At 37.7% G+C, this 57,671-nt stretch carries 57 protein-coding genes and 3 tRNA genes (1 of these 60 running past the window's edge); 6 read left to right on the plus strand and 54 right to left on the minus strand.

Going from position 1 to position 57,671, the window contains the following annotated elements; all coding sequences use genetic code 11:
* A partial coding sequence (locus tag P9X27_00905; GenBank protein MDP8252947.1) for a hypothetical protein occupies positions 1–1,091 on the plus strand: 1,091 nt, incomplete at its 5' end.
* On the opposite strand, the gene P9X27_00910 is transcribed toward P9X27_00905, so the two are convergent.
* The 10 genes from P9X27_00910 to P9X27_00955 form a co-directional block, all read right to left on the minus strand.
* Positions 1,088–2,161, minus strand: a complete 1,074-nt coding sequence (locus tag P9X27_00910; GenBank protein MDP8252948.1) for an isocitrate/isopropylmalate dehydrogenase family protein — start codon at positions 2,159–2,161, stop codon at positions 1,088–1,090. The genes P9X27_00905 and P9X27_00910 overlap by 4 nt on opposite strands.
* Positions 2,162–2,653 carry a 3-isopropylmalate dehydratase small subunit gene (locus P9X27_00915; GenBank protein ID MDP8252949.1) on the minus strand — a complete coding sequence of 164 codons (492 nt, stop codon included), beginning with the start codon at positions 2,651–2,653 and terminating at the stop codon, positions 2,162–2,164.
* A gap of 150 nt (positions 2,654–2,803) precedes the next feature.
* Entirely contained in the window at positions 2,804–3,580 is a 777-nt protein-coding gene (locus P9X27_00920) for an ATP-binding cassette domain-containing protein (GenBank protein ID MDP8252950.1), read from the minus strand.
* Positions 3,577–4,521, minus strand: coding sequence for an ABC transporter ATP-binding protein (locus P9X27_00925; GenBank protein ID MDP8252951.1), 945 nt, complete (start codon positions 4,519–4,521; stop codon positions 3,577–3,579). Before P9X27_00925 ends, P9X27_00920 begins: the two co-directional genes overlap by 4 nt.
* Complete coding sequence (locus P9X27_00930) at positions 4,521–5,573, minus strand: ABC transporter permease (protein MDP8252952.1); 1,053 nt, start codon at positions 5,571–5,573, stop codon at positions 4,521–4,523. The genes P9X27_00925 and P9X27_00930 overlap by 1 nt, the downstream gene beginning before the upstream one ends.
* A complete protein-coding gene (locus P9X27_00935) occupies positions 5,570–6,535 on the minus strand; it encodes an ABC transporter permease (protein ID MDP8252953.1) in 966 nt (321 codons plus the stop codon). The genes P9X27_00930 and P9X27_00935 overlap by 4 nt, the downstream gene beginning before the upstream one ends.
* A gap of 4 nt (positions 6,536–6,539) precedes the next feature.
* Positions 6,540–8,258: an ABC transporter substrate-binding protein gene (locus P9X27_00940; protein MDP8252954.1), complete on the minus strand. Its 1,719-nt coding sequence runs from the start codon at positions 8,256–8,258 to the stop codon at positions 6,540–6,542.
* Entirely contained in the window at positions 8,255–8,536 is a 282-nt protein-coding gene (gene secG, locus P9X27_00945; GenBank protein ID MDP8252955.1) for a preprotein translocase subunit SecG, read from the minus strand. The genes P9X27_00940 and secG overlap by 4 nt, the downstream gene beginning before the upstream one ends.
* 13 nt (positions 8,537–8,549) lie before the next feature.
* Positions 8,550–9,320 (minus strand): triose-phosphate isomerase, encoded by a 771-nt coding sequence (tpiA, locus tag P9X27_00950; GenBank protein MDP8252956.1) that lies wholly within the window; start codon positions 9,318–9,320, stop codon positions 8,550–8,552.
* Positions 9,313–10,503: a phosphoglycerate kinase gene (locus P9X27_00955; GenBank protein ID MDP8252957.1), complete on the minus strand. Its 1,191-nt coding sequence runs from the start codon at positions 10,501–10,503 to the stop codon at positions 9,313–9,315. The genes tpiA and P9X27_00955 overlap by 8 nt, the downstream gene beginning before the upstream one ends.
* A 153-nt stretch (positions 10,504–10,656) precedes the next feature.
* Between P9X27_00955 and P9X27_00960 the strand changes: the two genes are divergently transcribed.
* Entirely contained in the window at positions 10,657–11,379 is a 723-nt protein-coding gene (locus P9X27_00960) for a hypothetical protein (protein MDP8252958.1), read from the plus strand.
* 140 nt (positions 11,380–11,519) lie between these two features.
* Here the strand turns inward: P9X27_00960 and rpoD are convergent, their stop codons facing one another.
* The 4 genes from rpoD to P9X27_00980 are packed head-to-tail and all read right to left on the minus strand — an operon-like array spanning position 11,520 to position 16,357.
* Positions 11,520–13,091: an RNA polymerase sigma factor RpoD gene (gene rpoD / locus P9X27_00965; GenBank protein MDP8252959.1), complete on the minus strand. Its 1,572-nt coding sequence runs from the start codon at positions 13,089–13,091 to the stop codon at positions 11,520–11,522.
* 12 nt (positions 13,092–13,103) lie between these two features.
* Positions 13,104–14,849 (minus strand): DNA primase, encoded by a 1,746-nt coding sequence (gene dnaG / locus P9X27_00970; GenBank protein ID MDP8252960.1) that lies wholly within the window; start codon positions 14,847–14,849, stop codon positions 13,104–13,106.
* 1 nt (position 14,850) lies between these two features.
* Complete coding sequence (locus P9X27_00975; GenBank protein ID MDP8252961.1) at positions 14,851–15,813, minus strand: NGG1p interacting factor NIF3; 963 nt, start codon at positions 15,811–15,813, stop codon at positions 14,851–14,853.
* Position 15,814: 1 nt separating this feature from the next.
* A complete protein-coding gene (locus tag P9X27_00980) occupies positions 15,815–16,357 on the minus strand; it encodes a CvpA family protein (protein ID MDP8252962.1) in 543 nt (180 codons plus the stop codon).
* A gap of 68 nt (positions 16,358–16,425) precedes the next feature.
* On the opposite strand from P9X27_00980, the gene P9X27_00985 reads away from it, so the two are divergent.
* From P9X27_00985 to P9X27_00995, 3 genes are read left to right on the plus strand one after another with little or no spacing between them, the layout of a single operon-like run.
* Positions 16,426–17,151: a ComF family protein gene (locus tag P9X27_00985; GenBank protein ID MDP8252963.1), complete on the plus strand. Its 726-nt coding sequence runs from the start codon at positions 16,426–16,428 to the stop codon at positions 17,149–17,151.
* 10 nt (positions 17,152–17,161) lie between these two features.
* The gene (locus tag P9X27_00990) at positions 17,162–18,259 is read left to right on the plus strand and encodes an LptF/LptG family permease (GenBank protein MDP8252964.1); all 1,098 of its coding nucleotides are present in this window, start codon (positions 17,162–17,164) and stop codon (positions 18,257–18,259) included.
* Complete coding sequence (locus P9X27_00995) at positions 18,256–19,338, plus strand: LptF/LptG family permease (protein ID MDP8252965.1); 1,083 nt, start codon at positions 18,256–18,258, stop codon at positions 19,336–19,338. Before P9X27_00990 ends, P9X27_00995 begins: the two co-directional genes overlap by 4 nt.
* A gap of 6 nt (positions 19,339–19,344) precedes the next feature.
* On the opposite strand, the gene P9X27_01000 is transcribed toward P9X27_00995, so the two are convergent.
* From P9X27_01000 to smc, 26 genes are all read right to left on the minus strand, one after another.
* Positions 19,345–20,313, minus strand: a complete 969-nt coding sequence (locus P9X27_01000) for an ATP-dependent 6-phosphofructokinase (GenBank protein MDP8252966.1) — start codon at positions 20,311–20,313, stop codon at positions 19,345–19,347.
* A gap of 7 nt (positions 20,314–20,320) precedes the next feature.
* Entirely contained in the window at positions 20,321–21,586 is a 1,266-nt protein-coding gene (ahcY, locus tag P9X27_01005) for an adenosylhomocysteinase (GenBank protein MDP8252967.1), read from the minus strand.
* Between the two features lie 12 nt (positions 21,587–21,598).
* The gene (gene metK, locus P9X27_01010; protein ID MDP8252968.1) at positions 21,599–22,750 is read right to left on the minus strand and encodes a methionine adenosyltransferase; all 1,152 of its coding nucleotides are present in this window, start codon (positions 22,748–22,750) and stop codon (positions 21,599–21,601) included.
* A complete protein-coding gene (locus tag P9X27_01015; protein MDP8252969.1) occupies positions 22,750–23,502 on the minus strand; it encodes a sugar phosphate nucleotidyltransferase in 753 nt (250 codons plus the stop codon). The genes metK and P9X27_01015 overlap by 1 nt, the downstream gene beginning before the upstream one ends.
* Entirely contained in the window at positions 23,502–25,271 is a 1,770-nt protein-coding gene (gene ptsP, locus P9X27_01020) for a phosphoenolpyruvate--protein phosphotransferase (protein MDP8252970.1), read from the minus strand. Before ptsP ends, P9X27_01015 begins: the two co-directional genes overlap by 1 nt.
* Positions 25,264–25,527, minus strand: coding sequence for an HPr family phosphocarrier protein (locus P9X27_01025; protein ID MDP8252971.1), 264 nt, complete (start codon positions 25,525–25,527; stop codon positions 25,264–25,266). The genes ptsP and P9X27_01025 overlap by 8 nt, the downstream gene beginning before the upstream one ends.
* Entirely contained in the window at positions 25,524–27,479 is a 1,956-nt protein-coding gene (locus P9X27_01030) for a DUF1926 domain-containing protein (GenBank protein MDP8252972.1), read from the minus strand. Before P9X27_01030 ends, P9X27_01025 begins: the two co-directional genes overlap by 4 nt.
* Positions 27,470–28,714, minus strand: a complete 1,245-nt coding sequence (locus P9X27_01035; protein MDP8252973.1) for a YvcK family protein — start codon at positions 28,712–28,714, stop codon at positions 27,470–27,472. The genes P9X27_01030 and P9X27_01035 overlap by 10 nt, the downstream gene beginning before the upstream one ends.
* A 22-nt stretch (positions 28,715–28,736) precedes the next feature.
* On the minus strand, positions 28,737–29,207 hold the full coding sequence (locus P9X27_01040) for a PTS sugar transporter subunit IIA (GenBank protein ID MDP8252974.1): 471 nt from the start codon (positions 29,205–29,207) through the stop codon (positions 28,737–28,739).
* A 51-nt stretch (positions 29,208–29,258) separates the two neighbouring features.
* Positions 29,259–29,333, minus strand: a tRNA-Gly gene (locus P9X27_01045).
* Positions 29,334–29,405: 72 nt separating this feature from the next.
* Positions 29,406–29,486, minus strand: a tRNA-Leu gene (locus tag P9X27_01050).
* Positions 29,487–29,510: 24 nt separating this feature from the next.
* A tRNA-Lys gene (locus P9X27_01055) sits at positions 29,511–29,583 on the minus strand.
* A 318-nt stretch (positions 29,584–29,901) separates the two neighbouring features.
* A complete protein-coding gene (locus P9X27_01060; protein ID MDP8252975.1) occupies positions 29,902–31,491 on the minus strand; it encodes a hypothetical protein in 1,590 nt (529 codons plus the stop codon).
* Positions 31,472–32,464: a radical SAM protein gene (locus P9X27_01065; protein MDP8252976.1), complete on the minus strand. Its 993-nt coding sequence runs from the start codon at positions 32,462–32,464 to the stop codon at positions 31,472–31,474. The genes P9X27_01060 and P9X27_01065 overlap by 20 nt, the downstream gene beginning before the upstream one ends.
* Complete coding sequence (locus P9X27_01070) at positions 32,464–33,453, minus strand: radical SAM protein (protein MDP8252977.1); 990 nt, start codon at positions 33,451–33,453, stop codon at positions 32,464–32,466. The genes P9X27_01065 and P9X27_01070 overlap by 1 nt, the downstream gene beginning before the upstream one ends.
* A 76-nt stretch (positions 33,454–33,529) precedes the next feature.
* Positions 33,530–34,933: a glycosyltransferase family 39 protein gene (locus P9X27_01075; GenBank protein MDP8252978.1), complete on the minus strand. Its 1,404-nt coding sequence runs from the start codon at positions 34,931–34,933 to the stop codon at positions 33,530–33,532.
* Between the two features lie 12 nt (positions 34,934–34,945).
* Positions 34,946–36,385, minus strand: a complete 1,440-nt coding sequence (locus tag P9X27_01080) for a radical SAM protein (GenBank protein ID MDP8252979.1) — start codon at positions 36,383–36,385, stop codon at positions 34,946–34,948.
* Between the two features lie 2 nt (positions 36,386–36,387).
* Positions 36,388–36,588: a hypothetical protein gene (locus P9X27_01085; GenBank protein ID MDP8252980.1), complete on the minus strand. Its 201-nt coding sequence runs from the start codon at positions 36,586–36,588 to the stop codon at positions 36,388–36,390.
* A 275-nt stretch (positions 36,589–36,863) separates the two neighbouring features.
* The gene (gene hydG, locus P9X27_01090; GenBank protein ID MDP8252981.1) at positions 36,864–38,360 is read right to left on the minus strand and encodes a [FeFe] hydrogenase H-cluster radical SAM maturase HydG; all 1,497 of its coding nucleotides are present in this window, start codon (positions 38,358–38,360) and stop codon (positions 36,864–36,866) included.
* Complete coding sequence (gene hydF / locus P9X27_01095) at positions 38,347–39,609, minus strand: [FeFe] hydrogenase H-cluster maturation GTPase HydF (GenBank protein MDP8252982.1); 1,263 nt, start codon at positions 39,607–39,609, stop codon at positions 38,347–38,349. Before hydF ends, hydG begins: the two co-directional genes overlap by 14 nt.
* On the minus strand, positions 39,606–39,863 hold the full coding sequence (locus P9X27_01100) for an iron-only hydrogenase system regulator (GenBank protein MDP8252983.1): 258 nt from the start codon (positions 39,861–39,863) through the stop codon (positions 39,606–39,608). Before P9X27_01100 ends, hydF begins: the two co-directional genes overlap by 4 nt.
* Positions 39,864–40,176: 313 nt before the next feature.
* Positions 40,177–40,425, minus strand: a complete 249-nt coding sequence (locus P9X27_01105) for a hypothetical protein (protein ID MDP8252984.1) — start codon at positions 40,423–40,425, stop codon at positions 40,177–40,179.
* 86 nt (positions 40,426–40,511) lie between these two features.
* Positions 40,512–41,444 (minus strand): macro domain-containing protein, encoded by a 933-nt coding sequence (locus tag P9X27_01110; protein ID MDP8252985.1) that lies wholly within the window; start codon positions 41,442–41,444, stop codon positions 40,512–40,514.
* Between the two features lie 134 nt (positions 41,445–41,578).
* The gene (locus P9X27_01115) at positions 41,579–41,755 is read right to left on the minus strand and encodes a hypothetical protein (protein ID MDP8252986.1); all 177 of its coding nucleotides are present in this window, start codon (positions 41,753–41,755) and stop codon (positions 41,579–41,581) included.
* Positions 41,756–41,761: 6 nt separating this feature from the next.
* On the minus strand, positions 41,762–42,097 hold the full coding sequence (locus P9X27_01120; GenBank protein ID MDP8252987.1) for a hypothetical protein: 336 nt from the start codon (positions 42,095–42,097) through the stop codon (positions 41,762–41,764).
* Positions 42,098–42,165: 68 nt separating this feature from the next.
* Positions 42,166–45,693, minus strand: coding sequence for a chromosome segregation protein SMC (smc, locus tag P9X27_01125; GenBank protein MDP8252988.1), 3,528 nt, complete (start codon positions 45,691–45,693; stop codon positions 42,166–42,168).
* Between the two features lie 68 nt (positions 45,694–45,761).
* On the opposite strand from smc, the gene P9X27_01130 reads away from it, so the two are divergent.
* A complete protein-coding gene (locus tag P9X27_01130) occupies positions 45,762–46,124 on the plus strand; it encodes a sulfite exporter TauE/SafE family protein (protein MDP8252989.1) in 363 nt (120 codons plus the stop codon).
* Between the two features lie 2 nt (positions 46,125–46,126).
* Here the strand turns inward: P9X27_01130 and P9X27_01135 are convergent, their stop codons facing one another.
* The 14 genes in view from P9X27_01135 to P9X27_01200 are tightly spaced (at most 49 nt apart) and all read right to left on the minus strand, a layout consistent with a single transcriptional unit that may run on beyond the window.
* Positions 46,127–47,428 (minus strand): hypothetical protein, encoded by a 1,302-nt coding sequence (locus P9X27_01135; protein MDP8252990.1) that lies wholly within the window; start codon positions 47,426–47,428, stop codon positions 46,127–46,129.
* A 49-nt stretch (positions 47,429–47,477) separates the two neighbouring features.
* Positions 47,478–48,998 carry a response regulator gene (locus P9X27_01140; protein MDP8252991.1) on the minus strand — a complete coding sequence of 507 codons (1,521 nt, stop codon included), beginning with the start codon at positions 48,996–48,998 and terminating at the stop codon, positions 47,478–47,480.
* Positions 48,995–50,143 (minus strand): ATP-binding protein, encoded by a 1,149-nt coding sequence (locus P9X27_01145; protein ID MDP8252992.1) that lies wholly within the window; start codon positions 50,141–50,143, stop codon positions 48,995–48,997. Before P9X27_01145 ends, P9X27_01140 begins: the two co-directional genes overlap by 4 nt.
* Positions 50,140–50,697 carry a GTP cyclohydrolase I FolE gene (gene folE / locus P9X27_01150; GenBank protein MDP8252993.1) on the minus strand — a complete coding sequence of 186 codons (558 nt, stop codon included), beginning with the start codon at positions 50,695–50,697 and terminating at the stop codon, positions 50,140–50,142. Before folE ends, P9X27_01145 begins: the two co-directional genes overlap by 4 nt.
* A gap of 6 nt (positions 50,698–50,703) precedes the next feature.
* Positions 50,704–51,357, minus strand: a complete 654-nt coding sequence (locus P9X27_01155; protein ID MDP8252994.1) for a methylenetetrahydrofolate reductase C-terminal domain-containing protein — start codon at positions 51,355–51,357, stop codon at positions 50,704–50,706.
* Positions 51,358–52,524: a nicotinate phosphoribosyltransferase gene (locus P9X27_01160; GenBank protein MDP8252995.1), complete on the minus strand. Its 1,167-nt coding sequence runs from the start codon at positions 52,522–52,524 to the stop codon at positions 51,358–51,360.
* 24 nt (positions 52,525–52,548) lie between these two features.
* On the minus strand, positions 52,549–52,764 hold the full coding sequence (locus tag P9X27_01165; protein ID MDP8252996.1) for a hypothetical protein: 216 nt from the start codon (positions 52,762–52,764) through the stop codon (positions 52,549–52,551).
* Position 52,765: 1 nt separating this feature from the next.
* On the minus strand, positions 52,766–52,981 hold the full coding sequence (locus P9X27_01170) for a hypothetical protein (GenBank protein MDP8252997.1): 216 nt from the start codon (positions 52,979–52,981) through the stop codon (positions 52,766–52,768).
* Complete coding sequence (locus P9X27_01175) at positions 52,978–54,582, minus strand: DUF1957 domain-containing protein (protein MDP8252998.1); 1,605 nt, start codon at positions 54,580–54,582, stop codon at positions 52,978–52,980. Before P9X27_01175 ends, P9X27_01170 begins: the two co-directional genes overlap by 4 nt.
* A 4-nt stretch (positions 54,583–54,586) precedes the next feature.
* Positions 54,587–55,483, minus strand: coding sequence for a DUF4912 domain-containing protein (locus P9X27_01180; protein ID MDP8252999.1), 897 nt, complete (start codon positions 55,481–55,483; stop codon positions 54,587–54,589).
* Positions 55,484–55,498: 15 nt separating this feature from the next.
* Positions 55,499–56,509, minus strand: a complete 1,011-nt coding sequence (locus P9X27_01185; GenBank protein ID MDP8253000.1) for a hypothetical protein — start codon at positions 56,507–56,509, stop codon at positions 55,499–55,501.
* An 8-nt stretch (positions 56,510–56,517) separates the two neighbouring features.
* Positions 56,518–57,090 carry a hypothetical protein gene (locus tag P9X27_01190; protein ID MDP8253001.1) on the minus strand — a complete coding sequence of 191 codons (573 nt, stop codon included), beginning with the start codon at positions 57,088–57,090 and terminating at the stop codon, positions 56,518–56,520.
* Between the two features lie 10 nt (positions 57,091–57,100).
* Complete coding sequence (locus P9X27_01195) at positions 57,101–57,661, minus strand: HAMP domain-containing protein (protein ID MDP8253002.1); 561 nt, start codon at positions 57,659–57,661, stop codon at positions 57,101–57,103.
* On the minus strand, positions 57,658–57,671 hold the 3' portion of the coding sequence (locus P9X27_01200; protein MDP8253003.1) for a SurA N-terminal domain-containing protein. It continues 565 nt past the right edge of the window; only the last 14 of its 579 coding nucleotides appear in the window; the start codon falls outside the window, past its right edge; it ends in the stop codon at positions 57,658–57,660. The genes P9X27_01195 and P9X27_01200 overlap by 4 nt, the downstream gene beginning before the upstream one ends.

Genomic DNA, 57,671 nt, shown 5'->3' on the forward strand with positions numbered 1-57,671 from the left:
TTCTTCAGTTAATCGAAGATATGTATCCAGGAAGCATAAATTCATCCTTTGGCCTAATCGATGGGATAGATACAACAAACGATCTTGGAATATACCTTAACTCATCACTATTGCAAGGAATAACACTTGCAGCTATTACAAACAGCCTCAACAATGGAATTAGAGGTTTATTTGCAGGCAGCGCAGAGTACGCTAAGATTGCCAATTTGATAGAGAATGAGGCATTCTTTACAGAGACTGATATCGATGATGAGCTTTCTTCGGTTCACAATGCAATAGCTGATGCTTTAGCAAACGATGAGTGGCAGGTGGGAGAAGCGCTCTTTAGCTATTTTAAAGATATAGTTACAACTTATGGAAAAGAGGCCGACTTCCCTGGCCTAGTTCAAATGGAAGCTGATGTTAATCAAGCAATAGATGATGGTTTAGCTATGCTTTACAATGAAGCACAGACCTTACTCAACGCTGATAACTACCAAGAGGCTATTGTAGCATTCCAGACTATTCTTTATTATGATACCCAGTATCAAAATGCAAGAGCTCTGCTTGATTTAGCAAGAGGAGAGAGAGATGATGCTGTTGTAATACCAAGCCTAGATACTTTGATAACAGCATTTGAAGAAGGAAACCGTCCTAATGATTATATCTCTAAGATAGGACCTGTTAACGGTCCAAACGGAGATATAGATGTACAGATAGTATTTGATGAAGATATAACCCACGGTAAAGCTATAAGATTAGATTATCAATTACAAGCCGGTGGTTTTAATGGAATATACATGAATATTGATGATTTAGAGCTTTCAAATACAGGTACACTCGTATTTGATATAAAAGGAGACTCCTTGGTTGGCATACCTGATAAAATTAAGATAGAGCTGCATCCTGAAGGTTCAAGTTGGCCCTATCCATCTATTGAGATAGACAATATAACTGGAGATTGGCAAACAATAGAGATAGACCTAAGCAGTCTAGTGCCTTCTTTAGGAGCTAACTTTATACTCCAGCAGATTGCAATAATATTAGAAGGCGATAATGTCGGCAATAATCAGGGTGCAATTTTACTAGATAATATAGGTTTTAGGGATTAAATCTTTGAAATAATAGCTTCTGCCATCTCTTCTGTTCCGACAGCTGTTGGGTCTTCACGAGTAGGCTTTAAGTCATAAGTCACTGCTGTACCTTCTTTTAAGACTTCTGCAACTGCGTTTTCAAGCTTACTTGCTTCGTCTTTAAATCCAAGATATTTTAACATCAACATACCTGATAATATTGTAGCAGTAGGATTGACCCTATTCTTTCCTTTATATTTTGGAGCTGAACCATGAGTAGGCTCAAATACAGCATAATTTTCTCCTATATTTGCACCAGGTGCAACACCAAGGCCTCCGACAAGTCCTGCACAGAGATCAGATATAATATCTCCATATAGATTAGGAAGTACTAAGACATCATGCTCATGAGGCCTCATAACAAGCTGCATACAGGTATTATCAACTATTAATTCCCAGAACTCTATATCAGGATAGTTTTTGGCAACTTCACGCGATATTTCTAAAAATAGTCCGTCTGAAAACTTTAAAATATTTGCTTTATGCACTGCTGTGACCCTCTTTCTACTGTTCTCTCTTGCATAGCGGAATGCATAATCAACAATCCTTCTTGCACCCTCTTCAGTTATGAGCTTAAAACTTACACCCCACTTCTTAGGCAGATCATATTTGTAGTACTCTTTAAGTATTTTTGATATCTCTTCTTCTCCTCCAAACTCAGGATTAAACTCTAAGCCTGAATAAAGATCTTCAGTGTTTTCTCTTACAATAACTATATCAACATTATCAAAGCGAGACTTTACCCCAGGATATGATTTACAAGGCCTAACGCAGGCATAAAGATCAAGACTCTTTCTTATCTGAACATTGACAGAACGAAAACCTGTACCAATCGGCGTAACTATAGGACCCTTGATAGCAACCTTATTCTCTCTTATTGAATCTAGGACATGTTTAGGAAGAGGCGTTCCATATTTATCCATAACATCAGTTCCAGCATCTACAACATCCCACTCAATATCTACCCCAGTTGCCTCAACGCATCTTCTCATAGCCTCGCTAACACTTGGACCTATACCATCACCTGGAATAAGAGTAATCTTTACCACTTAAATATCTCCCTTCTTCTTTATGTATTCTATGACTCCACCCTCTGCTATTATCTTTTGCATAAAATCAGGAACTTTCTTACAATCTATCTCTTTATCTTTATTGAAAATCTTTATCTTTGAATTATTCATATCAAGCTCAATCTCATCACCATCATCAATTTGATCTGTATCCGCTTCTAAAACCAGCAGCCCAAGATTAACAGCATTTCTATAGAATATCCTGGCATAATACTTTGCAATAATAGCCTGGACTCCTGCTGCCTTAAGTGCTTGAGGAGCTTGCTCTCTAGATGAGCCGCAACCGAAATTCTCACCAGCTACAACAAAATCATTCTCTTTTATTTTAGAAGCAAGAGAAGGGTCTAGGTCTTCAAAGACTTTCTTAGCAAGCTCTTTTGGGTCTGTAATAGAGAATTTATAGCGACCGGATATAATATAATCGGTATTGATATCATCGCCTAATTTATGAACTCTACCTTTCATAGTCATCTTTTGTATCATATTTTTCAATTATTGACAACAGAGAACTTAATTTAAACTAGTGCTTATACCTTTTCCATTGAAAAAACAACAATAAAGAGGTGAATTCATCACTTCAAACTCTACCTTAAATATTGTAGCTGGATTATTTTTATAACCCTATAATGCACTGGCCTTTAGGAGTGCCTTGGTATAATCTTTTTGAGGATTATCAAGAATATCGGCACTCTTTCCTTCTTCTATAATAGAACCCTCATATAAGACTATTATTCTATCTGATATAAAAGAAGCGACGCTTATATCATGGGTTATAAATATCATGCTTAAGTTCTCTTCTCTTTTAATCTGAAGAAGTAGATTTAAAATTTGAGCCTGAATAGATAGATCTAGATTAGAGGTTGGTTCATCACAGATCAAAAGCTCAGGCTTAAGTATTACAGCCCTTGCAATGGCTATTCTCTGACGTTCTCCTCCTGATAGCTCATGAGGGTACTTAAAAAGATAGTCCGGGCGCAGCCCGACAACATCAAGAGTCTTTAAAACCTCATCTCTAATCTTCTTCCTAGGTACAATATTATGCACCAAGAGAGGCTCCCTCAATGTATCAAATACAGTATATCTTGGATTAAGGGTATTATAGGGATCTTGAAAGACTATTTGAATCTCTCTTCTTACTCTTAAATCTTTCTTATAAAGAACGCTCAGATCATTATCTTTAAAAAGAATCTCACCCTGATCCCGCTCATATAGACCAGCCAAAACAAAAGCAAGAGTTGACTTTCCAGACCCTGATTCGCCAATTACCCCAACTGTCTCTTTAGAGTAGAGCTTAAAGCTAACATCAGATAATGCAACTACTTCGCCTCTTTTTTTAAGGAAAGCGCCTCCGGTCTTAAATCTCTTGTTTAAATTGCTGACCTCTAATATCTTCTTCATATCTTCTCTTTAAAACATCTTAAGAAATGACCTTTCTTTACTTCAATTAAAGGCGGCCTCTTTTTTTGACAAATATCCATAGCAAAAGTACAGCGGGGATAAAAAAGGCAGCCCTTGGGAAGATCGCCAAAGTCAGGGCTCTTGCCTCTAATCTGTTTAAGCTCATCTACCCCTCTTTTGGGTATGCAATCAAGCAAGGCACGCGTATAAGGATGGAGAGGTTTCTCCTTTATCACACTGCTTTTAGCATATTCCACAACAGAACCAGCGTAGAATATATAGACTCTATCTGCGATATAGAAAGTCTGCTCTAAGTCATGAGAGATAAAAAAGATGCTTAAGCCCCTTTGATCTCTTATTTTTTTAAGTAGGTCAAGAATGCCTTTTTTAATATGGGCATCAAGTGCTGTAGTAGGTTCATCCGCAACTAATATCTTAGAGTTAGAACCGAGGGCAAATGCAATCGCTACGCGCTGAGCCATACCTCCAGATAGTTGATGAGGGTAGGATGAGAGCACCCGCTCTCTATCTTTCAACCCTACATCTAGAAGCAGTTTATCTATCATCTTATCATCTACTTCTTTTCTAGAGCCTACCTTTAATATCTCTTTTAACTGATATCTTATTGTAAACATAGGATCAAGACTTGGTATCGGATCCTGAAAGATATAAGATATAAGCCTGCCTCTAAAATAAGGGATCTGTTTTCTGTCTACATTATTAGATTTTATCTTATAACTCTTATAGCTTATTCTAGAGTTGCCCTCAGGCAGCAGGTCAGCTAAAGCCAAGGTGGATACAGTCTTCCCAGACCCAGACTCACCTGCAATTCCAACGATCTCAGATTCTAATATATCTAAATCTAAACCCTGAACTACACTTATAAAAGAGTTTCTTTTTTTAAAATCAATATTTAAACCTTTTATCTCTAAAGATTTCATCAGATTATTTTCCTCTTAGGATCATAGATATCCCTTAACGCATCTCCGAGCATATTGAATGCAACAACTGCAAGAAATATAAATAGACCTGGTATCAATATCCAAGGATGAAGTTTGATCTGTACAATCGCCATAGCATCTTTTAAAAGATTGCCCCAAGAAGGAACTGGGTCTTGAATGCCTAAACCCAGAAGACTTAAAGCAGATTCACCTAAAATATAAGATGGAATAGAAAGGGTAAGTGCTATGATTGTATAGGATGAGGTATTAGGGAGAATATGTTTTGTAATAATCTTAAAGCTAGAGAGCCCTACAGAGCGTGCTGCTAAGATATACTCCTTCTCGCGTAATCCCAACACAATACCTCTTATTACACGCGCAAGAGATGCCCAGCCGATAAAAGACAGTATTGTTATTATAAGAAAATATATCTTAACCGTACCTATCTCGGGAGGAAAAGATGAACGCAGAGCAAGGAGAAGATAGAAGCCCGGAACAAGCATCACCATCTCACATAGCCTCATCAAAATATTGTCGATCTTACCCCCGAAGTATCCAGCCGTTCCTCCGACAATTAAGCCAATAAAGAATGTGATTACAACAGCGATTAATCCTATTGAGAGCGATACTCTTCCACCATATATTATGCGGGAGAGGAGATCTCTTCCTCTTGAGTCTGCGCCAAAGAGATATAACTTAGCCTCAGCAGCTACTCCAAATAGATGGATATCAGCAGGGAATAACCCAAGCAGTTTATAGTTATCACCTCTAATAAAGAGCTCTATGGGGTATGCTCGACTCTTATCTTCCTCATAGACTCTCCTTCTGTTCTGATCCAGACTCATCTTATACTTATAGATAAAAGGCCTGAAGTGGAAATCTCCTTTTGAATCAAAGAAATTAATCTTAGACGGTGGAGCATAAGATAATATTCTCTTCTCGCTCCTATAATGGTAGGGTGAGATGAACCCTGCGAATATAGCACCAAGATAGAGGAAGAATAAAATTATAACAGCAATTAATCCACGTCTATGTCGAAATAACTCTTTCATTTGACCCTTATCCTGGGATCTGCAAATCCAAGTAAGATATCTGCAATAAGATTACCGCCTATAAGCATAACCGAGGAGACAAGCATTGAGCCCATAACAAGATAGATGTCTTGGCTTCTTACAGCAGAGAGCATTAAAGAGCCAAGTCCGGGCCAGTTGCAGATAATCTCTGTTAATGCCGCACCGGATAATAATCCTGATATCTGATAACCAAATATAGTAATTAAAGGGTTAATTGCACTCCTCAATGCATGCACATAGGTCACTCTCTTCTCGCTGATGCCTCGAGCCCGCAGAGCAAGAATATAGTTAGATCTCAATACTTCAAGAAGGTTCCCTCGCATTATTCTTACTAAAGACGCAATAGCTCCTAACGATATAACCAGAGTGGGTATAATAAGGTGTTTAAATAAATCTAATATCTTAAAAAATAAACTTAGCTCTGTAAAATTAGCAGAGACCATACCTCCAAGCGGTAATATCCCCGCTAGATATGCAAAGTAGAGCAACAAGAACGCCATAAAGAAAGTCGGGATAGAGAGCAAAACGTATGATAAAAAAGATATTAGCCTATCCCAGGCTCTATCTACTTTAACCGCAGCAACTATCCCAAGAGGAAGAGCCACTAACCAGGTAAAGAAGAGAGAAGAGAGCGTAAGGAGCAACGTGTTTAAAACTCTCGTTCCTAAAACCTTCGCAACAGGAATGTTGTAGGCAAATGAGTACCCAAAATCAAGATGTATTATGCGCTTAAGCCAGGCAAAGTATTGCATGAGCACGGGTTTGTCCAACTGATAAAGCTCTATGTATTTTTCTATAGTCTCTTCAGATATCTGAGGATTAAGCCGCATCTGGTTAAAGAAATTACCAGGGGTCAGATTAATAAAGAGAAAAGCGACCAAAGAGATAACCAGGATTAAAGGCAGTGCTATAAGAAATCTTTTAAGAATATAAATTAACATAACATCACTCTTCTTTATTTATTATATAGATCTCTTCTATATTGTGAAACACTCCTCCGTAAGGATTAGGGTCTAAATTACCGAATTTGTCCCTCACTGCAAATATACTTTCAGGTATCGCTGTATATATAAGAGGAAGCTCCCTTGATGCAATCTCCTGCCAGCTATCATAAATACTCTTTCTCTTTTTTCTACCTAACGCCTGAACACCGTCTTTAAATAATTTATCTATCTCGGCTTCCCAAGATGTAGCTGGCCTCTCTTGTTTTGGATACCAGATATGGAGATGCCCGCTTGAGAGCCAGATATTAGATGAGAAATGAGGCTCAATACCTCCTGTAAAACCTAAGATAATAGCCTCCCAATCATAGCTGCTGGATAACTTGGTAACCAGATTATTAAATTCAAGCGGCAGGAAATTAACTTTAATACCTACATTTATTAAATCTTCTTTTATAAGCTCAGCAATCTTTACTCTAACGTTATTCTCTGCATTGGTAAAAAGATTGAAACTCACATCCTCTCCGCTCTTATCCTCTAAGATACCGTCGGAGTCGATATCAGAGAAACCGATATCAGACAAAAGCTCTTTTGCTCTATCTAAATCATAGCCATGCTCTTCTATGTTAGAATTATAAAAATAACCCGAAGATGGAGACAGAGGTCCAGATTGAGGATAACCAAAACCATTTAAGACTATATCTATTATAGAAGACCTGTCCAAAGCATAAGATACCGCCTCTCTAAACCTTCTGTCTCTAAACCATTCTAATTTTCTCTTATCTATATAAGTCTCTTGAGTCTTTGGATTAATGCTGTTATTTTGATTAAAAGTGATGAAGCTAGATCCAAATGCAGGCCCGACTTCATAGATCTTAAACCCTTTACTCTTCTCTTCTGGTTTTAAGATAGCATAATCTTCACCTCTTAAAGAGTAGTAATCAATCTCTGAATCAAGAAATTTTAAGAGCGCGGTATCACTGTTAGGAACTACCAGAAACCTAACACCCTTAAGATAAGAGAGACTATTGCCATCTTTGTCCTTCTTCCAATAATGTTCATTTCTGACTAACTCAACAAGCTGGCCCGGAATATATCTAGAGAGTTTAAAAGGCCCCGTACCTACAATTCCGCTTGGGGTTGAATCAAGAGTCCAAAAACTATTAAACTTATCTGCTTTTACGACATCTGCTAAGATATGTTTGGGCAAAATATCAGTACCCATCGCCATTAAAAATGGAGCATAGTTTGAGGAGAGAGTAAATCTTACGCTATAGTCATCTATCTTTTCTACCTTAAAAGGCTCTCCATCTACTTTAAGAACGTCTGATGCACTAGATGGAATTTTAGAATTATAGATAAGGCTATTAAAAGTAAAGACGACATCGTCAGCACTAAAAGGTACGCCGTCATTCCATTTAACATCTTCTCTTAAATAGAATACCCACTCTTTCCCTCCTCGTTTTATCTGCCAAGATTTAGCCAGATTAGGCTCAGCTTCCTTTGTGTAGACATTGACTCGAGTTAAACCTTCAAAGATGAGTCCAGTAATACTAGTAGTAGAGGTCTCTTTAGCTAAAACAGGATTAAACGATTTAGGATCAGATACTGAAGCAAAAGCTAGGTAGCCGCCATATCTAGTATTACCTCTCTCTACCTCTAGGCTCTTCTCACCATTTGCACATGAGGTAAACAAGATCAAAAGGAGAACTAAAAATTTCATTGAGATTGTTCTGTGGTATTCTCCTCGGGCACTCTCTCCATAAGAGATCTGCTCTTCTCTGTAGAGAGTTTTGCTAAAATTATACTTAAGATTATAAAGAGTGCCGCTAAAATAGACGTTGCTTTTACTAATACAGTTGTCGCCTTAGGCCCAAAGACAGATTGAAAAGCTCCTCCTAGAGCTTCAGATAACCCGCCGCCTTTTCCACTCTGCATTAAAATTACAGAGACAAGCACTGCGCAGACAATTACATATATTACGATCAAAAAAGTATACATAGTCTAACCTCCATTATTGCTTTGCACTCAAACCTTTTTTAACTAGTTCAGAGAAATCGCCTATCTCCAAACTTGCTCCTCCGACAAGCACGCCATCAAGGTCTTCTTTTTTCATTAAATCTTCTATGTTGTCAGACTTAACACTCCCCCCATACAAAATAGAAGTGCTGTCTGCCGCTTCTTGATCATACTTTTTAACTAACTCTTCTCTTATAAGAGCATGCACTTCTTGAGCCTCTTGAGGCGTTGCATTCTTACCTGTACCTATAGCCCATACAGGTTCATAAGCTACGACTATCCTAGCCAGATCATCTTTGGATATACCTTCAAGTCCTCCCAGCAGTTGGGTTTTTACAACTTCTTCCATTCTACCTTCTTCTCTCTCTTCTAAGCTTTCACCGACACAGAATATCACCTCTAAATTATTTTCAAGAGCCAGCTTTATCTTTTTATTAATAAGAGCATCATCCTCTTTAAAATATTTTCTTCTCTCAGAGTGCCCTATAATAGTATATTTACATCCTGCATCTTTAGCCATCAAAACTGATATCTCACCAGTGTAGGCACCGGAAACTTCAGAATGTATATTTTGAGCACTTAAATCAATGTTGCTATCGACTATTGTGTCACCCACGCAGCTTAAAGCTGTAGAAGGCGGGGCTACCACTATCTTAGCCTCTTCAATATCTACGAGCTCACGCTTGAGACCATTAACCAGTTCAAGCGCCTCTTTAATAGTTTTATTCATCTTCCAATTTCCAGCAAAAATCAAATCTCTAGCCATCTTGTCTCTCCTTTAATGCCGCAATTCCAGGTAGAACCTTGCCCTCAAGATATTCAAGAGAGGCTCCGCCTCCAGTTGAAATATGAGAAAATTTATCCACCATATCCATTTTTTCAATACAGGCTGCAGTATCTCCGCCCCCTATAACCTTAACAGCTTCCACTTTAGCTAAAAATTCAGCAATCTCTCTAGTCCCGTAGGAGAAATCTTCAATCTCAAATATTCCTAAAGGCCCATTCCAAACAACCATCTTAGCGTCTTTTAATTCCTCTTTAAATAACTCTCTTGTCTCCTCTCCTATATCTACTGCAATCTTACCTTTTGGAATCTCTAAGCCAACTTTCTCTACTCTAGCTCCGTCTTTTATCTCTTCTACCACAATATGGTCTAGCGGCAAGACTATTTTCTTTCCCTTGTTCTCCGCTAGGGCCATTAACTCTCTTGCAAGCTCTATCTTATCTTCCTCAAGTTTAGATGACCCAATCTCAACGCCTCTAGCTTTAAGAAAAGTGTAGGCCATACCTCCGCCTATTAAAATCTTATCAGCTACATTCAAGAGATTCTTTATAACTTCTATCTTATCCGATACCTTTGCTCCTCCTAATATTGCATAGAACGGATGCTCAGGATCTCGGAGAATCTTCTCGAAATACTCTATCTCTTTCATTAATAGTAATCCAGCTGCAGCAGGAAGGTAGTCGGCTACCCCTACAACTGAGGCATGAGCCCTATGAGAAGAACCAAATGCATCATTAATAAAGAGGTCGCCTAAGAGAGATAGTTCTTTTGCAAATTTAGGGTCATTTGCAGTCTCTTCTGTATAAAACCTTACATTCTCAAGCAGTAAAACCTCTCCTTCTATTAATCCATCCGAAGCATCTTTAGCATCTTGGCCTATACAGCTATCGACTTTTTTTACTTCTTGGCCTAATAATTCACTTAGCCTACCCCGCACAGAATCAAGCCTTAAATTATCCATAATATTGCCCTTAGGACGGCCTAAATGACTCATAAGAATAACCTTAGCGCTATTTTCAAGAGCATAGTTAATCGTAGGAAGTGCCGCCCTTATCCGAGTATCATCAGAGACTTTTAAATCATCGGTCAAGGGTACATTGAAATCGACTCTCATAAGAACCCTTTTCCCTTTAAGATCTAAATCCCTTATAGTCATTTTAGCCATAAATGCCTCCTGTTGTTACATAAAATACAAAGATTACTTAATAAATTATATAGATTTAGACCAAAAAGTCAATGAAATTGGCCCCAATGAAATACTCATTGAATTTGCTGCAACCAATTAAACATGTTATACTTATAATATAGGGGCTGACTTATGATAAAGACTCTCAAAAAATATATAGTTATTGCAATATATTCTTTTTTTATCTGTAATTGTATTATTATTCAAGAAGAAAACAATATCACAAGAAGAACCCGCAATCCGTTAAATGTCCAAGCTGAAGATTTAACTGATTCTCGGTTTTACAATAAACAGGCTCTCATAGAGGTGCTTAACCTAATCGCATCCCGCTTAGATAGTCATAAGCCTCTTATTATACTTATAGATGGCGATTCCCGCTCCGGGAAAACAACTTTAGCCAGAGACATAGAAAATTTCTTCAGTTCATCCATGATAAAATCTACAGCAATTCACATGGATCATTTTTTAACCATGGAAACAATATCTCCAGAGTATATATCTTATGCAGAACAATTTGGATCAACTTTTAATTTTGACCCATTGACAGGGTTATACGATCACTGGGATTATTCTAAGGCAGCAGAAGCAGTACATAGTGCAATATCAACAGGAGAAGAAGATATTGTTATATTAGAAGGTCTAAACTCTGGCTATATTGCAATGCTAGGCCTTGTAGAATTTGGTTTAAAGATTCATGTCCGCGCAAATCAGCAGACTAGAGAACACATATACATGCTTACCTTTCCTCACAATAGAGACCATATGAACAGCTATCTTTCTAACTATAGCACGCGATACGACATATCGGATATCGATTATGATTTAATTATACAGAACAACAAGGCTGACATATAAACAACGTGCTATTTATCTCTCTAAATTAAACAGATATCAGTTCTTCGCTAAGAACAAAATAAAAACTGCAGAGCTTAATAAATACACAGAGAGACTTTCTCTCTGTGTTATATGAAACATTCCCTGCCTATTTGGACAGATTAAATAGGAGTTCTCTCTTCAGTCACAACAAGATCTAAGAAATTTCTAAGCTTTCTCGATCTTACAGGATGGCGAAGTTTTCTCAACGCCTTAGCTTCAATCTGACGTATTCTCTCTCTAGTAACTTTAAACATCTTACCAACCTCTTCCAGAGTTCTAGGGCAACCATCACCTACTCCAAATCTATACTGTAAGACAGATTTTTCACGCTCTGTAAGAGAGCTTAACACTCCATCCAGCTGCTCCTTAAGCATTGAATATGCCGTTGCATTAGCAGGAGAGATAGCCTTCTTATCCTCGATAAAATCTCCAAAATGCGTATCTCCTTCATCTCCAATGGGAGTCTGAAGTGATATTGGAGTCTGAGCTATCTTCATTATATTTTTAACCTTATCAATCGGTAACTCTAGCTCTTTAGAGAGCTCTTCAGGGTTTGGTTCTCTGCCTTGAGTCTGGACAAAATTTCTTGAAACCCTGACAAGTTTATTAATAGTCTCTGTCATGTGAACCGGTATTCTTATAGTACGGGACTGATCAGCTATAGCACGTGTAATAGCTTGACGAATCCACCAAGTAGCATAGGTAGAGAACTTATATCCTCTCCTATACTCAAACTTCTCAACAGCCTTCATAAGCCCTATATTTCCTTCTTGGATAAGATCTAAGAAAGAGAGACCTTTATTCGTATACTTCTTTGCAATACTTACAACAAGCCTCAAGTTGGCCTCTATGAGCTTACGCTGAGCCTCAATATAATAAATTTCTTTCCTTCTGATATCGTTAAGGCGCCTCTTTATCATCTCCTTAGACTCGACAAAAAGAAGCTCTACTTTTTTAATCTCTCTCTTTAGATTAGATACTTCTTCCCGTCTCTTTTTAATCTTTCTAAGTTTCTCAACCTGCTTTATCTTCCTTTGAGATTTATCTATTATGCGCACATAAAATTTGATTGAGTTCTCCATCCATTCCAGAGATTTACCCGTAAACTCAAACTCTTTCAAAATTTGGTATATAGTGTCTTCATTCCTAGAAAGTTTAAGACGTCTAAGCAGCTTCTTAACCTTATTTATATTTTTCTCACGAGGGCTGGATTCATCCTCATTAATATAATCGTCAAAATTCAACCCCTCATCTAAAACCCGCTGAGTAATATCTAGGGCAACATTCTTCGCTATCTTGCACTTATATATCTCCTCTTTATAAATCTCTTTTTTCTCCTCTATATTTTTTGCAATCTCAACCTCTTGTTCGCGTGTAAGAAGCGGGACTTGACCCATCTGTTTTAAGTAAAGTCTTACCGGATCTTCAATGTGAACCGCAGGAGCTGCATCTTTATCCTGATCCGGAAGCTCATTAAACTCAACAGACTCCTCTTCCTCACTATCCTTTTTAGACGCATCCACTATCTTAATATTTTCATTACCTAATATTGTAAGTATATCATCGATCTCATCCGACGATATGATGTCACCAGGAATCATGCTGTTAACTTCTTCATAAGTAAGGAAGCCTTTATCTTTACCCAACAATATAAGCTTAGCTAAGCTCTTCTCTTTAAACTTACCGACCATAATAATAGCCTCCTATATTTCTATTTCTTTTTTCTTAATATCGTTCAATTCCCTGAACAACGTATCCAGCCTCTTGTTGTCCGAACCTTGCTGTGCTTTTTTAATCTCCTGTTCCAGGAAATTGCAATAACTCTTTATTTTCTGAATTTTAAGATTAACAATACATTGATTTAAATGTTCTTGAAAAACATCCTCTGACAACTCTACGTCTTCAGCCATAATCTCAGCCAAAATCCGCGCCTCTTCTTCTGCCACTACATTAAGCAGATTGGCCAGCTTCAATTTATCGCTATCTGGATAGGTATCGTATATTACCTTGACCAAGCTCTGAATCTCATCCGTTATAAACTCCTCAGGCTCTAGAGCTCCTTTAATCTCAGGAATAACCTCGCTGTTATTCAGCATAATATAAACAAGTGAAGCCTCAACAGAGGAATAGCTCTTCTGACGCAGAGCCTTCTCTTTAAAAACATCTTTTTTGATTCTGCCGGACTTAGTATTAAACTCATCCCAGAGAATCTTCTCTTCAAAGCCCATCTTATTAGAAAGCTCTTTAATATACTCTGCTCTTATCAGGTGATTTCCGACTTTTTCAAGAGAGGCAAACATCTCATGCACAATTTTTATTCTGGAATCCAAAGATTCCACACCGTAAATATTTCTTAAAACATCTAGCTTGTAATCAAATACCCCTCTCTTCTTAGCTAATAATTTTAAAAACTCTTCTTTTCCCTTCTCTTTAATAAAGCTGTCAGGATCATAGCCTTTAGGAAGCATAACCGCATTGGCTTTAATCCCTGACTCAAATACAATATCCAATCCTCTTAGAGATGCCACCTGACCTGACTCATCACCATCATAGACAACGACCACCTCATCGCTATATCTCTTCAAGAACCTGACCTGGTCTTGGGTCAATGCGGTACCTAAAGAGGCTACTACATTCTTTATCCCAGCCTGATAAAGCATAATCATATCCAGATAGCCTTCAACAATAATAGCGGTTTTTTCTCTTTTTATATCCGACAATGTTACATCCACTCCATAGAGCGTCTTCCCTTTTTGATAAACTGGAGTTTGGGGTGAATTCAGATATTTCGGCATAGCTTTTGAAAACACTCTACCCCCAAAACCAATCACCTTTTTACTGTGGTCTATTATAGGGAAAATCAGTCTATCCCTAAAGATATCATAGAAGCCCTTGTCATCCTTAGCTTTAACTACAAGACCCGCCTTAATTAAGAACTCATTATTGTAGCCCTCACCTTTAAGCTGTTTACTTAAAGAGTCCCAGTTCGGAGGCGCATAACCGAGATTAAAAAGTTTTACGATCTCCTCTTCTAATCCCCGGCTCTTTATATAGTCTCTACAGTTCTTTCCTAGAGATGAAAAGAGAGATTTAGTATAAAACCTGGCTACTTTTTGATTCAAATCCAAAAATGTACTAAAGTCTACCTCTCTCTTCTGATCCGGAATATCAATACCTACCATAGAAGCCACATAGTTGACAGCTTCTATAAAAGACATGGTCTGATGTTTCATCAAAAAGTGAAAGACATTGCCACCCTCTCCGCAGCCAAAACAGTGAAATATCTGCTTCTGAGGAGAGACGACAAAAGATGGTGTCTTCTCATGATGAAAAGGACAGAGCGCCTTAAAGTTCCCTCCGATCTTCTTGAGGTGGAGAAAAGAGTCTATCACCTCAACTATATCAGCCTTATCTCTGATATCATTTATTATGTTTTCTGAAATAGCCATACTACTTTTTCAACCTCCTGATTCTTTTAAATCCAGAGCACTCTATAAAGTTAAGCTTCTGCTTCTGCTCAACTTTATCAAAAAGAAGATTTAAACCCAGATTATCTGATGATATATGTCCTGCTATTATTGCGTTTAGATGCGCCTCTTTTACTTTTTTGAGATGCTCCTCAGATAGATGCATGCATATTATTGTTGAGACACCACTGGCTGCAATCTTGCTGAAAACATCTTTTGATGTCTCTGTACCGCCTGTCATATCGACAAGTATCTTAGCAGCCTTGTTCTTCTTACTCCCAGCTACTATCCTAGGGCCTGCATTAATAGAGGCTGCATCCTGATACTCTTTAATTGTAAGAAGAATATCGATAGTATCACCTAAACTTTCGGGTTTCTTTTTATTTAAAAGAGCTCCCAAGTAAGAATTGACACAATTATCTGCGGCTGTATGAATACTCATAAAAGGAATATTTAAAAGCTGTGCAAAAGCTACGCTTCTCATATGGTTAGCAGGCAAGAGCCGCCTAGATACCTCTGCAGCCCTATCAGCTATTAAAGATTCGGCTATACTAGTTGCTACTCCAAGACTCGATAAAATATCAGAGTGTACGCTCATAACATCGGCTAAGTTAGCGAGCCCAATACCTTCAGGATGATGAGATATAGCCAGATCTATCTTCTTGCCTTTCTCTCTCAATCTATCTGCCAAAAGAATTTCAGGACCCTCTACATCTATGCCTATTAAAACATTTTTAACCTCGGTTTCAAGATCGCCAAATAGTATTCTGGTATCACTAAAAGGGCTTCTTAACTTCTCAAGATCAAAATAGTCTTGCTCTTTCTTATCTATGCTCTGATACTCTTTTTCTCTCTCTTTGAGTATCTTAGTTACTTCAGATTTTCCCCGAGGGTCATTATCAATACCGATACGTATAACCTCTTCATAGAGCTTCTTCAACTTCATATCAAACACCTCCAGGTGTAATTAGTTGTAAAACTTTTGCAATAACACCATAGACTGCATTGGGTATAGGCAATATAAATTTATAAGTCACGCTATCGGCAACCCATCTCCTAAAACCCCATAAGTTCAAATAGTAGAATGCTCTGGTAAATACACCCGTCCAAAGCAATCCAGATAAAAGCCCGATAAGGCCGGCTACTATCTCGGTGATACCCAAATTCGGCCTGATATCGAAAAATTTATCTATAAATATACCTAGCAATCTAAACACCAAAACCACTACTACTACAGTAGCAACCATTCCCAGGCCATGCACTATATTAGTGTTAAATCTCTGGGCCAAATACTCATAAAAATTGCCCAATCTATAAAACATAAAGACCCCAACCCCAACTGATAAAAAGGCAAAGAGTGCTGGGAGTATACCCTTCTTCCTGCCTCTTATATATCCAATACCGCAGGCTATTCCTGCTATTAGATCTATAAATCCGAATTCCAGTTTTTTATTCCTCCTATTACCTTCTTTATAAAGTGTACCACACAATTAGACCTTGTCAAACTAGCTCAATATTTATTTTAATATATAACAAAAAATCATGTATACTTTATACTATGCATACTTTATTAAGCAATGCTTTTAAAGCCTTGGAAGAAATAATTCAACCTAGATATTGTATCTTTTGTATGAACAAAATTCCAGTAAAAGAGGTTCACTTTATATGTCAAGATTGTAAATCCAAAATCAAAAAGAACCCGCCTCCTTTCTGCAATAGATGCGGCAAGCATACATATAGCAAACTATGCAGAGAATGCCTGCCTAAAGACACCGGAGATCACTTGAAGGCCTACTACCTATTTCAGTATAAAGGCCTCATCCAGGATGGTCTACAGAAATTTAAATATAGGAGAGCACTAAGCCTGCTAAGCTATCTCTCTGAAGAGCTTGATCTCTTTTTAAAAGAAGAGATCTTGTCTTTTGAGAAAATAGATTTCATAAGCTACGTACCGCTGCATCGCAGGAAGTTAAAAGAACGGGAATTCAACCAAGCAGAAATTTTAGCAAAGGCAATATCAAAGAGAGTAAATATACCCCTCCTTAAAAAATTACTACTTAGAAAAATATACACCCCTCCACAAAGCAATCTATCTAAAGAAGAACGCAGAATAAATATAGAGAGTGCTTTTAAAGTAAACTTGAAGTATAAGAATACAATTAGGAACTCAAAAATTTTGCTAATCGATGATATAATTACAACTGGCTCAACTGCCGCCGAATGCATTAAAGAACTAGAGAGACTGGGTTCTAAAACAATAATCTTGGCAGCAGCAGGAGGATAGAGAGAAATATATGAGACTTATTAGAAACTACTTTTTAAGAGACTGGATAAACTCTTTCTTAATATCTCTAGGAATATTTACCCTGGTATTTTCAATAGGTAATTTGGTCAAACTTGTCGATCTAATAGTTAATAAAGGTGTAGACCCAAGAAGCATCCTCCAGCTGTTCCTTATGATGATCCCCTTTAGCCTGGTCTATACTCTTCCAATATCAACCCTCATAGCGACACTACTAATATTCGGAAGGGCAGCTGCAGATAACGAGATAGTGACATTGAAAGCAAGCGGAATATCGGCTAAAAAGATATCGGTACCATTTATTATTCTAGGAGTAGTCTTCTCTCTTGTATCTTTCACATTCATGGATAAACTCCTGCCTTTTACTCACTATAAGTCCCGGGAGATTGTATTCAATATTGGCAAAAAAAATCCTACCGCATACCTTGAGCCAGGCACTTTCATCAAAAGCTTTAAGAATCATATCATATTTTTCTACGACTTAAAGAAGAACGAGCTTAAAAATATAAGAATATACGTCAACGAAGAAGATAGACCTTTAAGAACTATAATAGCTCAGAAAGCAAAGATAACCGATATAGACGACAACGGCCTGACTTTAAGACTATATAATGGCAGCAGCGATGAAGTTGATCCCAAAAGACCGGAGGAGTTCTATAAGTTGAACTTCAAAGAGTATATAATCCATTTAGATTTAGGAAAAGCAAACAGAGAGGGCACTATCGATAAGAAACCTGAGGAATATACGATCAGAGAATTGAAGAACAATATCAGCAAGCTAACAGATGAAGGAGTAGATACGCTGCCGCTAAGTTCAGAATTATATAAAAGATATGCTCAGCCTTTTACCTGTCTGGCCTTCATATTAATAGGGCTGCCGCTCGGGATAAGAACCAATAGAAGAGAGAAGTCGGTGGGATTTGGAATAGGATTGATGATAATAATGCTCTACTATGTGCTATTTGTGGCATCAGAGACTCTAATATTAAACGGAACTATACCTGCTGAGATAGGGCACTGGATACCAACAGCGCTAATATTTATAGCCGGATTGATATTATACATCAATCTTGATGAGGTGAGAGGTTGAGAAAGATAGAACAATACATCTTTCAAAAGATCATAGCACCTTTTATATTCTGCTTCATACTAATATCCTCGATATATATAATAGTAGATCTCTCAACAAATTTAGAACATATCATAAGGAATCAAGTCCAGATTGATATAGTAGTTTTCTACTACCTTTACTCTTTGCCCAGAATAATATTTGAGATAACACCTATCTGCCTTTTGGTGGCAGCCATATATTCGCTGACAAAGATGAACAGAGCAAATGAAATAACAGCAATGAGAGCTGCAGGCATCAATTTCTTTACTATCCTAAAACCCTATTTTACAATTGCCATAATACTGGTCGTATTAATGTTCTTAAACCATGAAAAGATAATTCCCCACTCATATAAGAAATTAAAAGATATAGGCTACATCTTGGAGGGAAAGAAAAAACAGATGCTGCATAAAAATATCACATTCTATGCCGAGGGAAACAGAATAGTATTTGCCAAAGAGTTCTACCCCGACGACAAACTCTTAAACGACGTTGTGATCCTAGAGCAGAATCTGGACAAGAGAGTGCTATATAAGATAACTGCAGAGAGCGCGCATTATAGAGACGGAAACTGGAGTCTTTACAATACAACAATATTTAAACTCAACCCTCAAGGTACAGGAGTAGAAGAAGCTATAACACTGACAAAGAAAGATTACGACTTAAAAGAAAACCCCGAAGAGATCCTGATGACAGATATGGAGTTAACATATCAACCCTTTAGGAGTTTGCTTAAAAAAATCTCTACATTTAAAGGAATATCGCGAGAGATCATAAAGAGACTTAGAGTCGAGCTCTACCATAAATTATCGTTTCCCTTTACCAATATAATACTGCTTCTCTTTGGATTATTTGTAGGCCTCAATTCTAGGCAGGCCAGCATGATGAAAGGATTAGGAATAGCACTACTTATCGGTTTTATCTATTATAGCTTAGATGCATTCGCATATTCTCTTGGCAAGATCGGACTCTTGCCTCCCCCCATAGCAGGGTTCTTTGCAAATATATTCTTTTTGACTATAGGGGGGTATCTATTAATAAAAACGATACGCTCTTAAGATAGATTAGGTCAATATATGAATCAGCTCTTGAAGATATCTGAAGTCTTCTGATTTTTTAGATATAGCTTCTTTAAGCGGATAACTTATAGCTTTGTCATCCACCCATCCAATAGCTGAAGAGCTCTCTCCTCTTAAGAGTGCAGTCACAGCTTCTTTACCCATGAGAGCCCCCAAGAACCTGTCAAAGGCTGATGGTGCTCCACCTCTTTGAGTATGACCTATAACAGTTATTCTAATATCAGATATCACAGAAGAGAGTTTCTTGGCTAAATCATCAACACTCCCTGCACCTTCAGCAACAATAACAATCCAGCTTTTCTTACCTTTCTCCCTTCCCTCTCTTATCTTCTCTGCTAAATCATCTTCTACATCTGCTCCAGGTATTATTATATCTTCAGCACCTCCAGCCAAAGCAGAATAAACCGCAATGGAACCAGAGTCTCTTCCCATAACCTCAATAAGGAATATCCTGTCCATACTTGTTGCAGTATCTTTAATCTTATCTATCGCATCCATAGCAGTATTTAAAGCCGTATCAAAACCAAGTGTTCTCTGAGTGCCTTTAATATCATTATCTATTGTCCCTGGAATACCTACGACCGGAAGGTTAAACTCCTGATTCAAGCATAGAAGACCCTTAAAAGACCCATTTCCTCCTATTGATACAAGCGCATCAACGCCTTCCTGAGTTAGATTATTATAAACCTTAGCTCTATTGACTTTATCCAGGAACTCTTTTGAGCGCGCTGTCTTTAGAATAGTCCCTCCGCGGGATATTATATTGCTTACATCCCGAGGCCCTAGTATTCTAAAATCTCTCTCTATCAAACCTTTATAGCCATAACCAACACCAACGACGCTAATATTCTTAAAACTAGCAAACCGCACTACGCTCCTAATGGCACAGTTCATGCCTGGAGCATCTCCCCCTGATGTCAGTACAGCTATTTTTTTAATAACATTATTTGCCATATTATTTTCAAGTTCCCTCTTCCCAAGAAGATATATATTTTCTCTGCTCCTTGGTCAACTCATCAATATCGACACCCATAGAATCGAGCTTCATCCGGGCAATATATTCATCTATATCATTAGGCACCTTATAGACCTTCTTTAGGAGAGCAGTATGGTTCTCTTTTAAATATTCACAGCTCAATGCCTGATTGGCAAAACTTAGATCCATTACTTCAGCTGGATGGCCCTCAGCGCAGGCTAGATTGACAAGTCTTCCCTCACCGAGAAGATAGACCCTCTTTCCTTCGACAATATATTCATCTACCAGAGGCTTAACCTCTCTCTTTGAAGAGGATATCGCTTGAAGACTCTTAATATCTATTTCAACATCAAAATGGCCAGAGTTACAGACTATGGCCTTATCTTTCATCAGCAGAAAATGATCTCTATTAATAACATTTATATCTCCAGTCAAAGTTATGAAGATATCTCCTATCTCAGCAGCCTCATTCATAGGCATAACTCTAAACCCGTCCATAACGGCCTCAAGAGCCTTGAAGTGGTCAACCTCTGTAACGATAACATTTCCGCCTAAACCGCTTACTCTCTTAGCGGCCCCCTTGCCGCACCAACCATAACCGGCTATAACCACATTATTGCCTGCAATAAGCTTATTGGTCGCTCTTATAATGCCATCCAGTGTTGACTGCCCAGTACCGTACCTATTATCAAAGAGATGTTTTGTCCAGGCATCATTTACAGCAATTACCGGATAGAGCAGCTTTCCTTCAGCTGCTAGAGCCTTTAACCTTATAACTCCGGTCGTAGTCTCTTCGGTACTACCCCAAGGCAGCTCTATGCTCTCATCTCCTTCGGCCTTTTTATGTATCGTAGACACAAGATCAGCTCCATCATCCAAAGTTATTACAGGATTATTAGCCAAAACAGCCTCAATATGGCTATAATAAGTCTCATTATCTTCTCCGTTAACAGCAAAGACCTCTATGCCGTAATCTGCCACCAATGAAGCTGCAGTATCATCCTGAGTAGAGAGCGGGTTGGATGCACAGAGGAGCACTCTAGCGCCTGCCTCTTTTAACGTTATTGCCAATACGGCCGTCTCTGTAGTTACATGCAAGCAGCAACCTATATTTAATCCCTCTAAAGGCTTCTCTTTAGAAAACCTGTTTCTTATCTTTTCCAATACAGGCATTCTGTTTGATGCCCACTCAATTCTCTTCTTGCCTCCAGCTGCAAGTGATATATTTTTTATCAAAGAATCTGTTTTCATTAATACTCCTCCTTAAAGTTTCAAAGCTTTCCTTAATTCGCCCACTCTATCCAAGACCTCCCAGCTAAAACCATCTTCTTCTCTGCCAAAATGACCATAGTATGCAGTCTTTTTATATATAGGATTTTTAAGTTTCAAGAGCTCAATAATACCGCGGGGTGTCAAATTAAAGCTCTTTCTTACAGCTTTAACAATATTGGCTTCAGATATAACAGCGGTATCATAGCTATCTATCATAACCGAGACCGGCTCAGCTACACCGATAGCATAGGCAAGCTGAACTTCACATCTCCTTGCAGCTCCAGATGCTACAATATTCTTAGCTATATAGCGGGCCATATATGCTGCAGAACGGTCTACTTTAGACGGATCTTTTCCTGAAAAGGCTCCTCCACCATGACGCCCTATACCACCGTAAGTATCAACCATTATCTTGCGCCCTGTTAAACCTGTATCTCCCTGAGGGCCACCGACAACGAACCTGCCTGTAGGATTAACTAAATATTTGGTATCCTTATCTATATACTTAGCAGGCAATACAGGTTTTATAACTCTCTTTATTATATCCGCTCTTAACTCTTCCATCTTAACAGCAGGGTCATGCTGAGCAGCTATAATTACACAACTTATCCTCTTAGGTTTATTATTATGATACTCTATGGAGACCTGGCTCTTTCCATCCGGCCTTAAATATTTTAACTTTTTCTCTTCACGTACATCTGTCAGCTTTCTAACAAGGCTATGCGAAAGCATAATAGGCAGAGGCATAAGCTCAGGGGTTTCATCAACAGCATAGCCATACATCATACCCTGATCACCAGCCCCTCCTATATCTACTCCTAAAGCAATATCTTTAGACTGTTCCTGAATTGCTGTTACAACAGCACAGTTCTGACAGCAGAAACCATAATCCAACTTGGTATAACCTGCTTCTCCGATCGTATCTCTTGCAATCTTTGCAACTTCTACATATGCATCCGTACTTATCTCCCCAGCTACAAAAGCCATTCCTGTAGTCAGGAGAGTCTCACAAGCCACTCTAGAGTCGGGATCCTTATCTATTAAAGCATCTAGGACAGCATCTGATATTGTATCTGCTATTTTATCTGGGTGGCCCTTTGTTACTGATTCAGACGTAATAAGATATTTTCTCATCTTAGCCATTAGAAATTCCTCCTTTCATTAACAACATTTATTGCTTTTTTATAACATTCTATACTTCCGCCAATGTCGGCCCAACTACCGCTTCTCTGAATGAAACCATAGAGAGACCCTCTCTCTGCTAAGTAGCGGAAATATCCTCCTAAAGCATCTTTAGAACCGTCTCTTTCACAAAACTCATTGACCATGCTTAGTTTATTCTTAGGCAGATAGTAAACTCCAAATGCTATCAGCGAGCTGAAGGGAACTTTAGGCTTCTCTTGAAACCTTAGAACTTTACTATCCTTATCTAAAGAGAGCACGCCGTACTTAGACGCCTCCTCTCTATCTTTAAGCCTATAGAGAAGCAGCCAGTTTTGATCTTTTCTCTTTTTAACAGAGGAAAGAAAACCTTCTAATTTAAAAGAGAATACCATATCAGAAACCAAAAGCAAAACATCATCTTTTATTTTTTCACTTTTCAGTATAAATTCAAGGTTTCCAACTGCACCAAGTTTATCTCTCTGTGTTCTAGTGCCGTCTGATCTTATGACTATAGGAACAGAAGTATGGTAATTTTCGACCCAATTGATAAGATTACTATAGTACTTATCATTGGTTATTATATTTATCTTTTTTAAATCTAGAGGCTTTAGTTTCTTTAAAATATACTCTATGACTGGTAAGCCATTTATCGGAAAGAGCGCCTTGGGTATCTTCTTCGTTAAAGGATAGAGCCTCTTGCCAACCCCTGCTGCTAAAATCACTGCCTCCATTAGACCCCTACCAACTCTCCGTAATCTTTACCCAGCAATGCTTTTAATTCTGCTTTCAGGAAGTCTTTTATCGCTTTGGCAGAATCCATCTTCATAACCTCTGCTGCAATCTTCTCTGCCTGGGCTATTTCAACAATAGAGACAATGAGCTTAAGCTCAGGTATTATCAAAGGACTAACACTAAATTCACGTAATCCTAGCCCAAGAAGGAGAGGGAAAAAATAATTAACCCCAGCCATCTCTCCGCACATACCGACAGGAATATGATACTCTCTACTATCTTTTATAATCCGGTCTATTAATCTTAAGACCCCGGGGTGAGCAGGTTCATAGAGATAGGAAATCTTCTCATTTATGCGGTCAACTGCAATAGAATACTGTATAAGATCATTAGTCCCGATGCTGAAGAAATCAACCCTGTTTTTAAGATGGTCACAGACCATAGCTGCTGAAGGTGTTTCAAGCATAGCTCCTATCTTTAGATCTTTATTATAGGGGATCTCTTCTCTATCTAAATCCCGCATAACCTCAACTATAATCTTTCTGGCTTCATCCACCTCTTCAATCCCTGATATCATAGGAAGCATTATCTGAAGATCGCCATGGACCGAGGCTCTCAACATAGCTCTAAGCTGAGTCTTAAATATGCTGGGCCTGGCCAGACAGAACCTTATCGCCCGCCAACCAAGAAAAGGATTCAGCTCATAAGATATATCCATCTGGGATATAAACTTATCCCCGCCAAGATCTACCGTCCTTATAGTAACTGTATCTGGAACCATCTGAAGAACAACCATCTTGTAGGCCTGGTACTGCTCATCTTCGGTTGGAAGGTTTTCGCGATTTAAATAGAGGTACTCTGTTCTATAAAGCCCGATGCCATCAGCCCCATGGTCTTGAACCGACTTAACCTCCGGGGGAAACTCTATGTTGGCCATTATCTTAATGGCTACACCGTCTTTGGTCTTACTCTCATTATCTTTAAACTCCATAATGCGAACCAATTTAGCCTCTACCTTGTTCTTCTTCTCCTGGTATAACCTCAAAGTAGCATGGGAAGGATTGACGATCAGCTCCCCGCTGCTGCCATCTACAATAACAATGTCTCCCGCCTCTATCTTGGAGGTAGCATTCTCTGCACCTACAATAGCCGGGATCTCAAACGACTTAGCCATTATTGCAGCATGGGTAGTCGGACCTCCGCTCTCTGTAACAAGACCTAAGACAAACTCTCTGTTTAAAACAGCTGTATCTGAGGGAGAGAGATCGTGAGCAATCAATATAGTCTTCTCTTTAAACTCTTTAGCGGCCAACATATCTTTGCCTATTAGATTTTTCAAAACCCTCTTGCCAAAATCACTGATATCTTGGGCTCTCTCTTTAAGATAGGGATCGTCAAGCTTTGCAAGAGCCTTCTTATATTTTTTAAGTACATCAAAAAATACATATTCAACGCCGCAAAGCTCCTTTCTCAGCCTCTCTATAATCTCCTCCAGCAAAACCCTGTCTTCTAATAGCATGAGCTGAACATCAAAGATATTAGCGTACTTAGAGCCCATCTCCTTAGCCATGCTGTTCTGTATCTTGACTATCTCTTTCTTTGTCTTAAGAAGAGCGTTTTCCAGGCTCTTTATCTCCTCGCTCAAATCAGACTCTTTAATGCTCCTATGTTCTACCTGCAGTAAGTCATTTGATATAACATGAGCCTTGGCTATACCTATGCCCGGTGAGACTGGAACCCCTTTAAGTTTTATCTCTTTATCAAACATCTTCTTTTAATATTATTCTCTCCAATAAATCCATAGCTTCTTCTGCATCTTCACCTTCAACTTCAATAATAATTTCATCCTTACATTCTACACCCAGAGTTAAGATATTTAAAATAGATTTCCCATCTACGACTAAATCTCCTTTTGTAACTGTAACTTTTGACATAAATTTATTCGCCGTCTCAACAAGCATTGCAGCAGGCCTTGCATGTAAGCCTTGCTCAGAAACCAATCTCAGCCTCTTTACAATTTTCATAGCTCACCTACGCCTAATTTAAAATTAAAATCCAGAGACTCTTTTTTAAGCGGCCAGATAAAATGCATAGATAGCCCCTGATAGGACTTCTCTAAGCCAAGCTCAGAATCAGAGATAGTATAAATAGGATATAAAAGGATGGTTGTCTCTTTCGAGAACTTAAACGAATACTTTAACTTAAACCAGCTATCCTCTAATACTAATTCCCGAGCCTTTAAAAACCCTTCCTTTTTTAATGCCTCTTCTGAATATAAGAGCAAATTGAACTCAGAAGAGAACACTGAACCGCTATCCAAGCTATGTTTTATGTTATATGAAAAATTAAGAAAATTCTGACTTAACTTAAGACTCTTTACTAAAGATAAACCTTTAGCATCTATAGAAGCCGCTACGCCCCCCTTATCGACTTTACATATATAAGGTTTCTCATAGAGGCTTAAAATATCTCTTACTCTATTTCTTGAAAAATCTTTCTCATTTAAATCAGACTCTGAGTAAATATGATCTATCCAGGCAGATTTTCTATAATAATCATATACCAGCTCGCCTTGAAGACATTGAATTGCTGCTGATGTTCGATTATGAATACTAGGAGGGTTTGCTGAAGCTATAAGCTCGCTGTTAACCTCGTTCTCCTGAAGTATCTTTTTATGATAAGACTCTGCTCTTCTTGTAAGAGTATTTAAAATATTCATATTTTTAGGCTTATAGTCTATCTCAGTGATGGTGCCTCCAGAACATGGACAGATATAAAGGTTGTAGACTTTATCTTTAAATATAATCTCTTCATTTCCATCCAAATCAATATCCTTCTGCACAACCAACGGAAATTTAACTTTAGTTACAGCATCCAAATCATTCTCAGCATCTATAAGATATCTATAAGCAAGATATCTTAAATGAGTGAGGTAGAGCCCGCCAAAGACCCCGTGCCAATAGACATCGTTGTTTTGGGCCTTATAGAGCTTCTCTCTTATGTGAGGATAGACTCTCTTTGAATCTTCTTCTAGCTTTTCTAGCTTCAAACTGATATCAAACACTCTTTTCTGGAGGTGGTTACTCTCAGGATATTTAATCAAAAAATTCCTAAACATACCTCCTGACCAGTCCATCATCTCTGAATAACTTGCAGATGGTAAATATATTCTGCCTGAAGACGAGTGAGAATCTAAGATATCACTAAAATGAGCTGTTTTAAGCCAATCGCTATTTTGAGATAAGAGAGTAAAAAACTTACTCAACCATTGTTCTTTGTAAACCCAGTCGTATGTATCCGGCCAAAATCCGAATTTTTCTAAATCATCCCCAAAAGATATCGCCTTTATTCCTTGTTCTTTTTTTGATCTTAAATAATCTATTGAATCAACTGGAGGCTTAAACGGCATTGAATATCTTAAGAATTTAGAGCTTGGGAAGAGGGCTAAGTCACAGTTCTTATCTTCGGTAATATAATAACCTCCTAAACTCTCCTGATCCAATCCAGCTCTTTTAAAATGTTCATCATCAACAATAATAAAATCAACTCCAGAGGTCTTTATCGATTTGACTAAATCCGGCTCCCAGACTCTCTCAGTAAGCCAAAGCCCTCTAGGTTTAACCTTAAATATCTCGCTTATCCTAGAGAGATATAACTCTATCTGGTTCTTCTTGTCCCGATCAGAAAGAAGTACCAATATAGGCTCGTAATAGCCGGCTGAGAGAAGCTCCAGCTGCCCTTTCTTGACTAAACTTTTTATAAGATTTAAAAATTCCACCTGATTCTTTAAGGTCCAATCCAAGAGACTGCCGCTTATATGGAACGATATTTTTATCTCCGGAAACTGAGATAGTGTATTAAAAAAAGGAATGTATGAACTCTCAAAAGCCTGATGAAAAACATTATCAAAATTATCGACCGGCTGGTGAGCATGAACAGCAATCAAGAAATTGATACTATCTTTATTTAAATCCATTTCCCTCTACTTTTATTAAGACCAAGCATCTCTAGTACTAGTTCAGAAAGCTTATTTGAATCATGTCTAACAACGTCTCCTAAATCAGATAGATCTCTGACAATAGCTTTAGGTCCTAGCTTCTCTACTTCGATAATATCAGTCTCTACGGGAGAGCTGTCCTCTTTCTGATAATTTTGAAGTATCTCACTGGGAATAAAGGATGAGTTAAGCACTGCATATTGGATCAAATCCGAAGAAGTATGCTCAAAGATAGCCTTAATATGATCTGAAGCTGTATAATTATCGGTCTCACCAAGTTGAGTCATAATATTGGCCACATATATCTTAATAGCAGGGGAATTTAAAATGGCCTCCACCATGCCAGGCACAAGAAGATTAGGTATAACACTTGTGTAAAGACTGCCGGGGCCTAAAATAATAACATCTGCATTCTCAATCGCCTCCATAGCTTCATAAGTCAACTTACATTGAGGGGGATGAAGCCTCACTCTTCTAATCTTCAGCTTTGCCTCTGGAATCTTAGACTCACCTACTGTCTCCTTACCGTTCTCATGTTCTGCAATTAATTTTATCTTATCTACTGTCGCTGGAATAACGCGGCCTTTTATAGCTAAAACCTTACTCGACTCTTTTATTGCCTTTTCAAAATCTCCTGTTATCTGAGAGAGCGCAGTAATAAATAGATTGCCAAAATTATGGTCTTTTAATTCACCTTCGGCTTTAAAGCGGTATTGAAACAACTCTCTCATTAAAGGCGGGGCATCAGCTAAAGCAACAAGACAGTTCCTTATATCTCCAGGAGGAAGAATATCAAATTCTTTCCGCAGCCTACCTGAAGAGCCCCCATCATCAGCTACGGTAACAATGGCAGTAGTATTAGCAGTGATATTTTTTAAACCTTGAAGTAAAGTCGAAAGACCTGTGCCTCCTCCAATAGCCACGATATTAGGACCCTTCTCCAGTTTTTTCTTTTCCAGAAACAACTCTAATAACTCTTTGGAGCGTTCAGGATAGAGAGCGTTCATAACTGTAGCGATAAGCTCTTTGATGCCGACTATAATGGCTAAGGCCCCTAAAAGAAGACCTGATATAGCATAGAAGCTGCCGTTATAACTTTCAGCCTTTACAAGACTTGCTGAGCTTAACGATATAAAAATTATTCCTATGGCTGAGAGGAGTATCCATCTTTTAATACCAATACCAGGATATAACCAACGTAGTCTTTTTCTCATTCTTATAACCCTGATCTTATATCTAACCTAATTCCTCTTCTTCCCTTTTAAGGATAGCGAGAAGGTTTTTAGGGTTTTTACACTGGATAAGACTCGCACGAAAAAACTTGGCTCTGACTAAACGCGATATCTTTGCCAAAGCCTTAAGGTGTTCGCCTGTTGCATCTTTAGGCGCAAGAATCATAAAGAATATATTTGCCGGCTCACCATCTAAAGAATCAAAATCTACGCCCTTTTGGGATATTCCGCAGCAAGCTGTTATCTTTTTTATACAACTATCTTTGGCATGAGGAATACCTACCCCTTGACCTATCCCGGTTGAGCCAAGGCTTTCTCTAGCTTTGAGAGCTTTCCTTACTTTAGACTTATTCTTTTTATCTAATTTTTTGGCTGCTATTAATACTTCCAACAACTCATCTATAACTGCATCTTTATCTTCCGCCTTAAGATTCAGTTTTATTGTTCCGGCACTTAAAAGACTCGATATATCCATTACCACCACCTTTCTTGTTAAAAGTCAAAATGCCAGATTCTGATCTTTACATGGAGCGGGAGACGGGATTTGAACCCGCGACCCCAACCTTGGCAAGGTTGTGCTCTACCGCTGAGCTACTCCCGCATAAAAAACCAATCTCCAGCTGTTATTTAAAGCAGCCAAAATAGCAAATCATTATACCAAGCCATTGACAAATGGGCAAGGCGGGACTTGAACCCGCACCCCTCTCAGGACAGGATTCTAAGTCCTGCGCGTCTGCCATTCCGCCACCTGCCCATAGCTATCGTCTTAAATAATATCTGGGCCGTGCAGGAATCGAACCTGCAACCTTGGGCTTAAGAGGCCCCTGCTCTGCCGATTGAGCCAACGGCCCAACAATAAGTTAAATGCTTTAAAATTGTAGCAAAATTTAAGCTCAAGGTCAATCTATAGAAAAGATGAGTAGTATCAATATATGCAATATTCGCCTTAAAAATAGATTGCAATAACATGCTTTGGTTAAACAAAAACGGCTATAATCAAGATTATGCCTTTTTATTAAATAGGCATTCTGAAATTAAATTATAGAAATAAATTCCCTGCCTTGCTAGACTTTTCATGTCAACGATAGACCGAACCTTATATATAGTATAAATATTAATCTATAGATTACTGCGTTTAATCGCAACAGAGTCATTCAAGATACTCTCTTTTAAGAGTCGTTGTTTACTAGAAGACTGACATCTATAAATCTTGATTTATCACTATCGAAATAGAACATATATCTTCTCCAAAAAGAAGGAAATCTTGAATCTATACCAAGTATAATCTCATCATCAGGATAGAAAAAAGCTACGCCTTTAAAAGCTATCTCTTTCAATTCTTTTTTAGAAAATTCTACATTTTTTGGTTGTTTAATATAGGCAACGAACTCCTCTATTCTCTCGAGTGGAATGATTTTTTCAGAATCAAATTCGATATTGATAAATATTGGCAATTGACACCAACTATCATATCTTGAAGTTTTTTTAATATATAAGAATAAATATGCACACGAACCTGGAAAAGCAGCAAATTGGTTTATATTATAGGGATGATTAACAACATACACTACTGTTCGGGGATTACTAATTACTATAGTTTCTAGAGAATCAACCATGCTTTTCACGGTTTTTGAAACCTCTATAAAATCTCTCCCTCGTTTTATTCTGGATTTAAAAGAGAGAATGAGAAACATTGCGGCCAACAGGCAGAAAAGTGCTTTTTTAAACTTCAAAACTTTACCTATATCAGTAAAAAACAAACTCCAGAGAAATCCCACCCCTATCAAAGGAATGTACAAGTATTTTTCACGTATTATTGGATCCGGATAATACAGTGCAGGCAAAAGAGTGATTCCAATCCAGAGTAAAGAAAATCGATAATGCTTATCTTTGATAATATAAACAAGGAAGAAATACCCTAATACAATTAACCACATCAAAAATACATCGTGATGTCGCATCATTAAAAACTCTACTCCTTTCCCCTGAAACTGAAAGGGAATAAAAAGCAACTTTAGTCCAATACTTAAAAGAGGTAATCTTAAAAAATTTTCAGCTATTAATACACTCAGCCTTTCGTTTTCTAAGGCAAGAGAATTGCTGCATAAAACAAGTCTAATTATTAAGAATGTAGACATAATTAAAAAGAACGGCAAAGATAGAATAAGCTTCTTTCTTAAGATCCTTTGATCGTAAAAAAGGAGAAGAATAAGAATTAAAAGCGGCAAAACAACGGATGTCTCACGAGCAAAGAAAGCAATAATTGTCAAGAATACTGCCCAAATAAGACAAGCTTTATTTTTCTTCTCGATATAATTTAAAATTAAAATTAAACAGCAAAGCATGAAAAACACGGCCATTATTTCATCTATTCGTCTAATAGTAAAGACAACGTTGGTATTCATATAATGAAGTCCGAAGATAGCTGCACAGAGGAATGAAATTAATCTATTTTTTGTAAGCTTATAAATAAATATCATGACAAGAATACATACAATCAAATGCAAGAAGTGATTAATTAAATGGTAATAAAAATATGGTAATTCTAATTTTTTAAATGCTGTTAAAAAATAAAATTGCAGCAACGGTCGATAGAATAATACTTCTTCTAGGTTCAGTGTTTCTACATGAACCTTATTCAGCCATTGAAAATCTTCACCAGTAAAAAAAGTTTTGTTCGGTGAAGTAAAGAAAATGGCGATATTTAAAATCAATAATAAACCTAGAAACAACCAGAATTTAGAGTTTGAAGGATTCATATCCAGATTGCAACCTTAAGTTCCAAGCCAAGTTAGCTTCAATGCGATTACTACACCCACAACTGCACTGAAAATCCAAATTTATATCGTTAATCTTTTTCTTAATCTTTTCTGTTTCTAATTTGGTTAGATCGATGGTGTGTTCTTGCAACTCCTGCTGTATGCAAGGGTACATTTTACCATTGGGGTCAATACGAAAGAAGATTTTCCCAAAAGCACAATCCATAGGTTTTAAATCAGGCCAATCTAGAAGGTATTTAAGTCCACTGAAAGAGTTGCTGATATTATTGCGATATTTAAAATCCATTTTATAACGGATGATTCTCTTCACTGCTTCAACAAACACATCTTTCTGCGCTAATAAAGGATTGTGTTCCTTGGTTTTTAGAAAATAGAAGTTAATTGGTTGAAACGCTACTGAGGTATGAAATTGATTTGCCAATAATATTAAATCTTCAATATAATCAGAATTGAGTTTATTTAGAGTGGCAGAGAATCTAACCTTTAAATTATTGGATTGAGCAGCTTTTACCGCCAAGATTATACTTTGAAAAGAATCTTTTTGTCGGATTAAATCATGTATCTCCTCGGAACCTTCAATACTTAAAATAAGCATGTCCAACTGTTTTAGTTTTTGAATATTTTGAGACACTAGAGAGCCATTGGAGTTTAGACATACAAAAATACCCTTCTCTTTGGCATAATTAATAAGTTGGTAAATATTGTCTTTTACTAAAGGCTCTCCTCCAGTAAAATTTATCCTTTGCAGCCCTAACTGTCTTAGCTTATCTATTATTTCTAAAGCCTTCGAAGTTGAGACTTCGTCTGTTTTAAGATTCCAATCCTTACAATATTTACATTTATAGTTGCAACGGTATGTAACCGCCCAGCTTAAGGCTATTGGGGTTCTGATTTTAAACAACTTTGCTTTTGCAAAACAACTTGCTATTGAAAGTTGAGATTTTAATTTCATTATTTAATAACTTTCTGAATCGTCTTTAAAATAAGCCATTTATGTCTTAGCAAAAACGATAGCTCTAATGATCCACAAAATCCACACCCATTACATACGACAGGCGGTAGAAGCTTAAAAGCTTCTTTAAAAGAAGTATTCGCTATGTTAGGAAGATTCTCATTATAGCTAATCCTATCGCAAGGTAAAACAGTGCCATCGGAATCGATAATGCAAAATAAATGTCCTGCTGCACATTTTAATTGCTCATAATTTGGCCAACGATAAATATGATCGAGCATAGCTATGGAATTTCTGATATGCTTAGAGCTGCATCCATATTTTAATGAAATCAGTCTTTTAATTTTATCATGATAAACATTTTTTTCAGGATAAATATTTTTTAAATCCAGGGCATGTTTTACATTAAGTTTCAGGGGTTGAAAAGCAACAAAGGTATTTAAGCTTCTGGCAAGATCAACTAAGTACTCTAAATGCTCGATATTATATTTTGTAATTGTGCATGCAAAACTGATTTTAATTCCGTTTTTTTGAGCAATTCGAACAGATTTCATTAATTGATCAAACAAACCCTTTTTCTGACGCACAGAATCGTGAATCTCTTTAGGGCCATCTAAGCTCAGTTTTAATAAATCCAGGTTTTTTATCTCAGAGACTCTTTCTGGAACCAAATATCCGTTTGAATTCATGCTTACCGAAATACCTAAGTCTTTAGCTTGATCAATTATCAGCTTAATATCATCTCTAAGTAAAGGTTCTCCTCCGCTCAGCGAAATCCTTTTCGTCCCCGCATCCTTTAATTCTTTGAGCAAAGCCAATACTACTTCGGTTTTAAGATCTGGCTTGGGATTTTTCCAAAGATTACAGTATCTACATCTTAAATTACATCTATCAGTTAGTTGTAGTCGTACCGCAAGCGCTATTTTGCCACCTGAAACAGAAGCTCTTAATGATCGAGTAAGGGAATTAATTTTAGTTAAAAATTTCACTCTTATTATTTTAACTTGGTAGATATTTTTTAAAAAGCCTATTCTTTCTTATCAATCCTTTTTATAAAACAACATTCTATTGGTGCTCTATCAAAAGCGGTGTGACATCAATTATTTCTCCATCTTGATAAAGCAAAAATATATTTTTGTCATAAATCATTTCTTTGCTAAACTTAAAGAGTTTGCAATTAAGACCTTCTCTCTTAAAACAAATATTACTCCTTTCTTTTAATTCTTTATCTTTTAAGTAAAAATAGTCTAAATTGCGCATCCCAGTAGGTGCAAATGCCTCAACACGATTAATCCAATATGGAAAATTAACGTGGTAGACAGCAGATGTTTTCGGATAGCTAAGTAAAATTTTCTTTTCTTTCTCTAATAATCGATGTACTAATTTAGTGCTGATATGATGGTCGATATATCTGCGGCAAAAAGAACCATAGAGAGAGCAGCAGAGAATAATAATAATCAAAACTCTTAACCAATTGGATTTAATTATCTGATAAATAAGTAATGAAATAAACACACTTGTTGGAACTAAGGGCAGATAAAGGTATTTTTCCAGAATTATATCCGGTCTTGCAAAAAGAGAGGGCAATATTGATAAAGACAACCACGCTAATGTAAATTTAAAATCTTTATTCACTACATAGCGTAGGAAACAGAGCAGACAAAACAATATCACTAGCGATAGCAATATTGAATGTTTATAGATAGATCCAAAAAATACTGTTTCTCCCTGAAAATCAAAGGGGATAAAAAGCATTTCAAGAGTTGTTGTAAATTTCACAACTAACCATTTTATATTTATCAATGTTCCTTTAATATCATCCAAGTAGGCACTTGTGTTCGGAAAAACAAGCAATATTACCGCTAAATGAACAGCTACAATTGCAAAAAAAGGGTAACAGTATTTAATAAAATTGACTTTTTTGTAAATCCAGGCATAGCATAGTAAAATCAATGGCAAGCAGTAGATAGATTCTTTGCTGCTGATTCCAAGCACAAAGAAAAATATTCCTAAAAGATAGAACTTTATTTTTTTATACTCAAAAAATTCTACCAAGCAAAAGAAACAAAGCATGAAGAATAACAGAGAGAGCTTTACTGCAAAATGAACAATGGTTAAATTGACAGCGGTATTGATGTAGTGAATTGAAAAAATAAAACTTGCAACAAAAGCAATATTTTTATTATTTAAAATCCGCTTAAGTAAATAAAAAATTAGGATAGCAATTAAGGTATGTAGAGAAAAGCCCACCAGATAATAAGGAAGAGGATTGAGTTGAAAAAACGGCAACAAGATATGAAAAAATAATTGCGTAAATGGTTTCTCAAACCAGTGCCAGGATTGAGCAAATGGCCAGAGCCATTCAATGTCATGACCGCTTAGCTGCAACGGATAAAGCTTGTATAAGACTACTAAAGGAACGTTTATTAAAATAATTAACAGTGCAGGGTAAAACAATTTTTTACTCATCAAGTCTTTTATTTAACCATGCATTTTTATTTTATTTACTTTGCATGTTTCAAGATAAGACAATAATACTTTAGAACCAACTTTTAAATACCTCATAAATTCTGCAAAAGATTTTACATTTTTTATCCTGTTGCATATTTGTCGAGGGCGAAAGTAAAAAAGGATGTAGGCTTTTTTAATATACTTTTCTAGATCAACCTCTGAAATATTGCACCATAGATTAGGTAAACGTTGTTCCGAAACAACACCTTTAATATAAAGTTGCCAGAAGTCATAGCCAGTTATTTTTTTAAACTCTTCATGTAGTTTAGAACCCGGCTTTGCAATCATGCGACATATCTGGACATAATCCAAGTTTAGTTCCAAGGCAAACCTGGTTGTATCTCTGATAGTTTCAATTGTTTCTCCGGGATTACCGAATATAAAAAAACCTAGAGGTTTTATTTTGTATTTATTTAGCAATTTTATACATCGCCTAACTTCTTCGGGTTCAATCTCCTTATTTATTGACTTAAGTATGCCCAAGCTCTTGCTTTCAATGCCAACAAATATTTTCTTACAACCTGCTTTTGAGGCTATCTTTATTATTTCCTCATCAAGCAGATCAACTCGAGACCTTGCAGACCATTCAATTTTCAAGTTCCTCTTTATTATCCCATCGCAAATTTGATAAGCACGATTTCTATCTAAAAAGAAAACGGCATCAAAAAAGTCTATTTCACGAATTTTGAATTTTTTGTAACAGAGCTCTATTTCATCTACGACATTGATAGGTGATCTATTGCGATAAGGGACGTTTGCTATCGCGCAGAATTTACAATTATAAGGACACCCTGTACTTGTAAGCATAATTGTAAAATTTTTTCTCTGAGATACAAAGGAATGATAAAGGTGATTAGGTAAAAGCTCGCGAGCTGGATAGGGATATTGGTCTAAATTTGCGAGTTCTGTTCTTGGTGGCTGAATTATAATTTCTTCATTATCTCGATAAGCAATACCCTCTATCTCGGATAAAGGGGTTTTATTCTCCAAAGATGAAAGCAATTTGGGCAAAACATCTATCGCTTCTCCGATTACAGCATAGTCTATCTCTGGATAAAACATTGTCTCGTATGGATAGAGATCTAGATTTATACCTCCCACAAGAACCGGTAAATTGAGATTGTTTTTAAAGAATTGTATCCACTCTAAGTTGGTATGAAAATGGTAACTGTCGAGTCTAAAGGCCAAAATGTCGGGAGCAAATATTTTTATCAGTTTTAAAGTTTCTTTCTTGCTTAGTTTTAATGCATTGGCATCTATAATTTTGGCTCTATGCCCTGCTCTTTGAGCAATTGCAGCTACCCATGCTAATATTATCGGCGGGGGAAGAATAAACTCTTCATCTACAACAGATATATTTTCAGAAAAAAGTTTATGCTTAAAAGGAGGGAAAATAAAACATATCTTCATTTTTAAAATGCTTTCAGACTATCTATCTTATTATTAAGTATCCCAATTGTAGCTTCTAATGCTGCGGATGATTGCTGTACTTTTATTTTATGTATAATTTTTGTATTTTCATATAAACCAGTTGCTATAATTAGCGCTACCCAAAGAAAAAGTAAAAATAATTGCCATTTTTTTATCGAATTATTATTAGTCTTAAATTGCATCTTCACCATCATCTTACGAGATGTTCTATTTGTCAAGCAAGAGCATGGCAAACAACTATCTAAAAAAGATTAGACCTCCGGCTTTCTAATTAATATATCTATTGCTATGTATCCTGCAATTTAGGCTGCACTCTTTGGGTGTAAAACCAACCAAGTTGTCTTTGGAATAATAGAGATCGTCTCCTGACAAATAAGGCTGGAGGAATCCTAATATCCCTACAAACTAAACCGAAAAAGGAAATATTCTTTTAAATTCAATACTGAGATCTTTAAATTTAAAAATAGATATCTCTCTGACCATCTCTTATTTTTTCATAATAACATATAAAATCATCATAGACTTTGGGCATCTGAGCCTTGACCTCTTCGATCTCTTTTTCAATAACTGGTAGTGCTGTTTTTTTTGTTTCGACAGAGGCAAAATCATCCAGCCACTCCCTAAAAGTCAAAACTGCATTAAGCTTGCAGAACTTTCCCTCTTGGCCTGATCTTAGGAGCTGCATAATGTTTTTTCCTGTCCGTCCGCAGCGATAACCGGCAGTACAGAAAGATGTGATATATCCCATCTGAGCAAACTCTCTTATCACCTCATCTAAAGACCTAGTATCTCCAAGATAGAACTGCTGCCTGCTGCCTTCCTGCTCTGCATAGCAATCGCTATAAGCACCTATTCCTATGCGAGTTGAGGCATCGGTCTGAGTAATGCCAAGCCTTAAAGCATCACGTCTCATTTGAGCACTCTCCCGGGCTGTTATAATCATACCTGTATAAGGCACAGCGAGACGGATAACGATAATCAGCTTCTTGAAATCCCGATCTGAGACCTTATAGTTTGAACTCTCAATAAAAGGAGTATCTTTGGCCGGCTCAAGCCGTGGAAATGATATCGTATGAGCTCCTATGCCAAATTTGCTCTCTAAATCCAAAGTGTGAGAAAGAAGGCCCAGAACCTCAAACTTCCAATCATAGAGTCCGAATAATACTCCCAAGCCGACATCATCAATCCCTGCTTCCATCGCTCGGTGCAAACAATACAGCCTCCAAGAATAATCACCTTTGATAGTACCTTCGGGGTGAACCTTACTATAAGTAGGGTGGTGGTAGGTCTCCTGAAAAACCTGATAGGTTCCAATGCCAACATCATGGAGCTTCTTTAAATCAGAGGTTGAAAGAGGAGCCGCATTAACATTGACACGCCGTATGGATCCATATCCATGTTTAGTTTTAGCCTTAATACTATAGATCGCAGCTATGCTCTCTTCCATGTAGTCTATATCAGTCTTGGGGTGCTCTCCATAGACAGCTATCAGTCTCTTATGACCAATCTCACCCGCTAAAACCTCTGTCTCTTTGATAACCTCTTCTTTGGTTAAAACTCTACGCTTAGCAAAATTATTGGATTTACGAAACCCGCAGTAGAGGCAGTCATTCACGCATAAGTTAGACATATAGAGTGGTGCAAAAGTGACGATTCTATTATCATAGACTCTCTTTTTTACTTTTAAAGCAGCGTCCTCCATCATGGCCCAAATATCTTCATCCTCTACATTTAAAAGGTAGGCAGTCTGATCTAAAGATAGGGTCTTAATCTCAAGAGACTCTGCAATAATATCCTCTATGATCTTTTTATCAGCATTTTTATTTTCAGTTATCTTATTCTCAATAAATTCATCATCTATAAAATCCTTGTTGTCTTTTAAAAACTTAGTTACCTCATCTCTCTTAATTTTATTATCTATCCAACTCTTGGTGTCATCACTATGCACTCTCATTTCTAGCCTCCTCTCTATACTTCTTAAACAACTCTTTTGCTTCAGGTATGGGCGAAAGAATCCGCTCTAATACGCCTTTTAAATAAGATATAACAATACCATAATTAGTAATGGCTACCTTTTTTTCAATTGCCGCTTGAATGCGGCTAAGCATCTCATGCCGCGTTATCATACAACCGCCACAATGGATAATAAGCTTATAGTCACAGAGATTATCAGGGTAGTCTCTGCCGGCAGTACTATTCCACTTAAGATCAAAACCTAGATAATTTTTTAGCCAGCAAGGCAGTTTTACTCTTCCAATATCATCTTCTATTGGATGATGAGAACATGCTTCAGCTATCAACACCTTGTCTTCCGGCCCTATCTTATCCACCATAAAGACACCTTTAATCTCCTCTGCTATATCCCCCTTATAGCGCGCAAAGAGAGTAGAAAAAGTCGTAGCATTGATATCTGGCGGAGTATTTTCAATCATAAAATCTACAACCTGAGAGTCACAGACAACTATATCCGGCTTTCTCTTGAGGCTATTCAAAACTTGCTTGTATTCACTCTCTTTAACAACCACAACCGCCTGATCTCCGTCTAGAGCATCCCTTATTGTTTGAACCTGAGGCAATATAATTCTTCCCTTAGGAGCCTCTAGGTCAATGGGGATTATCAAAACTGCAATTCCACCCTTAGGCATTAGATCGCTTATTATAGGCGATGGGTTGCGAAAATCTTCCGGAGATAACTCTAATATTTTTTCCTTAAAGAGATTGACATAACTATCACGGCTCTTTAAATCTGTGCTGACAATAAGCTGATACTCTTCACGTTTGGCCGCTATTAAATTTAGAAACTTCTCTGTTGGAGGTTTGATATCTATTTTATTTACAACTATGATAACAGGCCTGGATCTCTTTTTAGCCTCTTTGATTATTCTCTGCTCATAATCGCTCCAAATATCAGCCTCTACCAGTAGAACTATTATCTCTGAGCGATCAAATATCTTCTCTGTCTTCTTCACTCTCTTCTCGCCCAAAGAAGAGCTGTCATCTAAACCTGCTGTATCCAAAAATACAACTGGGCCAACAGGAAGAAGCTCCATGGTTTTCTCAACAACATCAGTCGTTGTTCCAGGGAGATCAGATGTTATAGATACATCCTGGCCGCTAACCATATTTAGAAAACTTGATTTTCCAACATTCATACGGCCAAATATTCCGATCTGAAGTCTTAGAGATTTAGGTGTAGTCTTCATGTGCTCTTTTCTTTGCTTAGGGCAGACTTGACAGAGACCCCTTCTATTTTGCCAAGCTTTCCCGTTATAGCGCCAAATTCATCAGTGGTGGCATCTACAATAAGTGTTATAACAGAGCATCTCTTCTCTTTATAGGGCAACCCTATGCGCCCAACAATAGCCTCGGCAAATTCAGATAGCACCTGGTTGACAGATTGAGCCTGCACTTCTCTATCCTCTAAAATAATCCCTACAAATCCAAGCCTTTTATCCATCTCAACCTCCTTATAAAAAAATAACCGGTCTAGAATAAGGCCGGGATAAAATACTACTATTATTATCCTTGGCCTTAGACTATCTCCTTAACCTCAGAGAGAACAAAAATTAAACTATATTCTCAGCAACTACTCTTAAAAGAACTTTTGGTTCAAGAGGTTTCTCTAAGACCTCCCTAGCTGACAAACTTTATTATACACTGCTTTATTACACCTATTTAATATAACTAATAGGAGTAAATATAACATAACGTAGAGAAGTGCGGCAAGTAAAATTGTAGGTTTTCACATAAAAAGATAGAATTTAAAAGGACTACTTAAGAGGAAATATAAGAGCTAATGAAAACTGAGGATCGAGAGCCTCAAACTTCATTCCTTTTCTTATTGCTTCCAGCTTATCATTTAAGGCTTTTGTCTTCAACCAGCGTGAAAAGGCATCAAGGAAGGCATCTTCTGCCTCGTGGGCAAGGATATCTCGTTCATATTCCTGAAAATCTTCAAAAAACTCTTCGAACTTGCTGTTTGAGTTTTCGTTGCCCGATAATGTCTTTTTGTCTTTCATTTTCATATCCTCACTCTTCTAATATAATTATAACATAAAAAATACTTTTGTCAAGTTTTTAGATAGTAATTATTCAAAGACTGTTCTTATTGAGTTTTAAGCCAATCTTGTAATATCTGCCAATGATCAAAAGCAAAATCTTCTTTAGGGGGGATCTCATCTAACAAGCACTGCTTTATAGCTTTGGCATCACTGCCTGCTTTAGGTAAACCTTCCGCCTCTACTATAAAGACTGTGGTTACAGTATGAAACCTAGGGTCTCTCTCTGCGGCCGAATAGGTGTAGAACTGCCTTAATTCTACCACTCTTAAAGAGGTCTCCTCTTGGACTTCACGCCTAATACAATCTTCAAGAGATTCGCCATACTCTAGGAATCCTCCAGGAAGAGCAAGGCCATAGGGAGAGTTCTCCCTCTCTATAAGAAGAATCTTGCTGCCCTCTATAAGAATGATTGCATCTGCTGTAGGTATTGGAATCTGAGCTAGTTTTCTTAATTGATAACCATAATAAGATAAAAAACTCTCTTTAAATTCTACGTATGCCGACTTAGTTTTAAACGAAAAAATAATCCTCTTAAGTGAACTACATTTTTGAGTATGACTTAAAATTTCATTAACCATTATCTTGGCAGCTTTTTTAAGCGGAAATCCTCCTGTACCGCAACCTAGGGCAGGCACTGCAATACTCTTAAAGCTTCTCTCTTTTGCAAGATTTAAAGCACTATTGAAAGATCTCCTTATAATGTCCTGGTCTGTTTTAAAATCCATCTTCATAGTTGCTGAATGTATTACCCAATCTGATTTTAGCCGACCTCCGGATGTTACTACAGAGTCACCCAGGCCAATAGGAGCCAGTCTAAGAGCCTCTCTCTCTATTTCATTTCCAGCTTTTCTTTTGATAGTAAGAGCCAATCCTCCACCCATGACTAACTCTGTATTTGCAGGATTGATAATAGCATCAACCCTTAAAGTAGTGATGTCTTCATTTCTAAATTCAATCTCTAAATTATTAATCTTCATAATTTTTTAATTTACTATCTGCTTTACCAGTATAGATCTCTTTCTCACTAGATGCTGTCATATAGATAGGGAGCCTCCTTAAAGAATAATTCTTGCTAATAAATTAGCTATTTAAAAAATGAGTATCAAAACAACTACTGAGATTTTCTGAGGAGATGGATAAGAGAGACGGCTATTGAAATCAAGAGAAGAGTATTGGCAAACTCTAACCAGATCTCGTAATCTCCGGCTGCTACGGTTCGAAACTTTACTATTATTGCACCAGCAAAGAGTAGAATCCCAACCCAAGTTATTAATGCTATATGTCTCATATTAAATCAGATATTGATTTTCTCAGCCACTGGATATATATAGGGCATCTTCCAATACTGGCCCATAAGAACTTGGATTATCCCGATTACAGAGGCTACACTGAAGACCAAGATAGCCAAAAATTGAACTATAGTACCAAAGAAAGGTACAACAGAGAGAACAGCCGCCAAAACTTCACCAATAAATATGATCAGCCCTTGCTTAGCATGAAAAAATGCAAATCTATTATCTTTTTTTAAAAAGAGAGGTACAAAACAGAGAAAGGATATATAAGCAAAGATCGCAAATAATCTGCCTTCTTCAATCTCTCTATCAACATCCAGAATCTCTTTATCTTCCACAGTATTCCTCCTTGATTATTCTCTGAAAAATAATAACAGATAAGGCAGACTGCGTCAAGATGTAGCGTTTAACAGCTTGCCACCGACTCTTCTGTTTTGTGAAACTTTACAGACACGATCTTTGATATTCCAGTATTCTCCATAGTTATACCATAGATGATATCAGCTGTTGAGATAGTACGCTTATTATGGGTTATGACCAAGAACTGGGATAGTCGAGAGAACTCTTCTAGCATCTTTCTATATCTGTCGATATTCGATTCATCTAGCGGAGCATCAACCTCATCAAGAATACAAAACGGAGAAGGCTTAGACTGAAAAATAGCAAACAACAATGACAGAGCAGTAAGCGCTTTCTCTCCGCCTGAAAGCAAGCTAACACCTTGGAGTTTCTTGCCTGGAGGTCTAGCCAATATTTCAATTCCAGCCTCAAGACAATCTATACCTTCTTCTAAAACAAGATCTGCATCTCCGCCGCCAAATAGACGCGGGAAGATCTCTTTAAAAGATGCTCTAACTTGCTGAAATGTTCCCGAAAACATATCACGCGTAGTCTTATTTATCTTTCTAATGGCAGCCTGCAGAGACTCTTTCGCTTCCAGGAGATCTCTCTCTTGATTCTCAAGAAATATCGAACGCTCTTTTAGGCTCTTATGTTCCTCTATAGCAACAAGATTGACCTCACCCATTCTTTCCAATTTTCCCTGAAGATCTTTTAACTCTTCCTCTACAGCCCCTATCTCTACTTCACCTTCAACTTCATCTGGAATATCAGTTATACCATAGACCTGATTAAGTCTCTCTCTTATGCTTTTAATCCTATACTCTTCTTCGTTCATGTTCAAATCCAGACTGTGAGCTTCATCTTTATAAGCAGCATATTCATTTCTTAACTTTATAAGCTCATCCTCTTCTCTCTCAAACTGGGACTTTAAATCTTCATATTTACTTTTATCTTGAGTCAATCTTCCAGCGCCCTCCTCTAACTTGACCTTTAAGTCTTCGTTCTCACCTCTAAGGCGAGATACCTCATCTTCTAACTGACCTATCTTAATACCAATCTCTACCTGCTCATTCTCTCTCTTCTGCTTATCTATATTTAAATTCTGCAGTTCTATCTCAACAGATTTGTATATATCGTCGTATTTCTGTTTTCTCTCTATGTAAGATGCCTCTTTGGTCTCAAGTTGAGCCAGTCCTATAGAAAGCTCATGCTTCCTATCAATAAGCTTAGCCTGACTATCCTGCAAAGATAATAACCTCTCCTCGTCCTTTTTGATTTTAGCCCCGGACTCATTAAGCTCTGTTTTCAATCTATCCCTGCGCGATGCATCGCTGCTAAGTTGAGCTTCTATATCCTCTATATCTAAATTTAATACTTCCTGCTCTTGAGATAGTCTCTCTCTATTAGCCTGCCCTGACTCTAAGGTTTTCTTTAGACCGATAAGATGATCGTTTAATCCGGATTTTCTGACTTCAAAATCAGAGAGCTTATCAGTTACCTGAGAATATTTTTTTTCTGACTCTACTATGCGAACTGATACTTCTTCTAGACTCTTTTTGAGTATCTCAATCTCTTCTTTAAGTCTGCCTATCTTACCATCCCTATCTAATAATCCTAAATCCTTAGTAGGGTCAAATCCTATACCTAGAGTTGGGCCCTGAAAAGCCAGATGGCCTTGAGCTAAAAACCTATAAACCGGGTAATTAAAACTTAATTCTCTAGCCCGCTCAGAATCTTCGACATATAACACATCAGCAACTAACGAAAGGATGGCTTTTTTATCAGCATCAAGTTCTATAAAATAAGCTATGGGAAATGTCCCTTCGATGTATTCAGAGTCTTTAAATTTTAGCTCTGAAAGAACTACGACTTCTATATCGGAGAAACCTTCACTTTTGCAATACTTCAATATATCAACAGCAGACTCTCTCGCATTTACAACTATAGACTTTAATTTTTCACCAAAAGCAAGCTCTACCCTATCTACATATTCCGGAGCCACTCTTATAATATCAGATACCCTGCCCAATACCAGATCTGGAAATCTATTTGCCACAGCCTTAGTCCCTTCGGAATAGCCTAAACCTTTAGAATAGATTTCAAGCCAGCTATCGAGCCTGGCTTCGTAGTTGGCAGATTTTTTCTCTAAATTAACTTTATCAGCCGTTAAAGATTCTCTCCCTCTCTCAATGGTAGTCTTATCATTAAAGATGCCGTCCAATTCATTTTTCAAGATACCGAGCTCTTGATCCTTATCTCTAAGCTCTAGCTCTAATTTCTCCAGCTTAAAGTTCTGCTCCTCTAAAGTAAGGATTATACCACTGCGATTCTCTTTTAATCTCTCAATGCGTATTCTAAGAGATTTAAGTTCACTTTCAAGCTCTAGAAGCAGGTTGTTCTTTTGTGTAAACTCATAATTGTATTCTAATATCTTGGACTTTACCCCCTCTATCTCTTCCTTAATCTCGCTCTCTTCTATAGCTATGCTTTCAACCTCTCTCTTCTTATCGCCTATACCCCGATCTAGGACCTCGCCTTCTTGGTCAAAAGAATCCCTCTCTCCTCTTAACTCTGTCATCTTGCTCTGAGAGAGATTGATCCTGACTACAATATCTTCAAGCTCCTGCCTTAATATATCTATTCTCTCTTTAATCTCTTCTATAACCTGATTATTCCATTCTATCCTCTCTTTGTTTCTCTGCTGCCTAGAAGAAGCATCCCTTAATATATTCTCTTCTTGAGCTATCTTCTCAGAAGATTCAGATATATCGCCTCTCAATGCCTTCGCCAAAGACTCTTTAGATTCCAAGAGTCTCTGCATCTTGCTGGAGTCTTCATTAAACATATTTTTCTTGGACGAAAAAGAAGAGATTGAACCCTTATAAGCTTTTATTTTAGCCGCAGCTAAGATAAGCTCCTTGCTTTTTATATCCTCATAAACAATTTTATAATTCTCTGCCTTACGCGCCTGCCTCTCTAGAGAGGATATCTGACGTCTAATCTCTGAAATAATGTCAGAGACACGCAAGAGATTGTTCTCTGTATGTTCTAATTTACGTAAAGCTTCTTTCTTTTTATTCTTAAAGCGTGTTATCCCGCTTGCCTCTTCAAATACATACCTTCTCTCATCAGGTTTTGAACTTACTATAAGATCCATCTTACCCTGCTCCATAAGAGAATAGGCTTTTGTACCTATTCCAGTGCCAGCAATAAGATCCTGGACATCTTTTAATCTAACAGGAGCCATATTAATCAGATAATCACTATCGCCTGTTCTAAACAATCTTCTGGATATAGTAACTTCACTAAAATCTATAGGAAGTTTGCCGCTTTCATTTGATATCTTTAAGGAGACTTCCGCAAAATTGACCTTATCAGCAAGCTCAGTCCCGTTAAATATTACATCTTCCATAGAGCCGCCTCTAAGCTCCTTTGCACTCTGCTCACCTAAGACCCATTTCATAGCATCGACTATATTAGATTTGCCGCAACCATTGGGCCCTACAATTGCAGTAACACCTGGTTCAAACTCAAGAATGGTTTTTTCTGCAAAAGACTTAAATCCATAAATTTCTAAACTTTTAAGCAGCATAGATATAGCATATAATAAACTAAGTTAAATTTCAATCTTATCTCACCATCTAAATAAGGAGGTGTTTGATGGGTCTTTTCTTAATCTGCAGTTTGATCGGCTTAGGAGGCGGAATATTGAGCGGGGTTTTAGGCATAGGAGGTGCAACGATTATCATCCCTGCCTTGATATATTTTCTGAAATTCAATCAACATCTGGCTCAGGGTACAACCCTTGCTCTTATGGTTCTACCTATTGGACTGCTTGCAGCCTGGACATATTTTAAATCCGGACATGTAGATCTTAAAGTTGCAGCTCTAATATGCATTGGATTTTTAATCGGAGGACTAATCGGTGCTAAGATAGCAGTCTCTATGCCTCAGGAAGCTCTGGGCAGGATTTTTGGAATAGTACTCTTGCTCCTGGGAGCAAAGATGGCTCTTGGAATATGATATTAGAACTGAATATTAGAATAGAGCTGTCTTAATAAAGCGCTTTCTGAAACATCTTCTAAATATGATAAGAGATAACCTTGATTCACTTCGGAGAGAAAAGAGAGCAGCAGCTGTAACTGATCAAAAGCCAGATAGACCTTTGCAACTTTACCTTCTTCAGATATTGAATCGTAGAAACCTAGAGGGCCTAAAATCTGAGGAAATTTTTCCAGGGTTTTCTTAAATAAATCCAGACTTGCCTTCTTATCTATAGTATAAAGTAAGGCTGTAGCATGAGGAGCAGCTATGTCAGATCTAACCCAACCTTCACTTGCATCAAATACACCTAGGGCCGGTTCATAGCAATACTCTCCGTCTTTGCCTTGAGGATCTGCTGCAGCAGAACGGAGCAATGGCACTTTAGAATTTAAAGCATAATCTATTTGAATAGCAGCATAATTGAAATGCGCTTCTTTTAAACCGCAAGAGAGCTCCGTCTCTGGTATAAATAATAACGGCAGCCAAGCTTGAAAAGCACCTTGCCAAGGTTTAAAAAACTCAACCTCCCGGCCATTGCTTAAAGTGTAGCTGCCCCTAGGACAGTTTTCCTTCCTTAAAAGATTATTCCATAGATCTTGAGGTAGGTCAGTTAAGATTAAAGAAGCAAGAGCGGCGATTCTGGATTCAGTATAGAACCTATCCAACCAGAGATAGGGCAGAGGACCGTATCTATAGACTCCATAAAGAAGTCCAGTCTCTCTATCATATAACTCCTCCCATCCAGCACGCTGACTTAAAAGCATAGAGTCTACTTCTTTTTTAATTCTTCTCTGCCAAGCACTCTTAGAATCTGAAAAGGCTCCGGAGACAACCATAAGAGCTAGAGTAAAATTACCATTATCATAACTTGATATAACTCTATCCTCTGCCGCTTTTATCCCTTTTTTTAAATCATACCAATATAGAAGCCCTTTCCATTTCGGAGCCTTCTTGATAGATACTATTGTTTTAAGAAGAGCTCTCCCGGCATCCTCCCTGCTAAAATTATTTAAAACCAGATCTCCTTTTATAATATCGGCCAAAAGAACCATCCAGAAACCTATAATAGAAGGACTGGTATATTTACCGTATTTAAAAGAATTATCGTTTTGAATTGATATATGATCGTAGGGAAATCCGCTGAACTCATCCACGCCATATTTGAAATAGTCATAATTGCAGCCTATAATCCAATCTTTGAACCTCTCTTCCTCTGTTGCGGAGAAAGCATTGCTCACTAAAAATAAAAATACCCCTGTAAGTATATATTTTTTAAGACTCATCACTATTAGGTCGACAATCCTATACTCGGCAAATATAGAACAAACTCTCTTAATAATTACAGCAATCTAAGGTATCGGGTGAGAATTTTAAAAACTTATGTCCCAACTCAGGGTCAAATTGAGTGCTTAGATTAATCTCTATCTCGTTTAAAGCCTCGCTCTTGCTGAAAATTCTACCGCGATAAGAGCGTAATGATGTCATAGCATCAAAAGCATCTACAATCGAGACTAGGCGGGCTTCAAACGGTATCTCCAAAGACCTAAGAGCACTCGGATAGCCGTTGCCATTATATTTTTCATGGTGATACTTCACCACTGGTATCATCTCTTTCATTATGCCCAAAGGTATTAAAATATCCACGCCTTTAGCGGGATGCATCTTCATGTGGTTCATCTCTACCTCTGTTAACTTATCAGGTTTTGCTAAAATATTCTCGGGAATGACAATCTTACCTATATCGTGAATAGAGCAGGCCTTCTCCAAAACCATAATCTCTTTTTGGGGTAAGCCTAAAAACTTAGCAAAATCTCTCGCATAAAAACTTACCCGCTGAGAATGACCCCTAGTATTTTTGCATTTAGCCTCTAAAGCTGCCACCAGAACTTCAAGTGTTCCCAAGTACTTGCTCTGCAGCCTTTGGTACAGAAGTGAATTATTGATTACGATAGAAGCCTGATGGCTCAAAATAGATAAGATGCGAATCTCATCGTCACTGACTAAATGCTCTGGTGCAAAATTACTTAAAACCAATATCCCAAAAATGCTCTCTCTATAATTAATAGGCAGACAGATAAAATCACCGTCATTAAGAATATCTAACTCTTTTTTATTTAAGACAATGTTCTCTACTTTAAGGTCAGACTTTCTTAAAGGGATTCTTTTTTGAGCTACAAGACCAAAGACACCTTCTCCGCTCTTTATCCTCAATCTACTCAAAGCCTTTTCATCAAAGCCTTTAAACATCTGCACAACCATCTCAGATGTAGAGTCATCCAGCAAAAGTAAAGCTATATTTTTCGCTCCTGTAATTTCAGAAGACATATTAACTACAGCTTCAAGCGCTATATCCAAATCAGAGATATTAGTGATAACCTTGGTCACTTCTCCTAAAGCAAATATTTGATTAAGCCTGGATTCAAGCTGCCTATCCAAATCAACCAGATTATTGAGCAGCTCTTTATTCTCTGTAGCAAGTTTTCTCTGCTTAACAGCCCGGGTCACAACATTTAAAAACTTCTCCATATCAAACGGCTTTGTCATATATTCATAGGCCCCGTCTCTCACTGCTTCAATTGCTGTCTCTAGGGACGCGAACCCTGTCATTATCATAATAGGCAGCTCTGGATCTATCTCCCGGGCTTTTTTCAAAACTTCTAAACCGCTTAAGCCGGGCATCTTTATGTCTGTTATCACAAGATCAAAATTACCGTCTTTGATAGCACTAAGAGCTTTTTGACCCTCATTAACTGTTTCAACGTCAAAATCTTCAAGACTTAAGAAGTCAGATATACTATCCAGCAGCCCCCTGTCATCATCTGCCAATAAGATTCTGCCTTTAGGTACCTTCATCTAAGAGCCTTTGAGATATCTTCTATCTTCTCTTTTAAGGGTAATATAATTTTAAAGCTGCAACCTTTACCCAAAACAGATTCCACTTTAATGCTGCCGCCCATACTTTTAATTATCTTCTTGGATATATATAACCCTATACCATTGCCTTCTTCTTTTGTCGTATAGTTAAGCAAAAACAGATTATCCATTTCAGAGTCTGAAATACCCGGGCCTGTATCGGATATATCTATGACCACAGAACTATTCTTATCTTCTTCTATATACGCTTTTATAGTCAGCTGCCCACCGCCAACCATTGCCTCTTTAGCGTTGAGGATTATATTTATCATAACCTGCCTAAGCTGAGAAGAGTCTAAAATCAGATCCGGAATTCTTAAGTCAAAGTTTTTTACTACTCTTACCCCTGATCTATTCAGCTCCGGATCTAACATCTCAATGGTCGTATCAACAAAATCTTTTAAATCAAACCTCTCTTCTCTTTTTTTACTTATACCCAAAAGCCTAAGTAATAGACCGTCAGCAGACTGAATGGAACTCTCAATAAGAGAAAAATGTTTATCTATCTTTGCACTACTGGCCGCAATGCTCTTTTTTATGAAATTAGCTGAAATATTTATTGTAGTAAGTATATTCTTAAATTCATGCACCATAGAGCGGGACAACAGAGCAAAGGGAAGGCGAGAAGCTGTGTTCTTTAAAGATATCTCAAGCTGCTCCCTCTCTTCTTCTGTTTTCTCTAGCTCTGCTTTCAGATCTTGAACTTCGCTATTCTTCTTGAACTTAACTACAGCCTTCCTCAAAGCCTCATCAAGCTCTGCCATGTTTACCGGCTTTAAGAGAATAGATGCAACATCATGATTTAGAAAAGAGATCAACTCTTCCCTTTCCGGCTCAGAAGTTAAAACTATTATTGATGCTAGAGGATGTACATTATTGATCTCTCTTATTAATTCTTCTCTATTGAACCCCTGTAATTCAGAATCAATAACAGCTATCTGAAATTTTATCTTTTTTATAAAAGAGAATGACTCCCAAGGATTTGCAAACGAATATACTGGATAACCCTTATCTTCAAGTACTCCTAAGAAAGCTTCCCGGAGCAATGCATCAGGCTCTAATAGGAAAATAGAATATTCTTTCATCTTAAAATTAAATCCAAAGCCTCAGACCTTGTCTTCTGATTATCTTTAAAAATACCCCGCACAGCCGATGTAACAGTTGTAGTTCCCGGCTTTTTAACCCCTCTCATGCTCATACATTGATGTTCGGCTTCAATAACTACCATGCAGCCCTGGGGCTTAAGTTTTTTCATTATTACTTCAGCCACCTGAGTAGTCAGTCTCTCTTGAACCTGTAAACGTTTTGCAAGAATATCAACTACCCTTACAATCTTACTCAAACCTGTCACCCGATTGCCTTTAGGTATATAGGCGACATGGGCTTTACCCACAAAAGGAAGCAAGTGATGCTCGCAAATAGAATAGAGAGCAATGTCCTTAACCAGGACTATCTCCTGATGGCTATGCTCTAAAAATACCTCCAGCTCTTTAGCGGGATCCTTACCTATGCCGGATAGAATCTCCTCATACATCTGAGCCACTCTCTGAGGGGTCTTCTTAAGATCTTCTCTGTCAGGATCATCCCCGACAGCAGCTAAAATATCTCTTACAGCTTTTTCTATTTTTTTCTTATCCATAACCGCTTATTTTAAAATTCTACGCATAGGATTTCTATGTTTTGAAAAATCCCTTGCCTTATAGAACCTTTCGAATAAATCTAATTTTCCTTTTTCTTTCAATCTTCGGTAGATGCTGACCCAAATGCAATCTCTCTCTTTGTCTAATTCACACTTGCCTGCTTCCATACCGCCGCAAGGTCCATTCAATATCCCTTTAGAACATTGTGTCAACGGACATATGCCTCCGGTATACTCTAAGATACAGTCTCCGCAAGCAGAACAGGATTCAAAGAAGACTCTGGAATCAGGAGAGACCGTACCGGCAAAAAGAGTATTGCAGCCAATATGAACATCTAAATCAATATTTGCATTCTCAATCAGTGACTGTACTCCTAATCCGCAGCTTAATAGAAGGTAGGAATTTGACTCTCTTATCTCTGCACTATGTTTTGAGAGCGAACGCTTAAGCTCTGCAGCTATACAAGGTGCCTGAGGCACTGCATAGCCAGTCACAACGAATCCCGAATCTTCCAATCTTTTTCTAATCTCTAAAACCTCTTTCTCTCCGCCAGTCTTGCAGACAGTAGAGCACTCCCCGCAACCAACTATAAATATTTTTTCATCTCTTTTAAGATGTTTGCTAATCTGATCAAAATTTTTCTGCTCCGTTATAATCACTTAGAGATCCTCTTTAAAATAATTAAACTGACTCAAGACATAGTCTCTACTCTTAGCTATATCATCCAGACCAAGAGCAGGCTTACCATCTTTTATCAAGGGCTTTAATATATCTTCCATATCATTCCCGCAGCTACACTTTTGACTAGTAACGCTTAAAGGCTCAACAGTTCTTGAGAAACAATCCGAACATCTGAAAAGTCTCTTTACTCCGGAAAGCTTACCTCTTTTTGCTATCGGCTGCCCATCTATCTCCACTATATCCATTGCAAAATCTAAGACAGGAGCATTACTTATAGAGGTTCCAACCCCGTAAGAATCTACATAAGGATTCAGCTCTTTAATCTTATCCTCATCTATTCCACCGCTTACTAATATTTTGATATCTTTAAAACCCCTTAACTCAAGCTCCCACTTTACCTCTTTTAAGATCTCTATAAAATTTCCTCTGCGAGAAGCCGGAGTATCTAGTCTGATACCAAAAATCTTATCTTTTAATGCTTCTGCCACATTCAAAGCCTCGAACTTTTCATCATTAAATGTGTCTATCAATGCAATCCGATTTACATCACTATCTATGACTCTATCAAATGCCTCAGTCGCTTTAACTGTATCACCAAAAAGCAGCACTAAAGCATGAGGAATAGTTCCAACAGCCTTTAAACCTAAAATTGCAGCACTTTTAGCACAGGCGACGCCATCGCACCCTCCAAGGTAAGCATTTCTCTCTATCATCGGAGCAATGGCAGGATGAATCCTCCTGGCTCCAAAACTATAGAGAGGCTTGTCCAAAGCAGCAATCTTACAACGCGCAGCCTTGGTCGCAACCCCTGAAGCCTGGCAGAGAAGCCCCAACAGCGCAGTCTCATAGAGACCGAAATCTTCATATCTGCCTTCAATTCTCATCACAGGATCATTAGCCCCAAAGAACGTTCCTTCTCTAACAGCGTAGACATCTATACCTTTTATTTCATTAAGCACCTCAAAAGCCTCCTCTAAGCCGCTGAAGAGACCCCAAGTATACCCTTTGGGCAATAATTTAGCAGTAAACTCAACCGCTACTCTTTTAGATATATTTTCTTTTTTAAGAATCTCTCGGGTTCTTAAAAAATATATATCGCTAACATCGCCCCTTTTTATCTCCTCCGAACTTGCTATATGAAACATGCCATCTCCTGTTTATAAAAGAGATTAAAGCCTTATTGCTTTTGCAACGCGTAATTTTATAACCTCAAGCAAGGGTTCCAACTCTGCTATCTTCTTATCTATTTTTTCCTGATTACTGATCACGGTTCTTAATTTACCTAAAAACCCATCTGGGCTGCTTGCAGAAGATTCTACTATTCTTACTGTAAAAATTACAGCAGCTCCAAGAAGAAGATAAAAAAATATCTTAGAATTACACATCTTACAGTTTCCTAGATATTCTAATCTTGATCTTAATAAGCTCATCATATACATTGTCAAGTTTGGTAAGTACCTCTTCTTGTTTTACTATTAGAAGGTCTATCTTTTCACTTAAAGAGAGCTTACTCTTTGTCTCTGCTGTTAAAGCAACTCTATAGACCAAAATTAGAGATAGTGATAGAACTACAATAAATATTGCCTTTTTAAACCTACTCATATTTTTTCTTCCTCGCTTGCCTCTATATAGACTTCAAAATCTATATTGGGAAAGAGATTGTCTCTTCTTTCCAAAACCTCAAGGTAGGTCTCATCTATTGTATCACTCTCCACCTCTTCATGGAGGCGATTAAACCTGAAGACATGTTCTTTGATTCTCTTTTGAGCATACTCTACATGTGTAGCAGTCTTGATAATAAAAGCCCAATCGCTAGATTGAGCTAGCAGAAGTTCTCTGGCCATCTGGTTAAGCGCCCTTCTCCTTAACCCCGCAACTCCTCTATTTTTAGCTGCTAAAACTTTCATGCGTCCAGCAGCTTTGTGCAAGTGCCTATATACCCAGTCGTTAGAACCATTGAGCCAAAACTCGCTATAGCCCTTATATCCCCAACTTGAGAAAGAAGGCCTCAATACCTGATTTTTAGGGTACTCCCTAAGATAATCCATGGGGGTTATCAGTTTCATAGTTTTCTGATCATGATGAATCTTCTTTATTAAAAATTCGAGAAAGATAGGACCTTCAAACCACCAATGCCCAAACAGCTCCGCATCATAAGGAGCAACTATTATAGGCTTTCTATCCATAAACGTACTTAGGTATTCAACTTGCTTCTCTCTATTAAACATAAAATTGCCTGCATGCTCCGCAGCTTTCTCTCTTGCCTTATCTGGATCATAAAGTTCCTTCTGAAGCGTCTCTCCTGTTATACGGTAATACTTCATACCTGTATTACCGCGGCTTCCATCCGGATTAATGTAAGGCTTAACATAATCATAATCTAAATCAAAACCAACATCTCTATAAAAATCTCTGTAATAGTGGTCCCCGGGATAACCTTCAGCAGCACTCCAAACTGATTTAGAGCTTTCAACGTCTCGCCCGAAAACAGCAACTCCTGATTTACAAAAATAGCCTGAATAGACCCCATAGCGCGGCCTAGGATCAGCAAACAGCACTCCATGAGTATCAACTAAAAAATATTTAATACCTTCTTCTTTTAAGATCTCATCATCATAAGGCTTATATCCGCATTCAGGAAGCCAGATACCTTCTGGTCTCCTCCCAAAAGCCTCTTCGTAAACACCTACGCCGACTCTGACCTGAGCCTTAACAGATTCTCTGTTTACCATCAAAGGCATAAAACCATGAGTTGCCCCGCAAGTAATTAACTCTAGAAAGCCGGCATCTTGATACTCCTTAAAAGCATCCAGAATATTTTTGTTATATCTGTTTAAGAATATATCTTTGGATCTCCTGAATGCATCTAGATACATCTCAGAGAGCCTTTTAACTTCAAAATTACCTTTGTTGCGCTGAAGCTCTTTCTGAGCCAGTTCAATGGATTTATCCAAATGCTTAAGATATCTATCTTGAAGCATAGAATCTCTCAACATGCTTATCAACGTAGGAGTAACAGACATGGTCAACCTAAATCCAACACCTTCATCTCTAAGGCGCCTGAACATTTCTATAAGAGGGATATAGGTCTCTGTTATGGCCTCAAAAAGCCAGCGCTCTTCTATGAACTCATCATATTCAGGATGTCTGACATAAGGCAGATGGGCATGTAAGACTATCGAAAGATACCCTTTATTTTCCATATCTCTACCTCTTGTCCTCTAAACTGCCTTTGGTGGAAGAAGAAATAGTATCCAGCCTTCTCTGTTTAAGGACTTTTTGCAGCTCTTCTGAACTAACACCAACACCATAGCCCCCGGATAAAGCAAACATCTTCCAATAATCCTCATCTACTACCATCCACTCTTCATCCACTAATTCAGATGGTCCATACCTAGGAGTAACAACTACGTTAGAGCGAATAATGGTAAAGAATTTACCGCTATCTGTTCTCAATCCAACCTCAGCAACATAACTTCTGCCTGAGTCCTTAACGTTGATATACCAGCACTCTATAAAAGGAGTAAGTTCTATATCAAAATAACTGTTATAACTTTTAGAATCTTTAAATTCAACTCCGGTTACATCATAGACTCTTAGAACCTCCTTATAGCCTGAGCTTCCGCATCTTAAACGAGTATCTTCCCAAAGCTGACCTCTAATCTCCCAATAAGAGAACAGCCACCAAGGATCCCTCACAAGCAACGCGAGACTATCTTCGCCATAGTGATGTTTGATCTCCGGACTCTCTGAGCCTATCTGACTTCTAGGCTCTTCACCACGATCAGTAGTTCCAGCCTGGAACTTAGTTAGCTCAATAAGCTCTTGAGAGAGACTCTCTTTGGCAATCTTCTTTATCTTAAGAGTCTTTTTCTTCCTTAAATCCGGCTTAGAAGTTTTTTTCTTTGGCTTTATCTTTTTAACGATTTTATCCCGCTTTATCTTCTGCTCAATCTTACCTTTGACTTCTGCTTTTTTGGCCAAATCTTTAGAAAGAATCTTTATCAGCTCTGCCTTTTTAAGTATAGAGACACCTTTAATCTTTCTCTTTTTTGCAAGCTCAAGAAGCTCTATTCTTTTCAATTTAGTTAAATCTTTACCCATAATACAATCCTCCTACTAAATTCTCAAACATTCAAACTCTTCTCTATTCTTAGCAACTGCTTTAAGAATCTCTCTCTCTACTCCATTATTAAACTCAACCTCAATCTCAAGAGCTGCTCCTCTCTTACAATGCGCAGCAACAATTTCAGCTGCCAATGGATATATATTATCTCTCATATCGCTCCCTACTGCAAGAGCCAAAGGACCCTTTATATCTAAAGGCTCTAACCAAGGCAGAGATAACCTCTTAGAGACAGATAGAAGCATGTTGTTCTCTCTTTCATCCCGACCCACGATAAGCTTAAGACTCTCAGACAACCTAAAATGTCTGCCTAATTTAAGTAAGTATATCTCATCTAAAGAAGGGTCTCCAGTCTGCTTGAGTAGGTCTTTAAGTCTTCGGCTAAATCCCGGATCTGTCAAAAGACAACCTCCTGAGGGAGTAGGATAATCTTTTATCTTATATTTTTCGACAAGCTCAAACTGCTTTTTCCGGGAACGCCCCTGAATATTGAAAAACTCCTCTCTTTCAACCCAGCCTCTCTCTTCAGGTATTGTAAGGGGCAATACTCCTGCCGAAAGAGGCCTTAATATCAATCTATCCAACCCTGCCTCTTGCTCTATTTTAAAAAGCGTAGATCTGTTCTGCGACATAGGGCGCTCTCCTAAAACTTCACCTGTTATAATATATGAAGCACCATATTGTTTAAAAAGCTCTTTAGCCTTTTTGAACATAAAGATCTTACAATCTATGCAGGGATTTATATTCTTGCCAAAACCATGTTTTGGATTCTTAAGAAGTTCTAAATACTCAGAACCCAACTCTATAATATTGAGCTTAAGGCCAAAGAATTCTTTAGATGTAGTCTCCAGTAATTCTTTAAGCTTACATTTATCATCGGGACGGCAATGGCAAAACGGAATATGAAAAAACAGTGCCTCAAAAGAGGCAGCCTGCTCTTTTAAAATAGCTCCTGCAAGCATAGAATCTAAACCAGAGATTAATAATAGACCTTTGTTTTTCAAAGCAGACGTTACTCTTTATTTAATTTATTCTCGATACTATACTTAACATGCTCAAATAGAACATTCTTTACCTTGTCAGGGGGCATGACAACAAAATAGTGACTAACTATAGCATCTGCAACTTCCTGGGTCAAGATGCCAACCTTAATACTATCTGCCGCCAAATATATCGCATTACTCTCCCTGCAATAGAAAGCTTTGGTTTTAAGTTCTTCACCAAAAAGTTCAAAAAATTCATTCTCTAAGTTTTTTTGAGTCAAAAATATTTTTATATCTCCATGATAGCTATAGAGATGCATGTCTAAAATATCGGAGACCTCCTTAAAAAGTGAATCTATGTTCTCCGCCAATACTTCTCTGGGACTGCCGCCTCTAAATATCTGACTGCTGCTGTCCTGATAGAGGTAGAAGTTTGATCCAAGCTTGATCTTATAAGCAACGCCTAGAAGATCAACGCCTTCCTGAGCATATATCGTAAAATATTCCCCGCTGGATTTTTCAACCAAATCCTGTGCATAGATAGAGATTGATAAGAATAGAAAAAATAAAACTAAAAGATTTCTAAAGCTGCTTATCCGCATAAGATTATTGTCAAAACTTAAAGCGATTAAGAGTATTTTTAATCTTGTCTAACCTGTTTATAAATGGACTCCTCTTATCCTCTTCTACTATATTTTCGCTTAATAAGGTTTCTAATTCTTGGATGCTGGAGCCAAACGTATTGAAATAGAATCTCAACCTCGCCTTCATATCATTTAAAGATTCTGCAATGCTCTGAAGCTGATCATCTCCCCTAAGCTTAAAATCTGAGCGAAAATCACCGTCAGCCATAATCTCAAACTCTTTCTGCAAGCGATATAGCGGACCGGCTATCTTATGAGAGATAAAGAGGGTCAACATAATCGTAAATAGACCCATAAAGACCATTACGACAACGATGGTTTGTATTAAGATTGGTGCTATGAAGTCGGCTGTGGATTTAACAACTGCCTCTGTATTCTCAAAGCTGACCGTAGTTGTCCTAGAGGCAAACAGATAAAGCAAGCCTGCGGTAATAGCAGAGCTTAACACCACCAGAAGGCAAAATTTGATTATAAACTGCACCTGAAACTTTCTATCTATAAAATATATCCTTCTCTTTCTATCTTTCATTCTACTCCTC

This window comes from Candidatus Kaelpia aquatica (assembly GCA_030765335.1).
Lineage (GTDB): Bacteria > Omnitrophota > Gorgyraeia > Kaelpiales > Kaelpiaceae > Kaelpia > Kaelpia aquatica.

What these genes read in the sequence shown, in the direction of transcription:
- P9X27_00915 (MDP8252949.1), bottom strand. Translation starts at nt 2,653, where the DNA reads ATGACTATGAAAGGTAGAGTTCATAAATTAGGCGATGATATCAATACC.
- ptsP (MDP8252970.1), bottom strand. Translation starts at nt 25,271, where the DNA reads ATGTTTGATAAAGAGATAAAACTTAAAGGGGTTCCAGTCTCACCGGGC.
- P9X27_01140 (MDP8252991.1), bottom strand. Translation starts at nt 48,998, where the DNA reads ATGAAGGTACCTAAAGGCAGAATCTTATTGGCAGATGATGACAGGGGG.
- P9X27_01195 (MDP8253002.1), bottom strand. Translation starts at nt 57,661, where the DNA reads ATGAAAGATAGAAAGAGAAGGATATATTTTATAGATAGAAAGTTTCAG.
- P9X27_01065 (MDP8252976.1), bottom strand. Translation starts at nt 32,464, where the DNA reads ATGAAATTAAAATCTCAACTTTCAATAGCAAGTTGTTTTGCAAAAGCA.
- P9X27_01060 (MDP8252975.1), bottom strand. Translation starts at nt 31,491, where the DNA reads ATGAATCCTTCAAACTCTAAATTCTGGTTGTTTCTAGGTTTATTATTG.
- P9X27_01080 (MDP8252979.1), bottom strand. Translation starts at nt 36,385, where the DNA reads ATGAAGATATGTTTTATTTTCCCTCCTTTTAAGCATAAACTTTTTTCT.
- P9X27_01190 (MDP8253001.1), bottom strand. Translation starts at nt 57,090, where the DNA reads ATGCGGATAAGCAGCTTTAGAAATCTTTTAGTTTTATTTTTTCTATTC.
- P9X27_00925 (MDP8252951.1), bottom strand. Translation starts at nt 4,521, where the DNA reads ATGAAATCTTTAGAGATAAAAGGTTTAAATATTGATTTTAAAAAAAGA.
- smc (MDP8252988.1), bottom strand. Translation starts at nt 45,693, where the DNA reads ATGCTGCTTAAAAGTTTAGAAATTTATGGATTTAAGTCTTTTGCAGAA.
- P9X27_01175 (MDP8252998.1), bottom strand. Translation starts at nt 54,582, where the DNA reads ATGGAAAATAAAGGGTATCTTTCGATAGTCTTACATGCCCATCTGCCT.
- P9X27_01105 (MDP8252984.1), bottom strand. Translation starts at nt 40,425, where the DNA reads ATGAAAGACAAAAAGACATTATCGGGCAACGAAAACTCAAACAGCAAG.
- ahcY (MDP8252967.1), bottom strand. Translation starts at nt 21,586, where the DNA reads ATGAAAACAGATTCTTTGATAAAAAATATATCACTTGCAGCTGGAGGC.
- P9X27_01130 (MDP8252989.1), top strand. Translation starts at nt 45,762, where the DNA reads ATGGGTCTTTTCTTAATCTGCAGTTTGATCGGCTTAGGAGGCGGAATA.
- P9X27_00990 (MDP8252964.1), top strand. Translation starts at nt 17,162, where the DNA reads ATGAGACTTATTAGAAACTACTTTTTAAGAGACTGGATAAACTCTTTC.
- P9X27_01100 (MDP8252983.1), bottom strand. Translation starts at nt 39,863, where the DNA reads ATGGATAAAAGGCTTGGATTTGTAGGGATTATTTTAGAGGATAGAGAA.
- P9X27_01165 (MDP8252996.1), bottom strand. Translation starts at nt 52,764, where the DNA reads ATGTGTAATTCTAAGATATTTTTTTATCTTCTTCTTGGAGCTGCTGTA.
- P9X27_01015 (MDP8252969.1), bottom strand. Translation starts at nt 23,502, where the DNA reads ATGGAGGCAGTGATTTTAGCAGCAGGGGTTGGCAAGAGGCTCTATCCT.
- P9X27_01025 (MDP8252971.1), bottom strand. Translation starts at nt 25,527, where the DNA reads ATGAAAATTGTAAAGAGGCTGAGATTGGTTTCTGAGCAAGGCTTACAT.
- folE (MDP8252993.1), bottom strand. Translation starts at nt 50,697, where the DNA reads ATGGATAAGAAAAAAATAGAAAAAGCTGTAAGAGATATTTTAGCTGCT.
- P9X27_00975 (MDP8252961.1), bottom strand. Translation starts at nt 15,813, where the DNA reads ATGAAGTTGAAGAAGCTCTATGAAGAGGTTATACGTATCGGTATTGAT.
- P9X27_00940 (MDP8252954.1), bottom strand. Translation starts at nt 8,258, where the DNA reads ATGAAATTTTTAGTTCTCCTTTTGATCTTGTTTACCTCATGTGCAAAT.
- P9X27_00985 (MDP8252963.1), top strand. Translation starts at nt 16,426, where the DNA reads ATGCATACTTTATTAAGCAATGCTTTTAAAGCCTTGGAAGAAATAATT.
- metK (MDP8252968.1), bottom strand. Translation starts at nt 22,750, where the DNA reads ATGGCTAAGATGAGAAAATATCTTATTACGTCTGAATCAGTAACAAAG.
- P9X27_01035 (MDP8252973.1), bottom strand. Translation starts at nt 28,714, where the DNA reads ATGAGAAAAAGACTACGTTGGTTATATCCTGGTATTGGTATTAAAAGA.
- P9X27_00930 (MDP8252952.1), bottom strand. Translation starts at nt 5,573, where the DNA reads ATGAAAGAGTTATTTCGACATAGACGTGGATTAATTGCTGTTATAATT.
- tpiA (MDP8252956.1), bottom strand. Translation starts at nt 9,320, where the DNA reads ATGGCTAGAGATTTGATTTTTGCTGGAAATTGGAAGATGAATAAAACT.
- hydF (MDP8252982.1), bottom strand. Translation starts at nt 39,609, where the DNA reads ATGAAGACTACACCTAAATCTCTAAGACTTCAGATCGGAATATTTGGC.
- rpoD (MDP8252959.1), bottom strand. Translation starts at nt 13,091, where the DNA reads ATGGTCGGTAAGTTTAAAGAGAAGAGCTTAGCTAAGCTTATATTGTTG.
- P9X27_01115 (MDP8252986.1), bottom strand. Translation starts at nt 41,755, where the DNA reads ATGAGACATATAGCATTAATAACTTGGGTTGGGATTCTACTCTTTGCT.
- dnaG (MDP8252960.1), bottom strand. Translation starts at nt 14,849, where the DNA reads ATGGCTATTTCAGAAAACATAATAAATGATATCAGAGATAAGGCTGAT.
- P9X27_01075 (MDP8252978.1), bottom strand. Translation starts at nt 34,933, where the DNA reads ATGAGTAAAAAATTGTTTTACCCTGCACTGTTAATTATTTTAATAAAC.
- hydG (MDP8252981.1), bottom strand. Translation starts at nt 38,360, where the DNA reads ATGAGAGTGCATAGTGATGACACCAAGAGTTGGATAGATAATAAAATT.
- P9X27_00935 (MDP8252953.1), bottom strand. Translation starts at nt 6,535, where the DNA reads ATGTTAATTTATATTCTTAAAAGATTTCTTATAGCACTGCCTTTAATC.
- P9X27_00955 (MDP8252957.1), bottom strand. Translation starts at nt 10,503, where the DNA reads ATGGCTAAAATGACTATAAGGGATTTAGATCTTAAAGGGAAAAGGGTT.
- P9X27_01110 (MDP8252985.1), bottom strand. Translation starts at nt 41,444, where the DNA reads ATGAAGATTAATAATTTAGAGATTGAATTTAGAAATGAAGACATCACT.
- P9X27_01040 (MDP8252974.1), bottom strand. Translation starts at nt 29,207, where the DNA reads ATGGATATATCGAGTCTTTTAAGTGCCGGAACAATAAAACTGAATCTT.
- P9X27_00960 (MDP8252958.1), top strand. Translation starts at nt 10,657, where the DNA reads ATGATAAAGACTCTCAAAAAATATATAGTTATTGCAATATATTCTTTT.
- P9X27_01000 (MDP8252966.1), bottom strand. Translation starts at nt 20,313, where the DNA reads ATGGCAAATAATGTTATTAAAAAAATAGCTGTACTGACATCAGGGGGA.
- P9X27_01145 (MDP8252992.1), bottom strand. Translation starts at nt 50,143, where the DNA reads ATGAAAGAATATTCTATTTTCCTATTAGAGCCTGATGCATTGCTCCGG.
- P9X27_00920 (MDP8252950.1), bottom strand. Translation starts at nt 3,580, where the DNA reads ATGAAGAAGATATTAGAGGTCAGCAATTTAAACAAGAGATTTAAGACC.
- P9X27_01180 (MDP8252999.1), bottom strand. Translation starts at nt 55,483, where the DNA reads ATGGGTAAAGATTTAACTAAATTGAAAAGAATAGAGCTTCTTGAGCTT.
- P9X27_01135 (MDP8252990.1), bottom strand. Translation starts at nt 47,428, where the DNA reads ATGAGTCTTAAAAAATATATACTTACAGGGGTATTTTTATTTTTAGTG.
- P9X27_01170 (MDP8252997.1), bottom strand. Translation starts at nt 52,981, where the DNA reads ATGAGTAGGTTTAAAAAGGCAATATTTATTGTAGTTCTATCACTATCT.
- P9X27_01030 (MDP8252972.1), bottom strand. Translation starts at nt 27,479, where the DNA reads ATGGATTTAAATAAAGATAGTATCAATTTCTTGATTGCTGTTCATGCT.
- P9X27_01085 (MDP8252980.1), bottom strand. Translation starts at nt 36,588, where the DNA reads ATGCAATTTAAGACTAATAATAATTCGATAAAAAAATGGCAATTATTT.
- P9X27_01160 (MDP8252995.1), bottom strand. Translation starts at nt 52,524, where the DNA reads ATGTTTCATATAGCAAGTTCGGAGGAGATAAAAAGGGGCGATGTTAGC.
- secG (MDP8252955.1), bottom strand. Translation starts at nt 8,536, where the DNA reads ATGTATACTTTTTTGATCGTAATATATGTAATTGTCTGCGCAGTGCTT.